Source organism: Peribacillus sp. TE19612, from assembly GCF_056279465.1.
In genome coordinates this window covers 1-57671 of the sequence record NZ_JBWCCL010000016.1, presented here as the reverse complement: position 1 = coordinate 57671, position 57671 = coordinate 1, and the positions used below count along the sequence as shown (strand labels likewise).

At 37.7% G+C, this 57671-nt stretch carries 48 protein-coding genes and 1 pseudogene (1 of these 49 running past the window's edge); 7 read left to right on the top strand and 42 right to left on the bottom strand.

Annotation, left to right across the window (positions count from 1 at the left end; genetic code table 11):
• Nucleotides 1–202 carry the end of a spore germination protein gene (locus ACZ9AO_RS22860; protein ID WP_476110638.1) on the top strand. The gene continues 902 nt to the left of window position 1, outside the view, so the window shows 202 of its 1104 coding nt (coding positions 903–1104); its start codon lies beyond the left edge, outside the window; the stop codon is at nucleotides 200–202.
• Nucleotides 186–1400 carry a Ger(x)C family spore germination protein gene (locus tag ACZ9AO_RS22855; RefSeq protein ID WP_476110636.1) on the top strand — a complete coding sequence of 405 codons (1215 nt, stop codon included), beginning with the start codon at nucleotides 186–188 and terminating at the stop codon, nucleotides 1398–1400. Before ACZ9AO_RS22860 ends, ACZ9AO_RS22855 begins: the two co-directional genes overlap by 17 nt.
• Nucleotides 1401–1758: 358 nt before the next feature.
• Here the strand turns inward: ACZ9AO_RS22855 and ACZ9AO_RS22850 are convergent, their stop codons facing one another.
• The 7 genes from ACZ9AO_RS22850 to ACZ9AO_RS22820 form a co-directional block, all read right to left on the bottom strand.
• Nucleotides 1759–4944 carry a biotin/lipoyl-containing protein gene (locus ACZ9AO_RS22850; protein ID WP_476110634.1) on the bottom strand — a complete coding sequence of 1062 codons (3186 nt, stop codon included), beginning with the start codon at nucleotides 4942–4944 and terminating at the stop codon, nucleotides 1759–1761.
• 37 nt (nucleotides 4945–4981) lie between these two features.
• Entirely contained in the window at nucleotides 4982–5674 is a 693-nt protein-coding gene (locus ACZ9AO_RS22845; RefSeq protein WP_476110632.1) for a hypothetical protein, read from the bottom strand.
• A 1218-nt stretch (nucleotides 5675–6892) separates the two neighbouring features.
• Complete coding sequence (locus ACZ9AO_RS22840; protein ID WP_285856618.1) at nucleotides 6893–7015, bottom strand: hypothetical protein; 123 nt, start codon at nucleotides 7013–7015, stop codon at nucleotides 6893–6895.
• 6 nt (nucleotides 7016–7021) lie between these two features.
• On the bottom strand, nucleotides 7022–8425 hold the full coding sequence (gnd, locus tag ACZ9AO_RS22835) for a decarboxylating NADP(+)-dependent phosphogluconate dehydrogenase (RefSeq protein WP_318292635.1): 1404 nt from the start codon (nucleotides 8423–8425) through the stop codon (nucleotides 7022–7024).
• Nucleotides 8426–8502: 77 nt separating this feature from the next.
• Entirely contained in the window at nucleotides 8503–9849 is a 1347-nt protein-coding gene (locus tag ACZ9AO_RS22830) for a GntP family permease (protein ID WP_251542878.1), read from the bottom strand.
• 18 nt (nucleotides 9850–9867) lie between these two features.
• The gene (gntK, locus tag ACZ9AO_RS22825) at nucleotides 9868–11412 is read right to left on the bottom strand and encodes a gluconokinase (protein ID WP_251542876.1); all 1545 of its coding nucleotides are present in this window, start codon (nucleotides 11410–11412) and stop codon (nucleotides 9868–9870) included.
• Complete coding sequence (locus ACZ9AO_RS22820) at nucleotides 11405–12136, bottom strand: GntR family transcriptional regulator (RefSeq protein ID WP_048687535.1); 732 nt, start codon at nucleotides 12134–12136, stop codon at nucleotides 11405–11407. The genes gntK and ACZ9AO_RS22820 overlap by 8 nt, the downstream gene beginning before the upstream one ends.
• 1382 nt (nucleotides 12137–13518) lie before the next feature.
• On the opposite strand from ACZ9AO_RS22820, the gene ACZ9AO_RS22815 reads away from it, so the two are divergent.
• Nucleotides 13519–14445 carry a cation diffusion facilitator family transporter gene (locus ACZ9AO_RS22815; RefSeq protein WP_476110628.1) on the top strand — a complete coding sequence of 309 codons (927 nt, stop codon included), beginning with the start codon at nucleotides 13519–13521 and terminating at the stop codon, nucleotides 14443–14445.
• A 237-nt stretch (nucleotides 14446–14682) separates the two neighbouring features.
• On the opposite strand, the gene ACZ9AO_RS22810 is transcribed toward ACZ9AO_RS22815, so the two are convergent.
• The 9 genes from ACZ9AO_RS22810 to ACZ9AO_RS22770 all read right to left on the bottom strand — a co-directional run bounded on the left by ACZ9AO_RS22810 (nucleotide 14683) and on the right by ACZ9AO_RS22770 (nucleotide 22065).
• Nucleotides 14683–14967 carry a DUF3784 domain-containing protein gene (locus ACZ9AO_RS22810; RefSeq protein WP_251542872.1) on the bottom strand — a complete coding sequence of 95 codons (285 nt, stop codon included), beginning with the start codon at nucleotides 14965–14967 and terminating at the stop codon, nucleotides 14683–14685.
• 161 nt (nucleotides 14968–15128) lie between these two features.
• Complete coding sequence (locus tag ACZ9AO_RS22805; RefSeq protein ID WP_476110626.1) at nucleotides 15129–15410, bottom strand: hypothetical protein; 282 nt, start codon at nucleotides 15408–15410, stop codon at nucleotides 15129–15131.
• Nucleotides 15411–15656: 246 nt separating this feature from the next.
• Nucleotides 15657–17210: a YndJ family protein gene (locus tag ACZ9AO_RS22800; RefSeq protein WP_476110624.1), complete on the bottom strand. Its 1554-nt coding sequence runs from the start codon at nucleotides 17208–17210 to the stop codon at nucleotides 15657–15659.
• Nucleotides 17179–17790, bottom strand: a complete 612-nt coding sequence (locus ACZ9AO_RS22795) for a DUF4166 domain-containing protein (RefSeq protein WP_476110622.1) — start codon at nucleotides 17788–17790, stop codon at nucleotides 17179–17181. Before ACZ9AO_RS22795 ends, ACZ9AO_RS22800 begins: the two co-directional genes overlap by 32 nt.
• On the bottom strand, nucleotides 17790–18704 hold the full coding sequence (locus tag ACZ9AO_RS22790; RefSeq protein ID WP_476110620.1) for a DoxX-like family protein: 915 nt from the start codon (nucleotides 18702–18704) through the stop codon (nucleotides 17790–17792). Before ACZ9AO_RS22790 ends, ACZ9AO_RS22795 begins: the two co-directional genes overlap by 1 nt.
• Nucleotides 18705–19269: 565 nt before the next feature.
• Nucleotides 19270–19710, bottom strand: coding sequence for a CoxG family protein (locus ACZ9AO_RS22785; RefSeq protein ID WP_048687801.1), 441 nt, complete (start codon nucleotides 19708–19710; stop codon nucleotides 19270–19272).
• Between the two features lie 360 nt (nucleotides 19711–20070).
• Nucleotides 20071–20568, bottom strand: coding sequence for an LURP-one-related/scramblase family protein (locus tag ACZ9AO_RS22780; RefSeq protein WP_476110618.1), 498 nt, complete (start codon nucleotides 20566–20568; stop codon nucleotides 20071–20073).
• 703 nt (nucleotides 20569–21271) lie between these two features.
• Nucleotides 21272–21538: a CPCC family cysteine-rich protein gene (locus tag ACZ9AO_RS22775; RefSeq protein WP_476110616.1), complete on the bottom strand. Its 267-nt coding sequence runs from the start codon at nucleotides 21536–21538 to the stop codon at nucleotides 21272–21274.
• An 80-nt stretch (nucleotides 21539–21618) separates the two neighbouring features.
• Nucleotides 21619–22065 (bottom strand): GyrI-like domain-containing protein, encoded by a 447-nt coding sequence (locus ACZ9AO_RS22770; RefSeq protein WP_476110614.1) that lies wholly within the window; start codon nucleotides 22063–22065, stop codon nucleotides 21619–21621.
• Between the two features lie 750 nt (nucleotides 22066–22815).
• Here ACZ9AO_RS22770 and ACZ9AO_RS22765 point away from each other — a divergent pair.
• On the top strand, nucleotides 22816–23355 hold the full coding sequence (locus ACZ9AO_RS22765; protein ID WP_476110612.1) for a VanZ family protein: 540 nt from the start codon (nucleotides 22816–22818) through the stop codon (nucleotides 23353–23355).
• Nucleotides 23356–23614: 259 nt separating this feature from the next.
• Here the strand turns inward: ACZ9AO_RS22765 and ACZ9AO_RS22760 are convergent, their stop codons facing one another.
• The 14 genes from ACZ9AO_RS22760 to ACZ9AO_RS22695 form a co-directional block, all read right to left on the bottom strand.
• A complete protein-coding gene (locus tag ACZ9AO_RS22760; RefSeq protein WP_048687804.1) occupies nucleotides 23615–23839 on the bottom strand; it encodes a helix-turn-helix domain-containing protein in 225 nt (74 codons plus the stop codon).
• 10 nt (nucleotides 23840–23849) lie between these two features.
• Nucleotides 23850–24341 (bottom strand): DUF2975 domain-containing protein, encoded by a 492-nt coding sequence (locus tag ACZ9AO_RS22755; RefSeq protein WP_048687805.1) that lies wholly within the window; start codon nucleotides 24339–24341, stop codon nucleotides 23850–23852.
• Between the two features lie 354 nt (nucleotides 24342–24695).
• Complete coding sequence (gene nikE / locus ACZ9AO_RS22750) at nucleotides 24696–25517, bottom strand: nickel import ATP-binding protein NikE (RefSeq protein ID WP_476110610.1); 822 nt, start codon at nucleotides 25515–25517, stop codon at nucleotides 24696–24698.
• 33 nt (nucleotides 25518–25550) lie between these two features.
• Nucleotides 25551–26387, bottom strand: a complete 837-nt coding sequence (nikD, locus tag ACZ9AO_RS22745) for a nickel import ATP-binding protein NikD (protein WP_476110608.1) — start codon at nucleotides 26385–26387, stop codon at nucleotides 25551–25553.
• 9 nt (nucleotides 26388–26396) lie between these two features.
• Entirely contained in the window at nucleotides 26397–27227 is an 831-nt protein-coding gene (gene nikC, locus ACZ9AO_RS22740) for a nickel ABC transporter permease subunit NikC (protein ID WP_476110606.1), read from the bottom strand.
• Nucleotides 27224–28168, bottom strand: a complete 945-nt coding sequence (nikB, locus tag ACZ9AO_RS22735) for a nickel ABC transporter permease subunit NikB (RefSeq protein WP_476110604.1) — start codon at nucleotides 28166–28168, stop codon at nucleotides 27224–27226. The genes nikC and nikB overlap by 4 nt, the downstream gene beginning before the upstream one ends.
• A gap of 17 nt (nucleotides 28169–28185) precedes the next feature.
• The gene (gene nikA, locus ACZ9AO_RS22730) at nucleotides 28186–29811 is read right to left on the bottom strand and encodes a nickel ABC transporter substrate-binding protein (RefSeq protein ID WP_476110602.1); all 1626 of its coding nucleotides are present in this window, start codon (nucleotides 29809–29811) and stop codon (nucleotides 28186–28188) included.
• Between the two features lie 1667 nt (nucleotides 29812–31478).
• Nucleotides 31479–32183 (bottom strand): hypothetical protein, encoded by a 705-nt coding sequence (locus ACZ9AO_RS22725; RefSeq protein ID WP_476110600.1) that lies wholly within the window; start codon nucleotides 32181–32183, stop codon nucleotides 31479–31481.
• A gap of 89 nt (nucleotides 32184–32272) precedes the next feature.
• Nucleotides 32273–32566 carry a hypothetical protein gene (locus ACZ9AO_RS22720; protein WP_476110598.1) on the bottom strand — a complete coding sequence of 98 codons (294 nt, stop codon included), beginning with the start codon at nucleotides 32564–32566 and terminating at the stop codon, nucleotides 32273–32275.
• A 3434-nt stretch (nucleotides 32567–36000) separates the two neighbouring features.
• On the bottom strand, nucleotides 36001–36708 hold the full coding sequence (locus tag ACZ9AO_RS22715) for an SH3 domain-containing protein (RefSeq protein WP_476110596.1): 708 nt from the start codon (nucleotides 36706–36708) through the stop codon (nucleotides 36001–36003).
• A 743-nt stretch (nucleotides 36709–37451) separates the two neighbouring features.
• Entirely contained in the window at nucleotides 37452–38783 is a 1332-nt protein-coding gene (locus ACZ9AO_RS22710; RefSeq protein WP_476110595.1) for a peptide MFS transporter, read from the bottom strand.
• A gap of 389 nt (nucleotides 38784–39172) precedes the next feature.
• On the bottom strand, nucleotides 39173–39808 hold the full coding sequence (locus ACZ9AO_RS22705; RefSeq protein ID WP_251542837.1) for a response regulator: 636 nt from the start codon (nucleotides 39806–39808) through the stop codon (nucleotides 39173–39175).
• Entirely contained in the window at nucleotides 39805–41109 is a 1305-nt protein-coding gene (locus ACZ9AO_RS22700) for a sensor histidine kinase (RefSeq protein ID WP_476110593.1), read from the bottom strand. The genes ACZ9AO_RS22705 and ACZ9AO_RS22700 overlap by 4 nt, the downstream gene beginning before the upstream one ends.
• A gap of 444 nt (nucleotides 41110–41553) precedes the next feature.
• Complete coding sequence (locus ACZ9AO_RS22695; RefSeq protein ID WP_476110591.1) at nucleotides 41554–41928, bottom strand: DUF1878 family protein; 375 nt, start codon at nucleotides 41926–41928, stop codon at nucleotides 41554–41556.
• Between the two features lie 1964 nt (nucleotides 41929–43892).
• Here ACZ9AO_RS22695 and ACZ9AO_RS22690 point away from each other — a divergent pair.
• Nucleotides 43893–44039: a BH0509 family protein gene (locus ACZ9AO_RS22690; protein ID WP_251542831.1), complete on the top strand. Its 147-nt coding sequence runs from the start codon at nucleotides 43893–43895 to the stop codon at nucleotides 44037–44039.
• Nucleotides 44040–44103: 64 nt separating this feature from the next.
• Here ACZ9AO_RS22690 and ACZ9AO_RS22685 read toward each other — a convergent pair whose 3' ends face one another.
• From ACZ9AO_RS22685 to ACZ9AO_RS22640, 10 genes and pseudogenes are all read right to left on the bottom strand, one after another.
• A complete protein-coding gene (locus tag ACZ9AO_RS22685; RefSeq protein WP_375541207.1) occupies nucleotides 44104–44232 on the bottom strand; it encodes a DUF927 domain-containing protein in 129 nt (42 codons plus the stop codon).
• 1271 nt (nucleotides 44233–45503) lie between these two features.
• Nucleotides 45504–46403 (bottom strand): aldo/keto reductase, encoded by a 900-nt coding sequence (locus tag ACZ9AO_RS22680; protein WP_476110588.1) that lies wholly within the window; start codon nucleotides 46401–46403, stop codon nucleotides 45504–45506.
• Nucleotides 46404–46578: 175 nt separating this feature from the next.
• Nucleotides 46579–47295, bottom strand: a complete 717-nt coding sequence (locus tag ACZ9AO_RS22675) for an SDR family oxidoreductase (protein ID WP_251542830.1) — start codon at nucleotides 47293–47295, stop codon at nucleotides 46579–46581.
• Nucleotides 47296–47386: 91 nt separating this feature from the next.
• Nucleotides 47387–47898, bottom strand: a pseudogene (locus tag ACZ9AO_RS22670) (type 1 glutamine amidotransferase domain-containing protein).
• Between the two features lie 141 nt (nucleotides 47899–48039).
• Nucleotides 48040–48345 (bottom strand): iron-sulfur cluster assembly accessory protein, encoded by a 306-nt coding sequence (locus ACZ9AO_RS22665; protein ID WP_144553897.1) that lies wholly within the window; start codon nucleotides 48343–48345, stop codon nucleotides 48040–48042.
• A gap of 141 nt (nucleotides 48346–48486) precedes the next feature.
• A complete protein-coding gene (locus tag ACZ9AO_RS22660) occupies nucleotides 48487–49509 on the bottom strand; it encodes an LLM class flavin-dependent oxidoreductase (protein WP_476110585.1) in 1023 nt (340 codons plus the stop codon).
• A 37-nt stretch (nucleotides 49510–49546) separates the two neighbouring features.
• Entirely contained in the window at nucleotides 49547–50512 is a 966-nt protein-coding gene (locus ACZ9AO_RS22655) for a TIGR03571 family LLM class oxidoreductase (protein ID WP_251542828.1), read from the bottom strand.
• Between the two features lie 11 nt (nucleotides 50513–50523).
• Nucleotides 50524–50871 (bottom strand): ArsR/SmtB family transcription factor, encoded by a 348-nt coding sequence (locus ACZ9AO_RS22650; RefSeq protein ID WP_476110660.1) that lies wholly within the window; start codon nucleotides 50869–50871, stop codon nucleotides 50524–50526.
• A 234-nt stretch (nucleotides 50872–51105) separates the two neighbouring features.
• Entirely contained in the window at nucleotides 51106–51390 is a 285-nt protein-coding gene (locus tag ACZ9AO_RS22645; protein ID WP_098575183.1) for a putative quinol monooxygenase, read from the bottom strand.
• 1027 nt (nucleotides 51391–52417) lie between these two features.
• The gene (locus ACZ9AO_RS22640) at nucleotides 52418–53398 is read right to left on the bottom strand and encodes an SDR family oxidoreductase (protein WP_476110582.1); all 981 of its coding nucleotides are present in this window, start codon (nucleotides 53396–53398) and stop codon (nucleotides 52418–52420) included.
• 358 nt (nucleotides 53399–53756) lie between these two features.
• Between ACZ9AO_RS22640 and ACZ9AO_RS22635 the strand changes: the two genes are divergently transcribed.
• Nucleotides 53757–53954, top strand: coding sequence for an SDR family NAD(P)-dependent oxidoreductase (locus ACZ9AO_RS22635; protein WP_476110580.1), 198 nt, complete (start codon nucleotides 53757–53759; stop codon nucleotides 53952–53954).
• 714 nt (nucleotides 53955–54668) lie between these two features.
• On the opposite strand, the gene ACZ9AO_RS22630 is transcribed toward ACZ9AO_RS22635, so the two are convergent.
• Both ACZ9AO_RS22630 and ACZ9AO_RS22625 read right to left on the bottom strand, forming a co-directional pair.
• Complete coding sequence (locus tag ACZ9AO_RS22630) at nucleotides 54669–54821, bottom strand: hypothetical protein (RefSeq protein WP_476110579.1); 153 nt, start codon at nucleotides 54819–54821, stop codon at nucleotides 54669–54671.
• Between the two features lie 524 nt (nucleotides 54822–55345).
• Nucleotides 55346–55894 (bottom strand): hypothetical protein, encoded by a 549-nt coding sequence (locus ACZ9AO_RS22625; protein WP_476110578.1) that lies wholly within the window; start codon nucleotides 55892–55894, stop codon nucleotides 55346–55348.
• Between the two features lie 197 nt (nucleotides 55895–56091).
• Here ACZ9AO_RS22625 and ACZ9AO_RS22620 point away from each other — a divergent pair, with 197 nt between their 5' ends.
• A complete protein-coding gene (locus ACZ9AO_RS22620) occupies nucleotides 56092–56901 on the top strand; it encodes a hypothetical protein (protein WP_476110577.1) in 810 nt (269 codons plus the stop codon).
• Nucleotides 56902–57671 lie beyond the last annotated feature (770 nt).

Genomic DNA, 57671 nt, shown 5'->3' with positions numbered 1-57671 from the left:
TTCGAAAAAGAGCATTCACCCATTCATGTTCGGCTCGCTTCCGGTTCTATACATCATTGCCATGGTTCCGAAAAATATGAATGACCTATTTAAACTAGGGGATTTGGTCGGCAATGTCGCATTGTTTTTATTTGGTTTACTTCCGCTTCTCCTGCTTATCATCTCAAGAATAAAGGGAGGAAAATATGAAACAATCACATAACAATATACGCCCCCTCTTCATTTCCCTCTCCGTTCTTTTGTTCTTATCCCTTACAGGATGTTGGAGCAGTCATGAAATCGAAGAGCAAAGTCTAGGTATAGGTTTGGCATTCGATAAAGCCAAGCCGTCCTCCATCGAGAAAAAATTAAACGAACAAGGGGGTGGTTATTCAAAAAAGGACCGGATTACTGCAACCTATCAATTTATCACTCCACAAGTAGCAAGTTCAACAACGAAACAATCAGGACCAGAACAAAAATCTTATCTTAACGTTTCCGAAACTGGTGATTCCTTCCACCAAATGGTTCGTGAATTATCATTGAGAAGTGAACAACCCGTAACCGCTCACCATCTGAAAGTGGTTGTTATCGGTGAAGATCTTGCAAAATCGTATAAGTTGGAACAATTACTTAATCAAAATTTTCGAGAAAGTGAGGTTAGACCAAGCTGTCTTGTGCTCATCAGTAAAGGAAGAGCAAGCAAGACACTGGAAACAAAGAAAGATGGAGAAATTCCAGCTTTTCGTCTGACTGGCATTGTAGAAAATGCCTATCGAACAACGAGGATTTTACCTCCCATGTCGCATATTAAAGTAGAAAGCAAGATCAAATCAGGATCTAGTTTTCTAATCCAAAAAGTTCTATCAGTGGATGGGCAAGTCAAATTTGCGGGTGCTGCCGTGATCGATGGAAGGACACACAAAATGACTGGTTTTTTGAATGAGGAAGAACTGGAGGGCGTCACATGGATAACAGGTAAGGGGAAAGGCGGTGTAGTGAAAAGCTTTGATAAAGAAACCGGTCAGCTGATTGTGTATGAGATAGAATCCATGAAAAGCAGTATCGTACCTCGAGTTAAAGGAGACAGCATCTCTTTTGATGTAAACATTGAATCAGTGGGTAGACTGTCGGAAAATTGGGTGACTTCAGGAAATACTTTTAAAAATGAATTTTTAAAAAAAGCAGAAAAATCATCTGAAAAAGAAGTGAAACGCTTGGTGGGGAATGTATTAGAAAAAATGCAAAAAGAATACCAAGTGGACGTTGCTGGCTTCGGAAATCAATTGAGAATTGAGCACCCAAAAGTATGGAAGAAGGTCAAAAAGGATTGGGACCAAACATTTAGTGAAACTCCGATCAACTACGATGTAAAACTAACTATTAATGATTATGGAGCATCAGATGGATCAAAGAAGTGAGCCCTCAGGATAAACACATAGAGCTTCTAGCATTAAATGTTGAAAATGAAAACTTTTTCTTAAACATTATAAAGTACCACGGGAATACAAATACGCTGAGCATGAAAAGGCCTCCCACAGTAAACTGTGGGAGGCCTTTAAAGTGAGCTGTCTTCCACTCACGGCCCTTTTTACATAAAACCTTAACCGATGCACAAAGTGGGTACATCTTCCATTTATACCAATCAAATAAAACATAACTTCTTTATCTATTCATATCCTAAATTTATTTATCAAAACCGGCTCTTGATATATTCATTTGAATCAATCAAACCCAAAAATGCCCCTACAATTGAATTATCCCTTTCCAATCGGAAAATCAGCTTAATTCCACTTTAGTAATTTCACTTAAATAATCCCCGCTTATAATCAAGCCTTCATCTGCAACAACATATTCGATGACAGTCGGGCTTATGGTCCGAATATAAACAAAAGCTGAATCATCCACATGCTCAATCCGAAGCTTTTTCCTCTGTGCCTGCTTAATATCAAGCTGATTGGTACTAGCTTCCGGCAGGCTTGTGTAATAAATTTCAAAATCTTCTTCTGACGCATCAATGAAAAGATGCCAAATGTTATACTCTTCTTCTTGATCAATCATTGTTTTTAATTTCCCTTTTCTCCCGATGCCAAGAAAATACTTGAACTTTGATTCCCCATTCACCATATCGCGGTCAATAACTTTTATACTTCCGCCTTTTCTGCTTTGTACAAGCCCAAAGGCAACGCCTGTTTTTCCTGTAGGGGCGGTTATTATATCCCGGTTAACCACTCTGTTTCTCTCTTCTTGCTTTAAATAAGCGCCTTCTGTCCCCAGTGGCGGGAGAATCTCAAAAAGATCACCAGACACTTCTCCCCAGTTTTGAGTGTTCTGCACTTCCCTTTCAATCCATTTATTAAATAGATTCATGACGATCGGGGATTTACTTGAATTACCCGCAAGCAGTATATTCACTTTATTAATTTTGCTGTGTTCTGACCGGGCAAAAGCGCGCCGTAATGACTCAAAGAAATTTTTAATGCCTTTGTCGATTCTTTCCTCAATCTGTTGTTCCATTTCATCTTGATCGATCAAAAGTTCCACATTGAGTTTAGCGTGGCCGGCTTTGTCAAACAAATCCGCCCGGATCATGCCTTTTCCAAACTGTTCTTCATACCGTTCATGTCTTTCCCAAAGCGGCCTTAATTTTTCCACCAATTGTTTCGTATTCAAATAGGCTTCTTGTGACTCATTAATCAGTGCTTCACTTCCGGGAAACTTCACACATTCCGCTGGGAGGGTAAAAGGAATGTTTAGCTCACGCATTGTTCTTTGGTTGTTTTTAAACACTTGGAACGCCAAAAGCTCCAGCATGTTCTCACCGCCTAAATACCGGTCTCCGCCCGCTGCAAAATGCTCAATGACATAATCATATCTGCTTTCTTTCAAGCCCGCTTCACGCCAAATCCCAAAATCAAAATCTGTCGTTCCTCCACCAAAATCAAATACACCATAGTACGTTTTTTCATCTTCTTCCGGTTCAAACCCGTATTCCTGTAACGCACAAACGGCATAGGCTGCAGGTTCACTCGCCCCAGCGGTGACACGAAACTTTTTCATTAATTCTCCATCCTGCTGAATCGGCATAGGAAGCGTCTTTTTTAACCCGCGTTCAAAACATTTTAGAATTTTTCCCCTTACCTCTTTTTCATACGTCACCGGGAAAGAAAGGGTGTAATCGAGGTAAATCCCATTGTTCTGGTTATTGATATACAAACCGAGGTAGTAGGCATATAACTCAATTGGGTTGATTTCCTGATCGGTTAAGTCCAAAAAGGAACGCAGTACAACGGCATATCCCCTCTTGTCTTTTAATCGAAGTTCGTTATTCTTTTCCCCAGCCCACTGCTTTAGATTATTCAATATGGAATAATAATGGTCACTCTTTCCATTCATCAAGTTGTTAAGAGCATTGTGGGAAACCGTCACATCCTGCCACCTTGTATCTGGTCTTCCTTCTTTTTCTTGATAAAGCTCCAGGAAATGTTCTAAATCAATAAATTCAATCACGGTTGGATTTTCATAATGCCAGTCTTGTACTTCCGTGTTATGGTAGCCAACCCCAATACGCATGGGAAGAGTAAAATCACTTTCTTCTTGATGGACGACCACTGTACTTTTCGTTCCAAAATCAATGCCAACTATGCCGTCCTCCCTAATATCCATTTTAGGGTTTCTGGCCATTATTTCTTCGTTCAGTTTTATCGTTAAAGGTTTTTCATCAGAAGTGACAGGCCATAAATCCCAATGTCCCCGGTTTGGATCTGTTAGCATCTTTTCATCATATGTATCAATATCAGCTCTTACTTTTTCAGAGTTTAAAAGCTTCTCATAAAACGTGTTGGAATCGATAGCGATCGATGGCAATTCTTTAAGAAAACTTTCATGATCTAATTCCTTTAATTGATACAATTCCAGCAAATAACCATACTCCTTCTGGCGTTCTGCGCTTAATCCGCTTGGAACTAACCGGTTTTCCAGCCAGAGATGGAGAGCCTTTCGGTCATTGATTTCAAAAGCATTTTCCCCATTTAAACGGAAAACGGGAACGAAAAATCCTTTTCCCAGCAAATTGTTTTTTTGATTTACTACATCGTAGCTTTGAATGTCGTACCCGTTGGATTTAAACGCTATCGATTTAGAAGAGTTAGCCGTTTGATTGGCAAATATCCTTGAAATGGAAGGATTTTTATTCGCGGAATAATCGTCTAAAGTTAATATTCTCTTATATACAGGGTGATCGGTTGTATTGAAACTTTTCGCAGCCTCTTCCCGTGTCATGACATCACCTTTAAAACCGGAAACGTCCAGATGCTTTTTGTAGTCAAAATCCTCGTCCATTAATTCATAGTATTCTCTATAAGGAAATACCGCTGCGATGTTGTGATCATATATAATATTCCCATTATTCATGTAAACCCATCTGGAACGGAGCATTTTTTTAATGTCTTGAAAGAAGCCCGCTTCATCCTTGAAGAAGGTTTCATCTGCACTTTGATATAAATGGCTGATTAAAGATCTCACTTCTTTATAAGTCATTGAAATGGCAGAGACCGGAACGGTTTGGGAATCAGGTGAGAATAGAACCTGCTCTTCGTTCTTATTCATTAAGTATATGGAACTGTCTATGTTATTTTTTTCAGCTAAGCTTGTTACGCTCTCAATCGGCTCTTTATCTTCCATCGTTTCTTGTTTTTCAACTTCTTTTAATAATTCTTCAGAAATTGCATCACCAGAATCCAAATAACATATCAGGTCACCAATCTTGACTATAGTGTCCTCCGCTACGTTCAATTCTTTAAGGGTACCTTCTTTTTCTGAAAAGAGGTCAAATTCGATGCCCTCACAGCTGAATTTGGCTAAGCTTTCGCCCACCGTAATATAATCGCCTGGCTGTTTATACCATTGCACAAGAAGGATTTTTTCAATGCCTTCTTCAATCTCTGGGATAATAATCGATGTCATTGTATTTCTCCTTTACTATCATTCTCTTTTTCGCCTGCTAGATTCTCACAACGGATTTTTTAATGGTTTTACCATTAATGCTTATATATCCTGGCAGCAGGACGTCCATGATGTTCCCGGATATTTTGCTATTGAGGGCCCTTATGTACAAGTCCTCTCTGAAGACCTCATTCATTTTCACTTCCTGTATTTTATATAAAGGGGTATCGTATGTTTTACTGTACTCTTGAAAGAAAAACAGAAAAAGGGCGTGCAAAGTCTCTCTTTCCTGCTCCCGTCCTTCCATAATCTCGTTTTTGATAAAATCCCACAAAGATGAAATGTTTTCATATTGCACGCCACAGACTATAAATTCCTGCACGGAACCGCCCTTGAAGATTCCTTTCAAGGAACTTTTAGTGGTTTCCGATAATTGTTGAACAGCTTCGTAAAGTTCTTCTGCTTCCCGATAGTCCGCTCTTCTCTTTTGCAATTCATTATAATAGGATTCCATTTTCTCATTTAGATGGTGGATCGTTATTTGGTACTCACTAATTTCTGCTTTTTTCGAGGCTAGCTCTTGTTGAAGTTTTGCTATTTCATTTTCTTTTTCTTTCAGCAGCTCCTTATGCTCCCCCAATTGACTATACGAGCCCGCTTCTGCTATTGCTTGTATCTTTTCAATGACTCTTTCGTCTTGAAGGGAAACCATTAATGCCTCAATAAAACCATCATCCCATTCTTTATTCATCTTTACACTCCTTTCAAAAGTGTTAACCAACCATACTCGCCCTGTATATGTATGAAAAGGTTTGCCCTTTTTTGCCATAGAAAAATCCCCTCCCAGATAGACTGTTAGGAGAATACAACCATAACTTATATTTCAAGATATCAGTAGTGAGATTACTTATTTCTTATCAAAAATACGTATATAACGTATTAAAGATGTAGGAATAATATGATGCTTACTTTCACTTTTCACTATAAAATACTCACAGTGTTCCATCCTTTTTAAGACTTCTTGTAAAACATCCTCTTTTTTACTACTCAATCCTTTTTTTATTTTCTCCCACTTAACATCAGCGTCAAGAGTATAACAAACATAGAATTCCTTTAACAGGTTAATCTTCCCCTTAAATGCTTAGTTTCTTTAACTGTTTTATTGTTTAAAGCTAATCCGAATTCATATTTTTCCTCAATCAGATATACTACCTTATGAGTACCACTTAATAATATTCGGTATGATCATGTTGTTTAAGTGGGTTGAAATGACTAGGGTTAAACCTCCGGATTACTTGATAAGAAAAGGCCTCCCCTCAGTAAACTGTGGGAGGCCTTTAACTTTTAAGATATTCACTTGCTAGGTAAGCACCGATGATTACATATGCTTCCCATTCCAACTTTAAACCGAACAAAAAAAGCCCTTCTCGTTTGAGATGGCCTTTCGTTATGCTGTTCCAGCACAATCGCTTAACTATTAAATCGCATATCTTGATGCTAGTGGATTCTTGATGGTTCGCATGCATGTTTGTATGGGAGCTTAAACAAATTATCCATAGCAGCATTAACACAATCTTCACAATAATAATTAACGAACTCTCTACCTTGTTCAAAAATTGGTGTCATCGTATCTATGTCAGCCCATTTAAAACAGTAAATACACATTTGCCTCATGATATATCACTCCTTTTCCACGCGGAAATAATTTGGTAATATCCAAAAGAAGAATATGTGCCACTTGCCGACATTATTCAAGAAACGATACTCTTTCATTGTGAACCCCGACTACAAAATTAAGGTAACGGGGGAACAATATGCTATAAACCGATATCATTTATATACCACTTAACCTGAGTATTAAACCTCCCCCAAAAATATTATTTGTTGCCCGTCAATCTTTTCCTATTTTTGATGTTCACCCATGGTTCGAAATAACGCAATCAATCTTTTTTCCCTAACTAAAATTCCTTTATCCACTACCTGCACCTTTTGTTACATAAGGAAAAAGAGCTGCCAAAGCAACTCTTTTTTGAAGTAAAATACCTGTTTCAACTTCATGAACGGTATTACAAATGACTATTTCTTTTGTCACTTTCCATCACTGCCAGTTCGTGTGGAAAACCCCTGCTAAATCACGTCGTTCATAGGTATGCGCACCAAAATAATCACGTTGTGCTTGCAAAAGGTTAGCATTTGAGATGCCTGTTCGATAACTATCGTAATAAGTAAGTGAAGAGCCTAAACATGGAAACGAGATGCCGGAATTTATTCCCTCACAGACTACCTTTCGCAATCCCACCTGGTACTTTGCAACCTTTTCAGCGAAATATGGTGAAATCAATAAATTCGCCAGATTTGGCTGCTCTTGATAGGCTTCGCTAATGACGTTTAAAAATTCTGCCCGAATGATGCAGCCGCCGCGGAAAATAAGCGCAATATCCTTCAAAGGCAAATCCCAGCCGTTAAGTTCAGAACTCATTTTATATTGAGTGAAACCTTGCGCGTATGCACAAACCTTTCCCATATATAATGCTTGCCTAATATAGTCAATCCACTCATTTTTATCTAATTTTTGCTGAACGTTCTCAGGCCCTGTTAGAATGTTTTCCGCATGAACCCGTTCTTCTTTTAGAGCGGAAATGTAGCGCGCAAACAAAGACTCTGTAATGATCGATGCTGGTATTCCGTTATCAATCGCTTGCATGCTGGTCCATTTTCCTGTGCCTTTTTGTCCTGCTTTATCAAGAATCACATCGATCAATGGCAAGCCCGTTACTTCATCTTTTTTCCTTAAGATTTCGGCCGTGATTTCGATTAAATAACTTTTCAGTTCGCCTTGATTCCATGTTTCAAAGATGTCAGCAATTTCATTAACCTCTAAATGCAATTTTTCTCTTAAAAATGTATATGCTTCGGCGATTAATTGCATATCTGCATACTCTATCCCGTTGTGTACCATTTTCACAAAATGACCTGCCCCTTTTGGACCGATATAGGTACAGCAAGGAGCATCATTTACTTTGGCTGCGATTTTTGTCAGGATTGGAGCTACTTTTTCATAGGCGTCCTTATCTCCTCCTGGCATGATTGAAGGTCCTTTCAACGCACCGACTTCCCCACCTGAAATACCAATTCCTACATAACTGAATCCTTTAGATTTCAATTCATCATATCTGCGTTCAGTATCTTCGTAATGGGAGTTACCGCCGTCCATGATAATATCGCCCGATTCAAGATGAGGAAGTAATGAAGTGATCACCGAGTCGATCGGTTTACCCGCAGTCACCATCAGAAAAATCTTTCTTGGCGTTTCCAGTGACTGAACGAAATCTTGGATTTCGTAATACGGAAGGATTGACTGACCGTCCAATTCAGCAACAAGCTGATCCGTTAAATCTCTTGTGTAATTATAGACAGCTACTTTTTCTCCTTTATTAGCCATATTTAACGCGATATTACTGCCCATTACCCCTAAACCAATGACACCAATTGTATTGAACATTATTTCTGCTCCTTCTTATGTAAGAATAATAGGCAGTAAATCCCTGCCATAAGTCGGGGATTTACTGCCGGGAAAGCCTATACAAATAAGCTTAGTAATAGAATGAATCCTAATCCAGCTACTGATATGATCGTCTCAAGCAAAGTCCATGTTGCGAATGTTTCTTTCATGCTTAAGCCAAAATACTCTTTAAACATCCAGAAACCAGCATCGTTAACGTGTGAAGCGATTAAACTTCCCGCCCCTGTTGCAAGTACGACCAGAGCAAGGTTAACGTCCGTCTGACCTAACATCGGAATAACCAAACCAGCTGTCGTCAAGGCAGCAACTGTAGCAGATCCCAATGAAATACGCAGGATTGCCGCGATGATCCAGGCAAGCAGGATTGGTGATAATGATGTTCCTTTGAATAATTCAGCTACATAGTCACCTACACCGCCATCGATCAATACTTGTTTGAAGGCTCCGCCGCCCCCAATGATCAAGAGCATCATTCCGATATGCAGGATCGCTGATGTACAAGATTCCATGATATCTTTCATTGGAATCTTTCTTGCCACTCCCATTGAATAGACCGCAAATAATAAGGAAAGCAACATGGAAGTACCGGCTTCACCAATGAAACGGATAGCTGCCAGTAAACCATTATCTTCAAATCCCATCGTTTTTTGCAACAAAGTGATGATCGTAGCAATTGACATTAATATAACCGGAAGTAATGCAGTAAATACACTGATTCCAAATCCAGGTGTTTCTTCAAGTTTAAAGGATTTTTGTTCCCCCAAAGAGGCAATGCTGCCTGTTTTCGTAAATGATTCAGGTACTAATCTTTTAGCTATCTTCGTAAATATCGGTCCAGCTAAAATAACGGTTGGAACCGCAATGATGAAGCCGTAAAGTAAAACCTGACCAATGTCTGCGCCATATTCACCAGCGATGACAGTCGGTCCTGGGTGAGGCGGTAAGAAACCGTGTGTTACGGATAATGCCGCCACCATTGGAATGCCAAGATACAATATCGAAACTTTTAATTCTCTTGAAATCGCAAATACGATTGGAATCAATAATACTAATCCCACTTCAAAAAATAATGCGATACCGATAATGAATGATGCTGCCACGACTGCCCATTGAATATTCTTTTCACCGAATTTCTTAACGAGGGTCATGGCAATGCGTTGCGCTCCGCCTGAATCTGCGATCAGCTTACCTAACATCGCCCCAAGCCCAAAGATTAACGCTAAGTGGCCAAGTGTTCCGCCTAATCCAGCTTCAATGGTTTTGACAATTCCGTCAAGCGGCATCCCAAGTGCTAAAGCCACTCCAAACGATACAATGATCAAGGAAATAAAGGTGTTTAATTTTAAGCCCATTATTAAAATTAATAAAGCGACAATTCCTATAGCGACAATGACTAATGGCATTGTAATCCCCCCATGTCTTTACTTTGCAGCATTTATTAAGTTTCTTTGATAATTCGCGATCTGTGTATATTCGTTTTCCAATACCCTTGATAGGTTAATGAAAATCGGCAGCAGCTGCCTGTATTCATTTACAGAATCAGCTTTCGGTGTGTGCTTGTGGGTATTGCCTATCATTTCAGAAACCACTTCGAAGGAATCAATTTCCCCTGTTGCATATAACCCTAATATACAAGCACCCAGGCACGAACTTTCGTAGCTTTCTGGAACCACGACTTCCGATTCGAAGATATCGGACATCATTTGCCGCCAAACAGCCGACCTTGCGAAGCCTCCCGTAGCTTGAATTCGGGTCACGGGACCGTCCATGCATTCTGTTAAGGCCAAAAATACGGTGTATAAATTGTAAATGACTCCCTCTAGGGCCGCTCGAATCATATGTTCTTTCTTATGCGACAGCGTTAATCCGAAAAATGACCCCCTTACGTCCGGATTCCATAATGGTGCACGTTCACCTGCAAGATATGGATGGAATAACAATCCATCAGCGCCCGGTCTTACCCGTTCGGCAATCTTGGTCAAGACTTCATAAGCGTCGATTCCGAGTCTTTTAGCTGTTTCCACCTCGGAAGAAGCAAATTCATCGCGAATCCAGCGAAGGACCATCCCGCCATTGTTTACCGGCCCGCCAATCACCCAATGCTTTTCCGTTAAGGCATAGCAAAAGATTCTTCCTTTTTCGTCTGTTTTCGGTTCGTCAATAATTGTCCGAATCGCACCGCTTGTCCCAATCGTGACAGCGATTTCACCTTTCCGGATAGCGTTTACACCTAGATTTGAAAGGACACCATCACTTGCCCCAATGACAAATGGTGTTTGTGGGTCAATCCCGATCTGTTTGGCTAAATCCGCGTCACAGTTGTTAAAGATCTTTGTTGTCGGTACGAGTTCAGATAATTGATCACGCGTTACTCCAGCAATTCTTAGGGCTTCCTCATCCCAATCCAAGTTTTTAAGATTCAACATGCCCATGGATGAAGCAAGGGAATAATCGACAACGTATTGGCCAAAGAACTTTTTAAAGATATATTCTTTAATCCCGATATACTTTTTAACATTGGTTGCGATCTCCGGGCGATCATTCACGATCCAGGTGATCTTGGATAATGGTGACATCGGGTGAATCGGTGTTCCGGTTCGCTTGTAAACTTCATGCCCATCTAATTCATCCTTTATTTTATGGGCCCAAGCTTCACTGCGATTATCCGCCCAAGTGATGCAAGCGGTTAGCGGCCGGTCGTTTTCATCCATAGCTATAACACTATGCATCGCACTGCTAAACGAAATAAATGATGGTTTTTTATCTGGATGCTGCTTCGTTATATTTGAAAAGGCTTTCAGAACAGCCTGGAAAATCTCCTCAGGGTCTTGTTCCGCCGTTGTCATATCCGGTGTGTAAAGAGGATAGCCAATATTCTCTTGCTGGATGACATCGCCTTTTTTCGTGAATAATACAGCTTTTGTACTTGTTGTACCGATGTCTACTCCTAACATATAGCTAGTCATTTTCTTGTTCGACTCCTTTTGAAAGCATCTGTTGAGCCATCCATAAGTCTTCAACTTTTCCTTGAACATCATCAAAGTTTTCATGTAACGACTTAATCATGATGTCTCGATCCTTTGTTTTGATCGCATCAATATAAAGCTGATGATTATTTATGATCCGTGTAAAGTCCTCATACTTTTCTTTAAAACGACTGCGCATGGATAGAAGAATCAAACTTTCCATTACAGGTTTTAAATTATCCCAGATCATCAGAATGTAGGAATGATCGATGGAGCGAATGATCGTTTCGTGGAATAGAACATCCTGATAGGAAAACTCATCCGCATCCAGGTATTTTATGGACACTTTCATCATTTCCAATATTTTACTAAGTTCCATTACTAATTCATTCGTGTTCATCCTCACTAGACGTTCAAATACAAACGTTTCGATGAGAATACGTACATCATAAATTTCTGCATACTTTTTTTCTGTTAAACCAATGACAACCGCACCCATTCTTTCTAATCGGATGATATTTTCAGAGGCCAGGATTTTTAACGCTTCACGAACGGGTGAGCGGCTTACACCGAAATCAGCAGCTAATTTATTTTCAGAAAGGATGGCACCGCTTTCAATCATCCCCGAAATAATACGCATTCTAAGCTCGGATGTAACGCGATCACCAGCTGAAGCTTTTGAAAGCCATTTTACAGGATAAAGAAATTCCTTTGATTCAGCCATAAATTCACCTTCTTATAGAGTTCAAGTACACTTGTATACAAGTATTTTATAATAATAATAATAAATAATGCAAGCTTTTTGAATTCAACCGGATTTTCGCCAATCTAATCAAAGTCGAACGTTTTAGAAGTATTTGACTTTAGCGAAACGTTGAAATAAAACCTTTTTCATAAAAAAAACCGTTCATAAACGTGCACTTTTACGAATAATCAATTCAGATTCTCCAACTAAGTAGTCCACTATTGAAATGAACTGAACAAGACAGAGATTACCCCCCTATTATAAAAAAACACCACTTTTCCAAGGGTTTACATTCTATTTTATCCTCTCAAAACTTACACAAAGTAATTCTATTTTTATTTAAGGGTGGCGTCAGGTAAATATCCTACATGGGATACCGTCAGCATTATACAGAACAACGCCATTAATTATCTATATGGTCAATCTACTTTCTGATGGCGCCCCATACCTGCACTTCTTATTCCCATTAAAAGGTACGTTGTACATAGGAAATTAACATATAACCGTAATCTCTTCTTTGTACTACAGCATTAAACCAATATAGCATTCATAACAATGCAGAATACACCGATCGCTACAGCATTATCGTCAGAATTGCACAGGTAAATGTAACCTGATACTCAGAATATACTCTTTCCCATCCACTCCCACATAATTTTCACAAAGATTCAATCTCTTGTTTGAACCTTCCCCGTTATTGCCATATGAAAAGAAAAAGCCTGCATATGCAACCTCAATTATTAATGTAGAGCACCGCTAATTTGAACAGTTAGTAACATGAAGCTTTTTACTAAAGAATCAAGGAAGCACGCGCCTACTTAGTTTTAGTTAAATGTATTTTAATTTCATTGCCAACTTCAAGATTGCAATCTTGACGATCCTTAACTGGAGTTTGAGTTAAATCCAACTCCATTCATGATACCTTAACTCCTTTTATTAATTCGTCTTTTTAATCTCATAGGCTCAGCTAATTCAATGCTCCAAGGCACTTTTTGCATACCATGTACCTTTTAGTCAACCAACTCTTCCACTCTATGTCCATTTATGTAATAATTTGTGTATGATAAATTGACAATCACTGTTAAATCAATGGTTGCACACCGTTTATCATATTTAAAGTAGTTTTAAGTTATCTCTGTTCGAGGCAAATTAGACTAATCGATTTTTATAAACCAAAAACCAGTCAAGAACACGAAAGTTTTAGGGTGTATAAACACTGAACCTTAAGACAAAAATGATACTTGAAAGGTTGGGAGATTATATTAAAGAGCAGATAATGGCGATGTTTTCACTTAAAGTAGGCGTCCAGTAGAGGAAACGCTACTACGGCTATTCTGGCTGCAATCCTAGGGGGAGAAAAATTGAATACCGAACAAAGAATACTTCGCGCCTCCATTGGCGTTACTATCTTCGTTGCTTGCTTTGGAATCATTTTCGGCCTGCTATCAGGTTCGTTCTCTATCACCTTTGATGGGTTCTATTCTCTGACCGATGCAATCATGAGCGTCTTGGCGCTCATTGTCTCAAAGTTGATTACCTCGTCCACTGCACCCAATAGACAGAATGGTAAATTGAGTGAACGCTTCACAATGGGATTTTGGCACTTGGAGCCAATCGTCCTTGGTCTCAACGGTGTCATGCTCATGGCGGCGGCCGTTTATGCGTTGATTAATGCAATTGGTAGTCTTCTGACGGGCGGCCGCAATCTCGAGTTCGGTTTCGCCATCGTCTATGCCGTTGTGACGATGATCGCTTGCTGTTCTATGGCGATTTTCGAAACACGCGTAAACAAGACACTTAGCTCGGATTTTGTTGCCCTTGACGCTAAGGCTTGGATGATGACCGGTGGCATCACTGCTGCGCTCTTGATCGCGTTTTGCATCGGATACGCTTTTGAAGGAACGAATTTGGAATGGCTTACACCCTATATTGATCCTGCAGTACTTGTGCTGATCTGTTTGGTAATTATTCCGCTGCCGATTTCAACGGTAAAGCGGGCCTTGGCGGATGTCCTGCTGATCACCCCTCAATCACTCAAGCAGCATGTGGACGAGGTCGCACGGGACTTTGTGAAGCGCTACGGCTTCGTTTCTTACCGAGCTTACGTCGCAAAGGTTGGTCGGGGAAAGCAAATTGAACTATACTTTATTGTACCTGGCGGGTGGCCGGCAAAATGCCTTGAAGAGTGGGACGCAATCCGTGATGAAATCGGTAATGCCATCGGCGAGGAAAGTACTGATCGATGGTTAACAATTGTGTTCACGACCGATGTTGAATGGGCGGACTAAAAACAGGATAGTGAGCAGGCTTGACCAGGCCAGATTGCAGCGGCGGCATGGTCAAGCCTGGCGATATGCTCGTACGGCGGCAGTATGTTTGTTTAAAGAGCCACGGACTTCATGGGCATTAGGGGTAACCACCAGCAAAAACGCGTCTTTTTTTCAACTAAACTGCCCCTTTAGTTCCATAAGAAAAAGCTGCCTTAAGACAGCTCCGATCTTTAGCTAACGCACCCGTTCATTGCATTAATCGAGTAATCTTCTATTGATAAATACGTACGTAATTGTTAATAGAACCAACATAGCAATTATAAGAACCGTTCCTTCATAAGGATAGTCAATGAAACTATTGATAACTGCTAACAATCCAAAAGGAAGAAAAAAAACTCCACCTGTTACTGTACCTAACAAAGACTTATTTTTAATCATTTTTTCATTAAATCCAGCTAACAACCAGGTTTGTTTTTTCACAGCTACTAAGTAAGACACAAGTAAAAGAGCTATACCAATAACCAATAATCCGTAATCCACCTTTACACCTCCCAAGGACAACTTTGTTTCTTATTATTTTTTATACGAATAGTAATGGAAAAAGTTTCCTTTACTTCAACTATCCTGCCCCTTTAGCTCCATAACGAAAAAGAGCTGCCCAAGCAACTCCCTTATTGAAGTAAAGCACCCATTAGTTCGATTCACTTATTTCTAGTATATTCCGGAGTATCACAGAGTGGACGTTCCTCATATTGCTTTTCCTTTGCTAGAATAAAGTAAATTCCAAGAATAAAAGTAATTATTAAAATGACACAAATTACCCAATACATCAAAGGATATTGATATAGTACTGTTGCTGTTGTAACTCCTGAATTCATATCTGTTGTTGTTATTTTATTCTCAACAGGATCATAAAGTATGTCCACAATGAAGTATGTTAGTAAAGAAGAAAGAGTAAGAAATATTCCTATCGCACGTTTCATCATATTCACCTCCTAAAACCGTTAAACTGTATACAGTTTAACGTAAAAACAAAATCCTTCTTCAACTAACCTGGCCTGTTAGTTCATTAAGAAAAGCGATCCTTTTTAAAGAATCGCGCACTTTAATGGAATAAGTCGTATCAATGATTGTATAAATAATTAGAAAAACCATTATCCTCCAATTCATCCAATTATTGAATTTCACGTCTTTAAATCCCTCCAAATAAGCATTAATACCCTACACCATCATTTTTGATTTATGGTGTAATCAATATGTAAGAAAGGAATGCCAAAAATTCGCATTTTGTGATGTGCTGTGAGTATTCCCGCAATTGTTTCATTAATTAAAAAGTGCTCGGATAATGGAAGCTTGAAAAGCGCTTTGCCAGCTGCTAAATAAATACCAGAGTCACTTTCTCCCTCGCTCGAAAGAAAAAGAGAGCCATCGATAGCGTCAAGCTGTAAAATACCAATCATTGACGAATAAGGAAGAGGAAGTGCTATATTCATATACGTCCTGCCCTCCGTTTTATGCTGAGAATAAATGGCCACAAATACGGTATTCTCCTTCACCTGGCGAATCCATGCGCGTGGATTTTTCCTCCCATCTAGCGTTTGATCAACAGCACGTATTTTATATGTCATTTCAGTACGTTTACTTGAGATGGGCAGGTTCAACTGCTGTAGTTTTGTACTTATCAATTTGTAGCACACCGCAAACGGTTTAAACCATGTTGCCCATTTTACAGAAGCAAATAACCGATACTGATCTGTGTTCTCATAAAAATGGACGATTGTTTTTGGTAAAGTTTTGATATCAACAAAATCACTTAGTTCATCCACTAGTCCTGGGTGCTGCTTGCCTTCTCCTTTTAACGCACCTCGAATTCGGCTCACTGGGAAATTCCAGACATCCTGCTTCGTTTCAGGAGGCACAAGCACCCAACCTAGTACGCCTAACATGCCAAAAATTAAACAGTTAAATAAGCCATGAAATTTTAGCATAAAATCAATACTAACAAACCAAAGTCCAAACGAATTATTTGTCGCATAAAGCAATGAAAATAAGATTGTGATGCCTAGTGCACTGAATGAAAGCCGTATCAATATCGTCTGCAAGTGTGAAAGGAATCGTGTTCGGTATGCAAGTACGATTAAGGTGTAAATGGCAAATATGTAAAGCAACACAGAGAGGAATTCCAGTAACGGCGAAAATGAAATGCCAATGGCGACGAGCATGGGACCTGCTAAAATAATTGGCACAATTAATCGATACCATGTTGAATCGTGTAAGCGTCCAAAAAACCCAAGAGATATGGGCAATAAAAAGGCAGAGTAATGAAAATGAATAGCTGTTAACCAAGTGATTAGTGGACTAAAACCTGTATCAATTCCCGCAATATAAGCAAAGAACCATAGTCCGCCTACAAATAAATACATCATCCCGATATCAATCGATATTTCTGCCCAATTTGTAAAACCACGCTGAAAAAACCGCTTTAGCCCATAACACGCCACAAAAAAGGTTAAAATCATATAAATGAAAGCGAGTACCATCTGTCCTGTACTTGATGGGACAACTTGCAATAATAAGATGGAGAGCATAGCAATCCAATTGAAAATAATATGTTTCTTCTTTGTTTCTAATAGTAGCTGGAGCATAAGTGGCACGAAAATCAACTGTGCAGCTGTCAGCATTAACAAATAGGGTTCAGATGTCAAAATGCTGCTTACTATGAAAAAGAACACACCTGCAATGGTGATTGAACTAAACAGTCTGCTCCTTAAATTCGCCTTCATAAGCCATCAACCTTCCTACGATTCGGTTTCGTATATCGACTTGAATCGTAAATACTTCTCGGGCATCATCGTACCCTTCCTCAACGTTCACAACTCCTTCCAATAACCGAAGAATTGGAAACTCTAGGTTACCTATAACGATACGTTGAAGACCAGAGCAAATGTGAATGTGCCCTTCAGGTGTCACCGCAAATTTTAAATCCGAATAAAATAAGCTCGGCTCCCCTAAATAATCCTTCACAACTCTACGCTTTGTATCAACCGTCATAAACGCATTAAAATGCCGAGTAATCTCTTCAAAATAAAAAGTACGCTCCCAATATATTTCTGCCTCACCAGTCGGCAATGATCTACAGGTATTTTTGATTGAAAACGGTATTTCCTTCCCATTTTCGGGGAAAAGAAATTTCCAGCGTGTTGCTAATTTTAAAAAGGGTTTTAGCCAGAAAGCCCCCGTTTCAATCTTTGACATCGTTCCGACCCCATTAAACGGTTTATCAATTGATAGGGCATAACGCTCTTGTAGCTTAGGATGAAGTCTTTGAAAATCCTCACCTAAGAGGTCTTGGTAGATTGTCATTATGATTCACCCTTTCTCGTACGCTTGCAACTTGTTGCCGATGGCAAATCAGTTGCGAGTAAGAAGCTAATAATGGAAAGAACCCACAGACTAGCATTAAATGTAATAGGGTTAAACGGGTGTAATGAGAATGAAGGACTAGCGACCAAGGCACTAATGGTCAATACTGGAAAAGCAATCATCTGCAGAACAAGTAAATGTCTTTTCTTACGATAAAGAAGCCATACCACTGCAAATAAAATCTCGAGAACGCCTATTATCCCTACACCCTTTACAGCAGCAGTCCCCTCCAAAGAAGTTAAACTAGATAGCATCGATACTTCCTCAGGATGTTTGGCAATCATCTTCGGTATTAGCCCATGATAAAGCCAAACAAAGAAAAAGAGCATTGTTACTATAGCGTTAATAATGAAACGTACATACTGTGATCGTGGCGATTCCCCCTTTTCGATCCAGCGTTTTAGCACATCAAAGCTTAGAGCTGTTGCCCACCCCATGATTGGCCGAAAAAAGATGTCTAAAAGCCGTCCAAATAAACCATAACGTACATCATAGTCATATTGGGTGAGAAATGTGGTTCCGTTATCTGTCGGAATATACTGCCAATATCCTTTACCTTCACAAATTGGCGAAATTTTTTGATCGGTACCAAAGTGAAGAGAAGATGTCTTTGAACCATCCTTCTTATTATGCGTACCGATACTTTTACCCCAGCCAGCGACTTTTACCCAACATCCCAATTTCGTTTCATATAAAAAGGATTGCGGTTCATCTTCTGATTTTTTCGGTAAATAGGTAATAGAAGAAAAACGCAAATCCCATTGTTCATGTAGTTCAGGCTTTTGAGTCATACGCCATACTTCGTCTATAGTTGCCTGAATTGGAATTTCCACATAGATTGGTTTGTTTTTCATAAATGTCACCTCCATTAATAAAGTAACATAAGTTTCATTACACAATGTTAGAATTTATGAAATCGCTGTAAGAGTGATAGAGTTTGAAAGACAATCTAATAACTTATTTTATTGCTCAATTATCTGGCCCAATTGTTGAACAGAGGTCAAACAGCACTCTCTAACTATCCTGCCCCGTTAGCCATCCATGAATCGCAAAAATCGGCGATTCACCACAAAGAATGAAAATGGTTAGGAAGTGTCAATACTGATACTGACCTTAATCCAGTCAACCCTAATCTATAGACTAATTAATTAACGCTCTCCTCTTTTTTTTAAACGATTGAGCAGGGTCTTCTTAAGTATTTTCATTTTTCATTTTTAAAGAAACTTATTTTCATGGTAGTTCATTAAGAAAAGCGATTATGGAATATTGAAAAAAAGAGGCCATCCTTTTGGACAGCCCCCTTTCCGCTATTATAAAATTTCTAGTAGCGCTCGATATCATTATATTGGTTACTTCGGAATGTTACCATCTATACCGAGAAGGCATCTCCAAAATGAATTGGCTTTCAATCTTTGAAAACTATGAGAATACTGCAATTTTTCGTGCGATAGATTCTGTTAAACGAGATGCTACTTTTGGAACAGCCCATTTAATAATTGGTGTTAACACCGCACCAGATAATCCGCCTGCATGGATTTCAACCGTACAAGTCATTATTGTTTTACCATTAACATCTTCTGCAGTAAAGTGACCGCTTCCTGTAAAATTATCTGATAAACCTTTTAGTTCAAACTTAATGTTTGAAGGTTCATTCCATTCGGTAATATCTACCTGCGCTTGTATTGTTTTTTTAATACCTTTCACGCTACCTTCAAATGTCCAAATAGATTGCTTGTCATTTATGATTTCATGTTCTTTATAGGCTGGTACTGTCGTTGCCCATTTTTCGAGATCACTGACATAATCCCAAACTGCTTGTACATCTGCTGGAACTACTACAGTATGCGTTCCCGTTGCCATTATGATCCCCACCTTCACTATGTATGAATTGTAACTTTACATTTCTACAAAATAATTATTACATAAAAAGCATAAACTTACATCACTAATTATACATAGCTTCCCTTCTTCTAATCCCTAAAATTTTCCAATCCTCTAAAATCCGGCCCTTTAATGGAATAACAGGACTGACGTTTTTTACCGACTTTAATGTCACTTAACAGTATCCCTTATATCTTCAGCTAACGCACCTGTTCGTTCAACAAGGTTTTACCTTTTTCCACCACATGGCCTTGTCATTTAATTAGGATACAGTTCACCGTAACTGTTCAAGTCGTGATTTTACAAAAACTGTCAGCCTTTTAATTTTACACTTCTATTTTAAATCGACGATGCTGAGGAAGCAGCTGCTTGATCAGCCTTCACACAATCAATTGCAACAACAAGTGCAATAATAATCGTTTCCATCTCTTCATCTATTATTTGAACCTTGTAGCTATCGCCCCAAGTGAACCACTCCTTGCCCACTTTACCTACGATTTTACCATGCTGTAAAACTTGAAAATCCATATCCCACCAATTACCATGTACTTCAATGCCTGCCGCATCAATTGTATATCGTGCTTTTAAGTAGGAAAATTCCTTCTTTATTGTTAATACCTCTCTACCATTCACCTCAACCAAAAACTTTGGTAAAAAGCTGAACACCTTTTTCGTAATGAGTGCTACTTCATCTCTTGCTGTATTCATAATGGAGAAAGTCTTCGGAACTTGCATAAAACTTCCCTCCACGTAATATATATCCTTCTCCTGCTGATCCTTTACTGTAAATTTTCCGCTTAGACTGAATACCTTCTGTTTAATATAAAGCTGCCTCATACTAATGCCTCCCAACCTTAAGTCTTTACATTACTTACGTTTTAAATGGGCATTGGTTCCAATCTTATGCATTAAATTCCAAATAATAACTCCACTCAAAAGCGTCTTCTTTTCGGTTCACCACTATTTATCCTTAACTAATTTACCTTTTGTAAAGGCAGCAATCTGGCCCAATTGTTGAACAACTCCTTATGTACTCTTGAACTATCCTGCCCCGTTTGTTCCATAAAAAATGTTCCGAACGACATATAAATGCTATATCCAAAATACTACGAACCACATAAACGCAATACCAAAATTTAATAACATCTGCCACTTATTTTTATTTTTTTGAAAATCTTTCAAATCCATCAATTATTGAACCAATTCTAATAAAAGATATAAATATATTTTTTATGAAATTAAAATTAAAATCATTAATTATACATAATATTAAAATTAAGCTCATTACTATTGTCATTAAATATCTAATCAGTATAAATGTTTTAGTACTTTCTCTTTTTTCAAAAAACAATCCCATTACATATTTCAACTTACTTTGACACTAAATTTCCCCCATAAACTACAAACTGAATTTAATAAACTATACCATAAAGCAAACGGGTCTTCTTCAACTAACCTACCCCTTTAGTTCCATAAGAAAAAGCTGCCTTAAAGACAGCTCCGATCTTCAGCTAATGCACCCGATTGTTGAAGAATTCCATTAAATTAAGGGTTTCCAAACAGGGTCTTTTACGTCTTTCTCATTAAGTTTTCTTACAAACTCAATACACCCATCCTCACAAGCTCCAAACACAAGATAATTTTTTTGTGCTTGCCTTAAAGAAGGGTTGTTAGCACCACCGTCATAATCTGGATCACTATGTTGAACTCCATCATCTTCCCAAAAACAAATACTGCAAATATCATATGTTCCAGGCGGTTCTTCCTCTAATGTTTTATAACCGCAACAAGGACAAGTATATTTCATACAAACACCCCACTACTTATATCATACCTGTTCTTCAACTATCCTGCCCCGTTTGTTGAAGAAGATTTTTGATTTGTCTTTTAAGCCTGAATTGGTAAATAAATCTGTACTTCTTCATTGCATTCCCCCATAAGGTGATATGTCTCGATAATATAAGAATCGAGATCTCTTTGATAACCTTGTTCTTCTGCCCAATTCAATAAATTCAAATGAAGTTCTCCCAAATTAGATATATTCCCTCTTGTAGTTATGAAACTTTTATTTATTTCAATATAATCCATACCTGTTGGTACTTCATATAATTTTTCACTCACAATTAACCCTACATAATAATGACCTATCCTATGCTCCTCATCCTTTTTAGGCTCAAATAATGCAATTTCGTTCTCTGTTGGATTTAGTATTTCGTTTGAGCGACTTAATAGTTGCTTTGCACGCAAGGGTACTTCATTACCAAAGTTAACAAACTCCCCACTACCTTTTAATCCAACCAGCTTAAATTCTTTTTTTACCATCATAAACGACATATTAACCTCTCCTATTCACACGAAAATTCCATAATATTCTATTTTTATTCATTCAACAAAAAAATCCTTACATCCTGCATTGAAGTAAGGATTTCATACTGAGTTCTGCAATTGTTATTCAACTAACCTGCCCACGTTCGTTCATTAAGAAAAGCGATTCTTCTCGGAACACCTTTATCGGCGTGATTACAATTTCTCTGGCGGTATGTCAAAATCAATCAATTATTTGAATAAAGTTTGATTAAAAGTTTTCTGTAAACCCCAAGCAATAAAAGGGATCAAAATGGTTTCCTTTCTTTTTGAATGTACTCTCCGTTTTCAAAAAGTTTAATCAAAACTCATCTAGAAATCTTTAATTGAAAAGATAAAGTATCACAACTTTATACAAAACTTCGCATCTATCTTCAAACATCGCAATTTTATTTTAAAGACACAATTGCCAATGGCGGATTCCTAAAAAGATTAATAATAAAATCCAAGTAAAAATTTAAGGAAAATTTAATGTTTACCCCACTTTTTATTTTAAAAGTTTTTCCTATCCTATAAACAAGTTACTTCATCGAGGAGACTAAAAATGAAAAAGTGGGGATTTTTATTGGTTTTTGCATTAGCTTTTATTCTTAAGATATTACCGATATCCCAAGATTAAGAGGATCAAATCTGAAAAATTTTCGGAGATGATAGCATAGTGTAAAGTAGGTTAAAGCATAGGTTATAAATTTGAAAATGAATTAGGAATTGGGGGTTTATATGGAAAAATCAAAAAACAATCAAAATAAGTTAACTGCTGGCTTGTTGGCCGTATATTTATTAGCATTAACATGGATTATAGTCTTTAAAATGCAATTTTCATTTCAAGGCTTGCCGGATTTTAGGGAGATCAACTTAATCCCTTTTGCTGGTTCAGCTAATGTTAATAATCAGATAGATTTTAATGAAATAATCTATAATGTACTTGCATTTATCCCATTTGGAATTTATATCAGTATGCTAAAATCAGATTGGTCTTTCTTGAAAAAGATTGCAGTAATAGCCGGAGTTAGTTTGTTATTTGAAGGATTGCAATTCATCTTTGCAATAGGAGCTAGCGATATAACTGACTTTATGGGAAATACATTAGGTGGAATTATTGGAGTTGGAGTTTATATGGTATTTAGTAAGCTGTTCAGTACAAAAGCAAATAAAATCCTTAATGTTTTAGCTTCAATCGGTACGATTTGCATTGTTGCATTATTGCTGTTTTTAATATATCTCAGGATTAGTGGTGTTATTATTTATAAAGTTTCCTAAGTAATTGGAGAATTGCTGTTCATGAAAATTTACAGAGGGTATGCCAGCAGATTCTTTATTTATAAAACAAGAATGACAAATATCACAAGCCACCTATTTTGAGGATGGCTTTTTTAAATTCTATTTCCCTAAAAACAGAAAATATCCTTCTTCAACAAACTGGCCCAATAGTTGAAGAAAAGTCAAAGAGCACTCTTCAACTATCCTAACCCGTTAGTTCCATAAGATAAAGGCTGCCGCAGCAGCCTACCTAAATGATCTATTCTCCTGGAGTTCCCTCTTCACTTTTGTATTCCAAAAGATCTCCCGGCTGACAGTCCAAAGCCTTACAAATCGCTTCTAACGTGGATAGTCGAATCGCTTTTGCCTTTCCATTTTTCAATATAGAAAGGTTAGCCATCGTTATTCCAACCCTTTCCGAAAGTTCTGTTACGCTCATTTTCCTTTTAGCCAGCATCACATCAATATTGATTATTATTGCCATGTTATTCACCTCAGACTATTAAGTCATTCTCTGATTTTATATCGATGGCTTCTTGTAAAAGTCTTTGAAGGACAGCCGCAAAGACAGCAATCACCATGGGAGCAAAAATCATGACCATTCCGATTAGTCCGAGACCCGGTGCGTCATCCACTTCCGCTAGGATAAAGACGAATGGCAGGGCCACCACATACAAGCCGCTGATTGTGATGGCACATTTTTTGATTTTCTTTAGCGCTCTTACAGATAATTCCGAGAAAGCTTGGTTCTTGTCAATATAGCTTAATAGGTTAAAAGATTGATACAAAGCGAAGTAAAATGGGATTGCCGACACATACATAACCATTAATAGGCCATATACCACATAAGCCAAATCTGAACCTCTTTCTGCTGCTTCATTTGCTTCATTCGCTATCTGAGGCAACAAAAATAGACACAAAGCAAGAACCGGAATGCCGATAAAAATAACAGCTGCCTTTAAAAAGAGTGTTGAACTTCGTTTCATGAAAAGCACCTCATTTATTTATTGTCAATTTGAATTTAACACGTTTTTTATTGTTTTACAATAAAATATTATTGAATACAATTACATTTTTATTGTTTATACATTTATAAGACAAAAATAAAAAGCATTCCCCATTACAGCGAAATGCTCGATAGCTTGTGCAACCAACTTCCCCTTTAGTTACAGAAGCTGTCAGATGGCAGCCGGATATTCAACGTTAGTCATAATAACGAACGCCCACATCGCTAAATCGTAAAAAACGAATAACCGGTATAAAGTATGCTATTGCAACTCCTCCAATATGATAAACAAGGGCCACGATACGGAAATCGAGGCCTTCAAAGATATTCTAAACTAGGACTTGTTAATCCTCATTGGAAGAGAACGAAAACGCGGATGCTCAGCGAGTATAGAACTTCTCATCTGTTTAACGACAGGATGTTCTGACGAAAAAAACTGATCTTTGGAATTGTAATGCTCGATTAATTCTCCTTTTTCCAGTACACCCAAAGTATCAGAGATTGAATAAGCCGCTTTAATATCATGTGTAATAAAAAGATAAGATAAGCCGAAGTCTTTTTTCAACTCACTTAATAATTCTAAAATAAGTGTTTGATTAACCATATCCAGACTGCTTACGGATTCATCCAAGACGATTAGCAATGGCTTAAGAGAGATTGCTCTAGCAATATTAATTCTTTGCAATTGTCCACCGCTAAATTGGTGTGGGTATTTTTTTAAATCCTTTTCACTTAGGCCCACTCTTTCCAATAACTCACTAACCGTTCTTTTTTGTTCGGCTACGGTTAGTTTTTCATAGTTTTCCAATGGCTCGCCTATAATACCTTCGGCGGTCATTCGTGGATTGACAGCTGAATATGAATCCTGAAAGACGACTTGTAGTTCTCGGCGTATCTTTTGTCGTGTAAGCTTATCAGCGGTATAGATATCATGCCCTTGAAACAGAACCTGCCCTTGCTGTGGACGTTCTAAGCCAAGGATCACTTTTCCTAATGTACTTTTTCCAGCTCCACTCGTGCCAAGCAGCCCTAAACATGTTCCTTCATCAATGGAGAGGGAAATGTCAGTGAGTACTTTTTTAGAAGGCTCTTTCCATTTTAAAAACGTATGAGAATTATAGCTATGAGTTACTGCTTTTACTTGTAATAAACTCATTTGTTCACCCCTCAAAAAAATGCAGTCCATATATCACGACATATGGGTGATAGGCTCTTCATGTTTAATGCTAAGGCGGGCATTTAGCAGTTTCTTTGTATATTCATGCTGCGGATTATCAAATAGTTCAAACACATTTGCTGTTTCTACAATTCTGCCATGTTGCATAACGACTACATCATCTGCCATTTCAGAAATGACGCCAAGATCATGAGAAATGAGTAAAATGGATGTTCCATATTCAGAACGAATTTTATCCAAGTGGCGAAGTACCTGTAATTGGTTATGTACGTCGAGTGCAGTCGTCGGCTCATCAGCAATAATAACGGAAGGCTGTAAACATGCGGCCATCGCAATCATCACGCGTTGAAGCATACCTCCACTCAATTGAAAAGGATAGCTTTTTAATAGTTTCGCGGGATTTGGCAGGTTTACATTTTGCATCGCTTCGATGGCAAGCTCTTTTGCTTGTTTTTTATTCAATCCGGTATGAGACCTAATCGTTTCGACAAATTGATTGCCAATTGTAAAAACAGGCGTAAATGAATTCATCGGATTTTGCATAATAAAGGCAATATCCTTGCCGCGAATTCCACGTATTTCTTTATCGTCCAAACCATTTAATTCTCGCCCTTGAAGGGTAATGCTTCCTTTGATTGTCGTTGTTTTCCGATCAAGAAGCTGTAGAATGGACATACTCGTAACCGTTTTACCACTCCCACTTTCCCCAACAAGACCCAATACCTTCCCTTTTTCCAGTTCAAAATTAATATCCTGAACGAGGGTGGAAGCACCATCCTTTGTTTGTACTTGTACATGTAGATCGCTCACTGTTAATACATTCGGCCGTTCTGTTCTCAATCTTCTCATTCCTTTTTATTAACGACGTTTGACTCCAAAACGTTCTGATAGCGCTTCGCCTAATAAATTGAAGGTGACGACAACAAGCATAATCATCAAACCTGGATATAGCATTAATTCTGGATTCGTCCGAATATAGGATTTCCCTTCATGAATCATTGCTCCCCATTCTGGTGTAGGGGGTTGCACGCCCAAACCTAGAAACGACATGGCCGATATATCCATGATGGCCCAACCCATTTCTAATGTACCCATAACAGCGAGCGGAGGAAGAACATTTGGAACAATATGTTTCTTTATTATCTTCCATTGAGAAGAACCGCTTATTTTAGCTGCCGCTATATAGTTTTGTTCTTTTAGACTAAGTACCATTCCTCGGAAAATTCTCGCATAATACACCCATTGCACAAGCATCAATGCTATGATGACCTGTTTAAGGCCAGGTCCCAATATACCAACAAGTCCAAGAATGAGCAAAAGGTTCGGAAATGCCATAACACCATCACACAGTCTCATTAGCACCTGGTCCACCCATCCACCTTTATAACCAGCAATGGTTCCGACAATCAAACCGATGCCTAAAGATGAAATAAAGATTAATGTAGCAAATCCTAACGAAATGCGAGCTCCATATAAGATGCGTGATAACGTACATCTTCCTAAATGATCCGTTCCCAATGGATACTCAAAAGAAGATGGCTGTAGTTTATTAGCTAAATTGACAGAAATAGGGTCATTAGGTGCAATCCAAGGAGCCAAGATGGTGATGATAAATAGAAAGCTTAATATTATTGAACAAAGGACAATCACTTTCTGACTTCTCATTATAATACGAAGACTTGTTATCATTGCCGTTGCCCTCCTTTTCTGGAGATGCGTGGGTCGATACACATTTGGATTAGGTCAACAATCAAGTTGCTAAAAATGAATAGTCCCGCAGCTAAAAGCACATAGCATTGAATGACAGGAACATCCCGATTAAAAATAGCTTCAATGAAATAACGACCGAATCCTGGCCAGGAAAAAACCGCTTCGACGATAATGGTTCCCGTCAGCAGCTTTCCTAAATTCATCCCCAGTCCAGTAATCATGGGGGATATGGCTATTCTCAATACATGTTTTCCCATAATGGCTTTTTCATGAATCCCTCTTGTGCGAGCAAAAAGGACATAAGGTTCCTGTAAATTTTCAAGAACGCTAGCACGTAATAATCGAGTATACAAAGCTATTAATGGCAATGCTAAAGTAACGGAAGGAAGAACCAGATGTTGCCAAGTCCCGATTCCCTCGACAGGAAATAGGTCGAGTTTAACAGAAAAGAAAAAAATCAATAAATAACCAAGCCAAAAAGAAGGGATGGACGCCCCGAAAAAAGAGAGAAGGCGACTAAAATGGTCAATACCACTGTTTTTCTTTATGCCTGCCAAAAATCCAAGAGGGACACTGACCAGGATAGCTAATAGGATGCTACCTAAAGCTAACTGAATGGTCGCTGGCATTCGATAGGTAACCTCTTCCCAAACAGGTTTATTCGAAAGATAAGATATGCCAAAATCAAATTGGCATATCTTAATAATAGAATTTACATATTGAACATGGAGGGGTTGATCTAAGCCAAACTCATGTCTTTTCTGAGCCAATATCTCATCTGTAGATTGGATATGTGCTGCAGATAAATATGCCTCAGCTGGGTCCACAGGTGAAAGGTGAATCATTCCAAACGTTAGAAGAGTGGCCAAAAGAAAGATGGGAATAATGGCCATAATTCGTTTCAAGATATATGTGCCCATGATAACCCTCCTGTAACTTACTTCTCGATGCTAATTCCTGTGAATGGATGTTCATCCCGGTTAGCAGGGAATGTAAAATTAGATACATCTTTTTGGTAAACAGCTATTTTCTTAATATAAGAAATAGGCACAATCGCTCCTTGGTCTTGCAGTGATTCCAAAATGGTTGAGTAAAGTTCTTGACGTTCTTTTTCATCTGTTGTTCCAGGAACATCTGCAATTTGTTTTAACAACTCATCTCTGTTCGGATAAGATGAAATGGCTTCGTTAAAACCAAATCCTTCCGAACCAACGACATTTACGAAAGTATGTGGATCATATGGAGCGCCATAGTTACTAAAGAAATTCAATTCAAAATCATTAGCTTTGAATCTTTCAATTTGTACCGTAAGCTCAACTCCAACGATATTCAATTTAACACCCAGTGCCGCCCACTCAGATTGTAATGTTTCGGCCATTGCTTTTTGAATCGATTCTGCAGAGTCGTACATTAACTCGATTTCAAGCGGCTTTCCGTCTTTCTCACGAACGTTTTTTCCTTTTGGAAGCTTCCATCCTGCTTCATCTAATAAAGCTTTTGCTTTTTCGACATTATAATCAATCGCTGTTACATCAATGTCTGAAGTATACGGAAAGTTTGTCGGTAAAATGAAATCTGCCTTCTCTTCCAACCCAGAAGTAACTCCGTCAACCATTGCTTTTTTATTAAATCCATATTGTAACGCTTGACGAACACGTAAATCTGAAAGTTGTTCTTTCTTCGTATTCATAACTAGTTGTCTTGTCGCAACCGGATCAGAAATACTAGTCTCATAGTTACCTGTTGCTTCTAATTGTTTGAACGCATCCAGACTGATAGCACCTTCACCATAAATTAGGTCCAGGTCACCTTTTTCAAAAGCAAGAACACGGGTTTCCGCATCAGGAATGATCTTGACTTTGATTTTCTTAACTTTAGGGAGTTCACCCCAATAATTTTCATTGCGTTTGAAAATAGCATATTCATCTGCTTTATGTTCTTCCAAAATCCACGGCCCTGTACCGACTGGTTTTGTAACACCTTTAGAAGTGTCACCATCTTTAGGGAATCCAGCATCACCTAAGAATCGGACTGGACGAACAACGGCTAACTCTTGAATAGTAGGATAATATGGCTCCTTTAATGTTAGTTTAAATGTGTTTTGGTCAATTACTTCCGTTTGATCCACTTTCGTAATAAAGCCCAACCAACTATGTAAATCAACATTTTTCAATATAGTATCAAAGTTCTTTTTCACAATTTCAGCATTAAAGCTAGTACCGTCAGAAAATTTCACATCTTGACGGAGGTTGAACGTATATTCCTTCCCATCCTTGGAAATTTCCCAAGATTCAGCTAAATGCGGTTTCAGCTTACCTCCATCTTGGTAGCTGACCAAAGGTTCATATATCATTGATGTAGCGAATAATTGAGAAGGATTATAGACATGCGGATTCATTTCACCTATATCCCTCGGCCAAGCCAAAGTAAGCATGTCTTTACTGTCTTTGTTTGAAGTTGAATTTTCTTTTGATTCATTTGTACATCCAAGTAAAAGCGTTGATAGAATTAAAACGATTGCCGATATAAATAACACTTTTTTGCTGTTTCTTCGTTTTGACATAACCATTGGTGCCCCCTGTACCATATTGAGAATTATTTTCAATTGTAATGAGTAACTATATTATTGTCAATATAATGTCGAAACTCTCAAAAAAAATAATTATGTTTATAAGAAATCATATGTAGATACGTAGACCCCCAATATCCTTTTCAGCCATGAATGATGATGCTACTCCGAATATTCACACGTTCGACCCCTTTTAAAACCGGTATTGTTCGTGAAAGTAAGGAACTTGACCAAAATGAATTACATTCCGTCGTGAAGAAATAATTATCATTCACCTGTTTTTTGATAACACAATCATCAGTTGCAATCCTCTTAACCTTATAAGAGGATAAAGCCAATAATATTATTCTGATATAATTATTTATACGTAGAAGACATCGGAAGGTGGACATTTAATCGTTGTATAGATTTGTGAATGTCCCAAACGCTCTTGCTGAGAATGCCGAAACATATATAGTGTTAAAGGACTGGGAATGTGTCACCTGACATTTTCTCATTTTTTTGTATAGCGCCATTGTTCATTTGGTTTGGCGATCCAGACGAAGTGGAGTGTGGACTGTTTACAGCTGCACTCCGTTTTCCATTACTGAATAGCATGGACAAAGGCAAACATCTGCATGATTTTCCTGAGAGCCTGTAAAGACTTAAAGCTTTCGGACATTCTCAAGAAGCTGCTATTGAAAATGCGCTACTACAAGTATCCAAAAAATTAATAAAGTCGGGTTATAAAATATTATTGTACGTTGTAGGCCTCCAAACGACTTTATGATAAATTGAATGACCCCTTGAATGTGACTTATGATCCATCTTTATTCTCTAGGAAGATCTTATTGAAAAACTCTCTGTCTGCGGTTTGAGCATTAACTTTAAACTTCACGCCAATATCCTTTCCTTAGCAGGAAATGTCCCGGTTACAGATTTAAAGTATTTGAATTGTTTCAGTCCCTTGGGCTGGAGAATTTAGTCGTTTCAACCGATTCCGATACACTAGCTCTCGATATTATGGAAGGGATCCGGGAAATTGAACTAAATAATGAAAAGATAATCGAACAATACAAAAATAGAAAGGAACAATTCAGTCCCTTAATAATTGAACCTATAAAAAATAATTTCACAGTAGACTAAGTTTTAGATTCAAAACCCAAACTCCAAATTAATCCAACTTCTAACAGTCCCTTTACTTGGAATGATTCTAGGAGTTGATTTTCTCCTCCATCCCACTTTTCGTTGAAATTGCCAAATAAGAAATGGCCTCCCACGGTAAACTGGGAGGCCTTCAACTTTAAAGATATTCACATGTGCCGCCCATTCAATAAGGCATATATATATAGATGATATTAAAAGGGTTTTCTCCTTTTCATTATAATTTAAAAAAGAAGAAAAAAGGTTATGATCATGTTATGAGCATAGGACACTTTTTCTTATCCGTCTCCACAATGATCAGCAATTTGGCCGTATTTTTTCGTTCTTCTGTATTTGAGAATGAAGAAATTAGAAATATATTAATACATAGCCTGATTTATATAATTAATGAATAATGGATAAAATTCCTTAATTCTCGGAATCACAATAATAACATTCATTCGGAGAAAGTGCCTACCTGATTCTCATGGCAGGCGAAAATGCGGCTCAAAAGAAAAAAGCCACTAGACCTTAGCTGCCTATTTTTTCATAATAAACGCCAGTATATAGTACGGATTCATTATATTAATTGACTTTCCGCTACCTGCCAAGTTTGTCCTAAAGTCATGGCTATGGGTTCCCGCTTCCGATGTCGTAAAGTCGTGGCTATGGGCTCCCGCTTCTGACGTCGTAAAATCATGGCTATGGGCTCCCGCTTCTGATGTCGTGAAGTCGTGGCTATGGGCTCCAGCCTCAGATGTCGTAAAGTCATGGCTATGGGCCCCCGCTTCTGATGTCGTGAAATCGTGGCTATGATTCCCCGCTTCTGATGTCGTAAAGTCGTGGCTATGGGCTCCTGCTTCTGATGTCGTAAAATCGTGGCTATGAGCTCCAGCCTCAGATGTCGTAAAGTCGTGGCTATGGGCTCCAGCCTCAGATGTCGTAAAGTCGTGGCTATGGGCTCCTGCTTCTGATGTCGTAAAGTTGTGGGTATGTTCCCCTGCTGGAGATGTGGTATAAATGCCGGAAGTGTTATTGGCTGCTGCTTGATTCCCGCCTGCCGGTTTATTAGTGGTTGTATCGCCACGATCAACGTATTGGTGTGAATGTATTCCAGAAGGATTTGTCATACCGGTATGCGTGTGGCTTCCAGCTACATTCGTTGTTCCCGTATGCGTATGGTCTCCAGCTACATTCGTTGTTCCCGTATGCGTATGGTCTCCAGCTACATTCGTTGTTCCCATATGCGTGTGGTCTCCAGCTACATTCGTTGTTCCCGTATGCGTGTGGTCTCCAGCTACATTCGTTATTCCCGTATGCGTATGGTTTCCAGCTACATTCGTTGTTCCCGTATTATATCCGTCATACCCATATGTGTGTGGTCTCCAGCCTCAGCCGTGTTTCCGGTATGACTATGGGGAGCAAGTTGGGATTTTTCCAGTTTTATTCTTTTATGTCCACCCCTATCGCCAATTTGCGAATTTTCAGCTGTTCCCAAAACAAAGCGCTCCCTCAAATCTGGCGTTCCTTTCGTTCCATCACATAACAACCATCCTTTTGGAATATTCTTAATGGATCCGCTCCACATTACGATAACGCCACTCGGAATTCGTTCATGGTTTGTCAATGTTACCCTCTCCTGAAAGCAATGAATTTTACTATATTTTATGAGGTAACACCTTTAGAGCTGGACTTTTTTTAATGAAATAAATAGATTGATATTGTGCAGTATGAACCCAGGGGGACACCCACCCCCACCATAAGTGGGTGTAGGAGTAATGGAAATTCAGCATCATTTCGGCCGTACAGACATCACGTTCCACTGCACCTTTTTACCGTCTCTTGTTTTTTCCCAACCACTTTCTGATATAACAAACTAAGGATGTAAAATAGAAAATATAAAAAACAGCCTGCATCTACTGATTGACGATATATTTCTTAAAAAATTTTTTTCAAAACTTGAATAACCATATTGGATACTATTAAATCGAAACTTTTATTCTAACTAAGTCGATTGGGAAATTAGTGTCTGATATGCTAAAAATGGCACTACAGCACTAAACTGGACGGGTGTAACCAAGACGCTACATATCGTGTTAAATTAGAAAATTGGGCAATTGTTTCTTTTACTTTGACCCAACAAGGTTTAGATAGCTTTAGTATGTAGATTTTAGTAAATTACCAGATAGTTATCACTGTATAACAAGAAGGCACTCCTTTTAAATGGAGTGTTTATTAAGTATGAACATAAAAAAGCACCTGTTTAAGGTGCTAAGCTTGTAACGTATTATATAGTGGATTTTCTAAACCAATTAGAGATTGCATAGTACTTGTCAACTATCATAGGTTGCTACTCGCGGGGATCTAGCTGCCTTCCTTATTTTAGTTTGATGGCACCATTTTACCTATAAAAAACGCTATCATTGTTTACCTGCTTTGTCTTGGCTTCGCTACGAGACATTTGTATCCCTTGCCTTGGGACCTCCTTTTGTCTTCGGCATTAGCCTTGTTCTCTTTGACTTGCTTTTAGGTCTTATTGTGGTGTTTGATAGCACAGGTTGCTACTCGCGGCAATTTAGCTGCCTTCAATACTATCGTAGGTTGTCCCTCATTCACCCCTTTATATTTCTTTAATCCTGAAAGGTGCGTTCTTCCCAAGCACATACGCTTTCATTCAAAAAAGAAATAATTCGTCTACTTCTCCATACTCAATACCACATAAACGTTTTCAATCAGTTTTTAACTCAATCAACCACGCTTCCTATCTGATTTCCTTGTTAAAAAAACTCAATTAGTCATAATTTCCACCAATGTTTCACTACATCTTTTAGAACCTTCTAATTTTGTCGATATTTACTCAGAATTTGTAGTTATTTCTCGGGAAATTGTTGAAATTTGAAAATAGTGATTCTGAATAGTTAGAACAAAAGAATTTCTACTATTGATTTGATTGCCTCGGTTTAAATTGTTATTAACACCTCAATATCGTAAAGGACTCTAAATAAACCATTAAGAAACCTTTTTCTTATTTTGAAGTAATGTTTCTTAATGGTTTTTTTTGTTCAGTTTTAAGTTATGACATATCGTTTGTCAGTTAAATGTTCACCTCACGCATAGCTGCGAGTGTATTGGTTGAAAATTTCTTTAGTCCTGAAAGGTGTGTTCTTCTCAGACACATACGCTTTCATTCAAAAGAGATATAGTTCGTCTACTTCCCCACACTCAATACCCATAAACGTTTTCAATCAAATTTTTAACTTAATCAACCACGCTTCCTATCTGAATTCCTTGTTAAAAAACTCAATTGGTCATAATTTTCACCAATGTTTTACTACATCTTTTAGAACCTTCTAATTTTGTCGATATCTACTCAGAATTTGTAGTTATTTCTCGGGAAATTGTTGAAATTTGAAAAATAGTGATTCTGAATAGTTGGAACAAAGGAATTTCTACTATTGATTTGATTGCCTCGGTTTAAACTGTTATTTAACATCTCAATATAGTCAAAGAGACTAAAAAAAAGTAATGAAACCTTTTTCTTATTGAAGTAATGTTTCTTAATGGTTTTTTTGTTGTTCAGTTTTAAGCTGTGACATATCGTTTGTCAGTTAAATGTTCATTTCACCCGTAGCTGCGAGTTTATTGGTTAAAAATTAAGCTCTCTTTTAATTGAATGAGAACATGGGTTAAATTGTCATATGTATCGGGTATCGCTATCTCTGTTTCATTGGTTCCTTCTAATCTTTCTTTTTCTTGATACAAGGGCCTTTAGCTCTATCGTTTAGTGGGTTCCCCGTATAGCGTATCGCTTAAGCGTTTCGATGTCGGATTGAAAGAAGGTGTGTAAATTCCCACATTTTAATAATGGTTATTCATTTCGCTCTAAGTTTTAGACATACTTTCGAGCATTGATTTTGCATTTCCATTTCCTTTGAACAGGATGCTCATTCATTCCGAAGTAAATCCTCTTGCATATCGGACTTCCCTTTCTATTTAAAGATGAAGAATCTGTGGACTTATTTTGATGTTATATCGCACACCGATACGAAACAAAAAAAAGAACCGATAAGCCCCTTTCTTGAGGAACACTATTGAGGCCATGGATCTTGCTGGAGCTGGGAAACCGTTGTTTTAAGCTGAGCCATATCCTTGTCAGTGGATTGTTCATTTCAAGCGTAGCTGCGAGTTGTTCATTGGTTAGAACATTTAAAATCTCATTTATTTGTTTGGAATTATGGGTTAAGTTGTCTTTATACCGGGTATCGCTATCTCTGTTTCATCGGTTCCTTCTAATCTATCTTTTTGTACATAAGATCTTTAGCTGTACCCTCCAGGGACTTGCCCTTATCGCGTATCGTATAACGCTATGTGCGCTTCGATGTCAGATTGAATAAAGATAGGCAACCACCATCTAAAAAACTCATATCCGTTTCGTTCTAAGTTTTGTCCATACTTTTGAACAGTGGGTGTGCATCCCCACTTTTTCTGCCACTTCCTTAGAAAAGAATACAAAGAATACTCGTTCATTCGGATGTATATCATGTTTGCATTAAACGTCACTTTTCTATTAAACATAAAGATTCGAATTCATCTGCAAGTTATATCGCCCAGCGATACGCAACACACAAAAAAGAGCCGATCAATCCCTGTCTGGAGCACCTCTATTAAGGATGACTTTTGTTTTTGAATGCATGTTTTCAACCCCCTCAGCTCCCTTTTTATCAAACATGCCTTTATTTCTTGCTTCAAATTGTGCATTTTGTTTTAGATGCATATCGCTTAAACAAATCTCCAATGAATTTCAATTGAGCCTTCGCTTGCCTTTGGTAGAATGTCCAATACATTGGAATCGCCAAGCTCTTACATAACAGGTGCCAAACCTGTTATGTTGAAATATTCTTTCTTCATTCTGTTTTTCAGCTACGCGAATCATATATGGCACTATGAATTTTTTTAAAGTTTTTTGAATTTGCATTACAATGCTTTTCTCAATCTATCAAGTGTTTCTTCATCAATAACAAATCAATACAGAGCTAGGCAAAAAAACTTAACAGTCATCCCTTATTTTCTGAATATGGAGAAAAGTCCCCGCCATTTTTCGGAACGTTTTTGTATAGCCTCTTCTAAACGTTTATTAAATTCATTTTGTGAACTCCATTCTTTTTTCTGTTCGTCCCGCATATTTTGTATTTCTTTTTGTAAGAGTTCACTTTTTTGTTTTTCTTGTTCCAGCAATGTTTCGTAATGGGTATTTTGTTGTTCAGTTAATTGTTCAATTTTAGTATTAGTTCTTTGCGCTGAATTTCCAATACTAGAACTTATAACATGATGATCTTGCTGGAGCCGGGAAACCTTTGTTTTAAGCTGTGACATATCGTTAGTCAGTTGGACATTCATTTCACGTGTGGCTGCGAGTTCATTGACTAAAAACATTAAGACCTCGTTTAATTGATTGGGGTCGTGGGGTGAATTTTCATATGTATCGGGTATCGCTATGTGTGTTTCATTGGATCCTTCTAATCTTTCTTTTTGTTGGTACACAAGGTCTTTAGCTGTATCGTCTAGGGGCTTGTCCGTATCGCGTAGCGCTATAAGCGCACCGATGTCAGATTTAACAAAGATACGCCGATCTCCATCTTTCAAAAACTCATATCCATTCCGCTCTAAGATTTGACCATACTTTCGAACAGTGGGAGTTGCAATCCCCACTTCTTCTGCCACTTCCTTGGAAGAGAAAGCTTGTTCATTCAGTTGTATATCGCGTCGCATATCGGACCTCTTTTCTATAACTAGTTGTATCTGTAGTCTACCCGACCTTAAATTTTCTGTCTAGATAAGTATAGCCTATCCAGAAGTCGTTAGGGATTGCGATAAGATTCCCTTTTCCTTTCTTCTGTTTCCATATAGGATTAGATCACCTATTCACTTATCTTCCTTCTCTTGCATAGCCTCCATCTCCCCTTATAATTGAGGATGTTACATCAGGTTGGGCCTGGCGCCTGGTCCCGTGCCTTTGGAAATCTGGCCAGCCTTATCCTCAAGATTCCCCCTTTTTTGTTGCAAGTTACCACTCGTACAAATTTCATATAATCACTTAAGTGGAGTGGAATTACAGCCTAATTCATAGGCTCTTTTACATAACCAGCTCTGAGTGCTTTTCTACTAAAAGTGGCTGGTCGATTATTGAAACCAAGTCCATTAATCCACCTAAGTGTTTATTATTGTTTCTCATCTAATATAGCTTTGACTTGTTCTATAAGAACTTCCCATTGATTTGCTTTGGTTTACTTATGTTCCATACCATTCAAATTGATGAAAGACTCGTGAAAAAGCTGAAACACAATAAGATTAAGCAAACAGAAATAAAACTTGAAAGAATCGTTCCTTTCTTGTTTGGTCGTTGTGGAGCTCCTCTTACACCAGTTTGGACCGATTCTATTATTTTTTCACACTATAAAAAGCTCGACCCAAATGGCACATTATATGCCTTTTGGGTCGAGCTCCATTTCTCATTATTTCATCAGCTTTGCTACTGGCTTCGAAAGAAACAATAATACAATACCTAAACCAATTGTTACAAAACCAATCACACTGAAGATTTCCAGGTAACCTAAAGACTGCGTATATGCAGCTAATTGTCCGGCTACCATATTGGCCACCGCGGAACTTGCCAGCCATACTCCCATTAGAAGAGAGGCTAGCTTGATTGGAGCAATTTTGCTCACCATTGATAAACCGACTGGTGAAATCATTAGTTCGGCTAATGTATGAAGGAAATACGTTACAATCATGAACAGGATGTTCACTTTCAGGGCTGTATCGTTTCCTGTGTACATAACGGCAGGAAGCAGTACTAAGAAACCTAAACCAACAGTGACTAAACCAAGAGCCATCTTCGTTGGGGTTTTTAAGTCACCGCGTTTTGAGCTGCCAAGCTTGTACCATAAAGCAGACATAATTGGCGCTAAAATCACGATGAATAATGGGTTCAATGATTGGAACCAGGCAGTTGGAACCTCAAAGCCAAATACATTCCGATCAATTTGGTCATTAGCATACAATGTCAATGAACTTCCTGCCTGCTCGAAAGCGGCCCAGAAAGCAATGACGAAGACTGCCAAAATCACGATAGCCGTTGTACGTTTTTGTTCTCTTTTCGTTAACGGTGCAGCTGATTTTTTACCAGCTGTAACTTCCGGTTTGCCAGTAGGTTCTTTACCTATATCACCTAAATAGCGATTGCCTAATAAGTTGAAAACTAACTGTCCTACAATCATGCCGATTGCTGCTGTCAAGAACCCATATTTATAGCTCATAAGCCCGACTACTAATGGTGCGAAGAAAGCCCCAACGTTAATACCCATATAGAAGATGGTAAAAGCCCCATCACGACGCGGATCATTGTCTTCATAAAGATCACCAACAATTGTCGAGATGTTTGGCTTGAAGAAACCATTACCGATAATCAATAAACCAAGACCAATGTAAAGCGCTGTCAAACTCTGACTTGCGAATAGCGAAAAGTTACCAAGCGCCATTAAAATACCGCCAATCGTGATCGCCAATCTTCTGCCCATGAAACGGTCAGTCAAGTATCCGCCAATCATTGGCGTAATATAAACGGCACCAGTAAAGAATCCGTATATGCCCATAGCCGCAGATTTGTCGACTCCAAGCCCGCCGTTTACAACCGTTGCTGTTAAGTAAAGAACAAGAATTGCCCTCATTCCGTAATAGCTGAAGCGCTCCCATGCCTCAGTAGCGAACAGCATATACAGTCCTGGAGGATGCTTTTTCCTGGACTGTTTTGGCTGCTGAACTTCTTCTTTTAATAGTGCTTGCATAATAAAGTCCTCCTCAATATGGTTAACCACCAATCGTTACATTCACAAAATAATTGCATGGTCTTTATTTTAATAGACAATTGATTGGTACAATGATGGCCACTCATGCCATCCAACTCATCATCAGTAAGCGTTTACATTTTTAATCTTCACTCTGGTGCAAAAAGAATCTGATAGCAAAATCTACATGAGCATTAACTTATAAAGACATTCAATGAAGGTATTAATATTTTAAAGAATCTTAAGTGTTGTAAAATAATTTTATATTATCAGAAAATATAAAAATACAGAAAAAAAAGAAAAAAAGTCTTGTTGCATTAACGGTCTGTGCAGTAACGGAGCCCCCCCCCCCATCATAATAAAAAACTGCCTTGTATTAAGGCAGTTTCTTAGTCAACAATCCATTGATATAAATTTTTGGGTCTTCCTATTTTTTGATAACTCACAATAGTTTCCACTTTTCCTTCATCAAGTAAATGCATAATATAGCGATAAACGGTCGGATAAGCCAATCCAACTTCTTTAGAAATTGTATCAACAGAAAAAGGTTCGCGATTAGAATGTAGAAAATCACTAACGTGACGAAGTGTTCTCTTACTAATTCCCTTTGTTACAAATACATCCTTTTCTTCACTGGATTTTTGCTGCGGAGCTGATTGGGTTAATTTTGCTAGGCGGGCATGCAGTTGAATTCTTGAAATCAAATCAGGCGCTTTTACAGGCTTTAAGGCAAAATCCGTTGCGCCTGCTTCAAGAAAGCGATCAGCAATTTCCTGTCGTTCATCGACTGTTAATACAAGAATCGGAACATCGGCATTAAGTTTACGAAGCTCACCCACTGTTTTTATTCCGTCCATTTCCGGCATATGATAATCAACTAAAACAACATCTGCTCCTTTTTCTGCAAACACATTTACCCCTTCTTTTCCGTTGTTAGCCGTATCTACATTCCAGCCGGCAAATTCACAAATTTCACTTAGCATATATTGAATTGATGTATCATCATCTATGACTAAAATGTTCATCTTGACACACTCCCCTCAGCTAGTTTAATCCAAAATATTGTCCCGTGCCCAAGCTTGCTATCAATTTCCACCGTTGCACCATGTCCTTCAGCAACTTGTCGTACGAAAGCTAATCCCATGCCTGGATGCGATTTTGTACTGAACCCAGCTTTCCATATTTTCTCCTGCTCTTTAGGTGAAATCCCTTTCCCGTTATCTGATACGCCCAACCAAAGTTCATTTTCATAGGTTTTTACCTTAAGCAAAATCTTTCCATCTTCTATTCCATTCACTGCATCATAAGCATTGTCAATTAAATTCACTAATGCCCTTGTCATTCGGATTTTATTAATGAAAATTTTAATTTCAGGATCTGTTTGAAAGTCTACCTTCAGATTAAGATTTGTCCCGCTCAGTCTGCTTGCTTCGACATATTCAACTAAATCTTTTATACGGCACCAATGTTTTTTATCATCATATAAAATCTCGGAAATCATGTCGCTAACGGAAAGAATCGATGCTGAAATCCTTTGGCAATATTCTTTAATTTTAGAATCGTCCACTTTCATACTAATTAAAGAATTTAGCCCCTCAATTGTTGTAAGAGGCGTTTTTAAATCATGGACCAGATAAAGTGCTTCCCGTCCTGATCTTGACTGCATTGCTTCTAACTGCGCATAATGAAGCTCTTGCTTTATCCGCCACTTTTGTTCAGCCAATGAAAAATACACAGCTAAAATAACAGCATTAATAACGAAAATTAAACACAAAGTTAAACTGTACAATGTTAAAGATTGCTCGAATCCAATTTGAACCGCTATATCTGTTAATTCCTTTGAAATCGACCCTTGGCCAAATCCATATTGGGATAAAGAAGGAATCTCATTCAGCCATTCAATCCCAAAGATTAATTGAGAACAAATAATCGTTTTAATAATTGGCTTTAGCCTATCCTTTTCAAAGGCTTGCAATAATAAGATGGCTAACAACAATAACAAAGCATATGCGCTAAATGAGTATGTTAAAGAATAATAAGCATTTATCACGATATAATCGAGAGGAATAACAATAAGAGGAATGATGATTTTTAACCATGGACGGTTTAAACGAGCAGCGATTTCGTCACCCAACAGCAGTGCACCAATATAATGAAACAAAGCTAAAACTGTATTTAAAGACACTAGCAAAAAAACCGCAAGCATTAACTGATTTCCTGTTTCTTCACCTTCTCTTAATGAAATAAGCAAATCAGTAAGACCAATTTCGTCAGGACCCAACCACGATAGTAAGAATACCCCGAATAAAATCACTCCAATTTTCATCCATATTGTCCAAGACTTCATAAGACTAGCTATCATAATCATTTCACCTTTGATAGATTATTTGCTTATAGAATAGAATGATAACCATTCTTTCAATTCGTATTGATTTAAATGTATATATACCCTTCCATAACCTCATTATACGCAATTCATCATTATTATGAAAATTATAAAAAAATGGGTACGTGGATGAACTACCCTATAGACAAAAAATTAATTATTATCCTTATAGAGTTATTTAACTACACTGCATTTTTTTCCATAGAAAAAAACACCTCCACATTGATTGGCTGATATTCAATACCTACTTTTCAACGAAAAGTGTTTTTACTTTTCTCATTTTTCAGGTCAGTGCAATTGTAAAAAAAGGGGTTATCTCGCTTTTGCATATTTAGTTAGTTTGCCGAAATAATATTATATACTTATGCTTTTTGAGATTATACTTTATTGTTCCAAAAGGTAATTACATAAATCAACTTGAAAATATTGATTTCTCAAGGATTTAATTAGATAAATAGGGTTCACATCAATATTTACATGTAACAATGCCTTTTCAAAGGTATCCATGGACACTGAAGGATTATCTCCTAATAATGATGCAATGGCTGCTTCATATTTACCCTTTTTGTAAGTACCTTCTTTTTTATCTTCTAAAGCATGAAGTATATCAAAAATCACCTTTGAATCCTTTTCACTCAGATCATTATTCAAAATGAAATGAAAAAAAGTATATTGTTCAGGATTTTTATCCAAAGCAATTGTAAGTAATAACTTTTGATGATATTTCATCTTTTTAAATTCAACTATTAACTCATCCATTAAATTCAACTCCTACTATTATAATACCCAAAGTGCAATTTCAACTTCTCTAACTCTAATAATTTTCATTGTGGTCAAACTCCTTTTAACAAAGAGGTTAGGGTAAGTGTTTCCGCACTTCTAACTTTATACTAATATATTTAGTAAATCCTCCCGTCCCAAAAGTGAAACGATATAATTTACATTTCATAATTCCCTTATTTTTCAGCGATGCTTCCCTAGTAGAAATCGTGTATTCCCTATACCGGTTTAAGAATCGTGATCATAAAATGGGCAACTTTTAACACCAAAAACAAAGGGTTCTTTACATACGATTAAGATTGATGAAACCCTGTTAACATGTCATAGAAGCACCGAATAGTTGATACCCAGCTTAAACGGCTTCCGAAAAAAGCAGGAATGAAAAAGAGCATTACTCCAAACTTATTTAGGCATACCTACCACTTCCCTATTGATTGAAGCTGTAGTAGGAATTAAAAAATCAACAACGATTAGGAAATAACGAATTCATATATAAAGAAAAGGCCTCCCACAGTAAACTCTGAGAGGCCTTCAACTTTAAAGATATTCACATATTTGGTGTGAGCATTCATGACTGAATCTCCCGTTAAACCCCTATATTAAGGGATTTAAGCGATGATTACATCATGCCCGCCCATTCAATAATAGGAAGTAACAAGGTAAAAATATCAACACTTTTGGTCAAAGCCACCTAAACTAACTTCACTTAGTGTCATGATATTTCAATGTCAGGTGAGCAAATAGGTGAGCATTTTCAATTAAATTCTTATAAATAACTAGTATGAAGAACCTGAAAAAGCCCCCCTATTACAAGAGGAAGCATAAACCTAATCCTAAATTATATCGGAAGGAAAAAAGATTATCATGAAAATGAAAAAATCCTTAAATCGAATTCAAACTGCATTATTAAAGAAACACATAAATGAGTTTTAAGAAAAAGATGGCATTTTAACTGAGGCTTCCACTTTAGAAGGAACAGAAGATATGATTTTCTATGTCTATAAATTTGAATCTCCCTGTAAAACAGTGAAAGGTGCAATTTTATTATAAAAATTGAGAGGAAATTTTATAAATTAAATTTCAAAAGATTCTTAATGGGTGTCTTGTTTTATTCCTTGTATTGAATGTTTCAGCTTGTGGGAGTGATGGTGTAAAAGGAAATGGTAAAACAACTGAATTGAGTCTAGAGGAAGCTGAAAAGTTTTGAAACAGGCTTTTTATATGTAAGGCCACCATTTGAGAGTAGAAAAGAAGAAGAAGGTTTCATTACTAAGGAAATTGAACGTGAAGCTAAAGCAAAAAACATTGATTTAAATATTTATCATGCTAAAGAAGATACTTGAAAAATTGGCCTAAAACAAAGTTCGTTAACATTTGCTTCAAGATGGTGAAGTAAAAAAGAAACTAGGTTTTATCGATCTCTCAGAAGATGATATTCAGATAGTAAGCCCGAGATGTGTTTTCAGGCAGTATTGGCTGCATTACCTGGAATTGGTTCTTTGACATAAGGTCCTGTGGGAGATTATATAGTAAATGAGAAGACAGCTAATAAAGAAGAATGGCGCCATCACTAGTGAACCAATAACTTACAGACAAAAATAGTTTTTTTGATGTGTAAACTACAAGTGAAATTTAGCTTTTCCTTATTTAAAAGTGAAAACCAAAAATCATCAGAGTTATTTCCCACAAAAGGAAGTAACCCCCTTTTCTGGAAACTCGGGCTTGATATTTTAACAAAACTCAGGCTTGGGAATTCGACCTTGCCTCTTTAACTGCTTCAAAGTAAATAGATAAATAACATTTCTATATTATTTCCTTAAAAATCATCTATATTTGATATTTGTTTAATCTCACATTGAGATATATAATAAAAACAAGAAAAAAGAAAGCGTTTTCAATTTTTGAATACTTCGTTACTTCTCATACTATAAGGAGGATTTAAGATGAGCCAAGTAGAAAGAAATTCCAAAGTGCAGAAATTAATTGAGCAACAAAAATTCAATGAGAAAGACATTTCCAAGATGACAGATTCACAGATTGAATATTATCACTGGCTCTATTTTGATGACTCTATTTATGATTATATGTAACTCAAATATAAAATGATAAAAAGCGGGAAAAACATTGATAATTCATAGTTTCCCGCTTTTACTTTTATTCTTTAGGACTCCCCCATACCGATGCACAGAGTAGAAGTAAACCACTTTTACCACTGCTGGACTCTCCTGATATATCTACAACTATGGACTTCATATCAAACTCATGCAAAAATAACCGAAGCAAAAGAAGCTTGTAAAGGGAAAACTGCCTTTGGGTGATCCTTCACTAAGTTAAAAACATTTTCAATCAACTTTTAACAGACCCTTTTACTCCACTTGGAGTATTCCAGGAGTTGATGTTCTCTGCCATCTCCAGAACAATTCATTGAAATTGACATAGAAAAAAAAGGCCTCCCACAGTAAACTGTGGGAGGCCTTCAACTTTAAAGATATTCACATGTTAGGTGAGCACTCATGACTGAATCCTCGTTAAACCCCTCTAGGGATTTAGCGAATGATTACATCATGCCCCCCATTCATTTTCATATAAAGAAATAGAGTATTAAAAAAGGCTTTAAATCAACATTTTTAAAAAGTTCAACTTAAATACTTTAAATATGATATAAAATATCGGAGGACAAAAGGGAGGACACCAGAGGACAAATTAGATGTAATAATGTATAAAGCCCTTCTCGACTGAGTGGGGCTTTTTCCTCTTTAGCAGACAATCATCCTTTAAATAAAGCTACCCGTTAGCCATCCATGCCACAGTGTGGCACCACAGAGGATGGACGATCTACCGTTCTCCCATTATTGTGTACCAAATCATTGACGAATCTAAGGAAGGTTTGAATGGCTTGGTGGAAATGGGTTGATAAGTACGACTTAAGCAGTTTTACAATATGGAAATAGATGATTAAAGAAAATGAGAGGCAAAAAAGAGACTTAATAATCAGCTTAACTTACATAGTTTCATAACAGGGGTTAAAAAACAGTTGTGCTACTTTAATTACTCGCCTGCTTTTCTTTGGCTAGAATTATGTATATTCAAAGAATAACAACAATAATTGAAAGGTATAAGTTACTAAAAAATCCACTCTAATTCCTTCAAATTCATATCCTTTTTTAAATAGATCAATTATCTCCATTACATTCCTTTCTCCCTCTTTTTGATCATATACTTATGTAAGTAGGGTGTAATGAAGCTGTTAAAAAAATTTCTTCCCCACTCATTTTAACTGTTTCAGGCTCATCGAATTCCAAGTGAACTCCAGCAGTAAAATCACCACTATTAAAGAGAGCTACATCCCAACCAGAGTAATAGAAGTAAGATAATCCCACTATTCCGCTACTTGGTGAAGGGAGGGCTCATAGTTAAAAAGCAATTGGCTCCATGTGCTCGCTTTCCGCGGGCGAGCCGGGAGCTCCCTCGGCGCTGCATCTGGAGTAAATCTTCCCAATACCTCTGTTGACATACACATTCAATCCCTTCTCTCTTGTCTATCCTCAAAATTTCTATAAAATGTCTAAAGGCATTTTTCTAGTCGGTTGCGGAAATACTTCATCAAGTCTATTTAAATCCTCTTTTGTTAATTCAATAATAGCAGCTTCCGCATTTGCTAGTACATGTTCTTCTTGTACAGCTTTTGGAATAGCTAGACAATTGTTAGACCGGGTTGTCCAAGCGAGAGCGATTTGTAAGGGTTGTATAGCGTATTTTTCTGCAATCTCTAAAATGCTTGGATCCGTTAACAGTTGTCTTCTTAAAGAACCTCCTTGAGCTAGCGGGCTATATGCCATAATAGGCATGTGATGTTCTCGCTGCCATGGTAAGAGATCATACTCTATACCCCTTGAACCAAGATGATATAATACTTGATTAATCATACAATTTTTTCCGTTAGTGGTGTTCCATAACTCTTTCATATCATCGGAATCAAAATTGGAGACTCCCCACCTTACTATTTTTCCTTCCTTGCGTAACTTTTCCATTCCTTCAATGGTTTCTGCTAATGGCACACGTCCTCGCCAGTGTAAAAGGTACAAATCAAGATGATCGGTTCCCAGCCTTTTTAGACTGTTTTCACACGCTTTGGCAATCATATCTAATCCTGCATGATGAGGATACACCTTTGATACTAAAAAGACGTCATCTCTTCGTCCTTTAATTGCTTCACCTACTAAGCGTTCAGAATCGCCATCACCATACATTTCCGCCGTATCTATTAGTTTCATGCCTAATTCAATTCCGAGTTGTAAAGCTTTGATTTCCCTTTCTCTCATTTGAGGATTTTCTCCCATGTACCAAGTTCCTTGTCCTATTCTTGGCAGAGAAGTTCCATCAGGCAATGTAACTACACGACTTTCAAGGGAATTTTTTATTTTTGTTAATTTATTTTCGTCCTGTACACTCATTAAAAATCGACACTTCCTTTTGTTTCTTTTTATGTACCTAATAACAAAAAAGGCGGCAATACTCTTTTGCAGTATTGCCACCAGTAAATTACTTAATTCTTAACTTATTTCTATTTTAGTTAGAACCCGCTGCTTGGTAGGGTGATAAGCTTCCGTTCAACATCCATTTAGGCCATTATACTAAGTGGGCTCCACCATCAATAAGAACAGCCGTACCAGTAGTAAAACCATTTTTAGCAAGGTATACATAGGTTTCAGCTATGTCTTCCGGATTTGCAATCCGTCCAACAGGGAGCTGTTGTGCAATGCCGTCGAACAGTGCTTGCCTCTGATCATCTGGCATTCCAGCATAGATTGGAGTGTCTACAATTCCAGGTGAAACCACGTTTACCCTAATAGGGGCTAAGTCTACGGAAAGTCCTCGAACCAATCCTTCAATGGCTGAATTGATTGCTGCTAACGTAGTAGCGCCTTGAGGAGGACGAACGCCATATACACCAGAGGTTAAGGTGATTGAGCTCTCATTGTTTAAATATGGAAGTGCTGAACGGACTGTAATATATTGCCCCCAGAACTTACTATCAAACGCCTCTTTAGCACTTGCCACAGGCAATTCACTAAAGTGCCCCATTGCTCCTTCTCCTGCTGTTACCACAAGGTGGTCAAATTTTCCAACCTTGCTGAAAAATTCTGCTACTTTTTCTTCGCTTCGAAAATCGATTTCATTTCCTTCTACATAGCCACCAAGAACTTGTTTTGCTTCATTTAATTTGGAAACAGAACGGCTGGCAATGATCACTTGAGCTGATTGATCGAGAAACGCTTTGGCAGTTGCTAAACCAATACCAGAAGTACCCCCTAAAACAACTACTCGTTTACCATTTAATGACATAGTAAAAACCCTTCCTTCTTAAAACCTTTTTTTATTGAAATTCATTGTGAAATATTAATTCCTAAAACGATACTATTGAGTACTTACGCTATTATTCAGCTAATAATTTTAAGGATTCACGATTAAAGGCAGGAATGTCATTCGGAAAACGGCTTGTTACAATATTTTTGCTTACCACAACTTCTTCATCTTTGTAGTTAGCACCTGCATTTTTGAGATCGTTCCTTATTGATTTAAAACCTGTTATGTCCACGCCTTTTAATAGGTCTGTATCAATTAATACTTGAGGGCCATGGCAAATGGCAAAAACAGGTTTACCTTCTTGTATAAATGCTTTTGCGAATTCACCAAAACCTGTCGTCTTCACGTAATAAATCAGGAGAGAACTCGCTAGGGATGAGTAAAGCATCAAAGTCTTGAGGATTAACTTCCCCAATTCCTTTATCTATTTTTACTGCTTCACCTTTTTTACCAGTAATATCTTTTCCAGCCTGTATGTCAATTATGATCCTTGATGACCGCATCTTTAAATGCTTGTGCTGGTTCTGTGAATTCTACATCTTCAAATAAGTCTGTTATTAATGAAGCGATTTTTTTGCTCATTATGATAAGCCCCCTTAAAATTGTATAAGCATCGTTGGTATTATTCTCATTTTACACAATAAATACAAGTAATCTACCGTGCTTAGTATACTGCTAGATATATGAGGGTATAAAAACATTTAGTATCGCTCTGTCACGTGTTTAATGATGGTGATGCCCTTTAGAAGAATTCGTGATGTCAAATCCTGCTTGTGCTTGAGGCACATAGAAATACCTGATCCAAACCCCATCTAAAAACGGTTCCCTTTTATCAAGCAAAACATCAATGCCTTTGTCTGTTTTCACAATTTCATCATGGTCCGTGGGCGTATCAAGTTTTACTTCATAATGGGCATGGTCCCCATGGTCCAATGTAACGTAGACACGAACCATTTTCCCTTCAGCCTCTTCACTTTCCAACATTTGTTTCAGCACTTTAGCAGCATTTCGGTTAATTTTGCAGTTCATATCATTGTCTCCTATTCTAACAACTTTTAACTTTTTAATTAAGGAATCCTGTAAACAAGCTCATAACATGATCTCACGGTTTCATCCATATTCAATGCCTTAGGAAAAATCAAAAAGGATTCCTTGCTGATGTCCTCCTTTTTACCTTTCACTTTTTGTAATTTCTGCCAGAAGCTCGTATGAATGCAGGCGAGCTTTGTGGTCGTAAACTTGGGCAATGGCCATGATTTCATCAGCCTGGCTCTCCTCCAAAAATATATGCAGCTTGTCCTTTACCGTCTGCTGGCTGCCAATGATTGATGAGCCTAATTGCTGCTCGAGAGCCTTTAATTGGTAGCTGCTGGCCACTTCGGATATGTCATCTACCGGTGGTTGAAGCGGTTTAAGGTTGCCACTCATCAGATTCAAAAATTGCTGCTGTATTGTTGTAAAAAGGCGCTTTGCCTCTTTATCCGTTTCTGCTGTAATGATATTCAATGCCAACATCGCATACGGCTTATCGAGAACATTCGAAGGCTTAAACGCCTTGCGATAGATCTGTAGAGCACCCAGAGTGTTAAGTGGCGAGAAATGGGCGGCAAACGCGAATGGCAAACCCAGTTCTCCGGCCAGCTTTGCACTGAAGCCGCTTGAACCCAGCAGCCAGATTGGAATATTCAAACCTTCACCTGGAATGGCTTTTATAGGGTTCCCTTGTGCCAGGGATGGATCAAAGTAACCGCGGAGTTCCGCTAATTGCTCAGGAAAGTCATCTCCGGTACTTCCCAAGTCGCGTCTCAATGCACGAGCGGTCCCCTGATCTGTACCGGGTGCCCGCCCCAGACCAAGGTCAATTCGCCCAGGATATAATGATTCAAGAGTGCCAAACTGCTCAGCGATGACGAGCGGTGCATGATTCGGCAGCATGATTCCTCCTGAACCAATCTTGATTTTTGATGTACCGGCTGCCACATGGGACATCACCACAGAAGTGGCGGAACTGGCGATAAACGGCATATTATGATGTTCAGCGAGCCAAAAACGGTTGTAACCAAGTTTTTCAGCAAGCTGTGCGAGTTCCAATGTATTGCGGAAAGAGTCAGCAGGAGTACTTCCGGCTGTTATCGGTGAAAGATCAAGCACCGAGAATGGAATTTCGTTTAGTTTATTAGCATGTTTAGACATAAGTTCATCTTCTTCCCTTATCTAATTTTTTTAAAAACTAATCTAATACTGGAATTTCATGAGTCGGAAAGTAAGGCAACACAAACTCTCCAAGCTCCTGGATGACTTCCTCGGGAGGGCGCTTTGAAAAATACAATACAAATGCCAGGTGATTGACACCAATGGATTGAAATTGATATAGAATTTCTAATAACTGTTTGCGCCCTACACGAAATCCTAACGGAATCGGAACAGGAAGCGAATCGGGATTTTCCGATAAATCGATAAATAAAGTCTGAGTGAAAGGTTTAAACACTCCTGGGGCGTGAATTTCCGACAACTCGCGATACTCGTTAATCAATTGAGTTTGTTGTGGGATAATCCTCGGGTACTGGATCCAGCCGTCCCCATTCTGGGCGATCCATTCAATCGATTGATTGCTGAATCCTGTCACCATGGTTGGAATCGAAGAAAAAGGTTTGGGGATCATTCTCATATCCGTTCCATCGATGATGCCTAAATCGCTGTTGATTGTCGGATTGTCCTCCTTTAACAGCATTTCAAGGAATGCATAATTCTTTTTAAACAGCCCTCCACTTTCGAGCTTGGATATTCCCAAAGCTGTGAAATCTTTATCCCGGTCTCCTGAAGCCACTCCCATGATCAGGCGTTCGGGAAACAACCGGTCAATAGATGATGCTTCCTTTGCCACTCGGACAGGATGGCGCAGCGGGAGGACCACACTCGCCGTCCCAAGTGCAATATCCTTGGTATGGGCCGCAAGATAGGTCAAATAAATCCATACATCATACATTTGACCATTATCATCAATATTCAAATTCTGAATCATAACGTCCCGAAGCCACAATGCCGCGAAACCATGGTCTTCAATTTTGCGGGCAAGCGACAGCTGATTTTCCATAATCGGATATTTGGACATCCTTGCCGTCGGAATCGTGAAACCAAGCGTCATTTTATCCTTTTGGTACAACCTGTTAAATGCTCGATGCTGTAATAAACTCACTTCAATTCTCCTTAAATTTTTGTACCAATGTATTTTTCGAACTTTTTAATCGTCTCCTCATTACGGCGATAATACGTCCATTGGCCGATTCGCTTCATTTCAACCAGTCTGCTTTGCAGCAGAATCGATAAATACTGTGAAGTAGTGGATTGCGAAATCCCGGCCATGCTTCGGATATCCCCTACGCAAACCCCGCCTTTAAATCCTTCATCAGCAATAATATGGGCTTGCGGTGAAAAATGACTGTCGGGATCTTTTAACATTTGAAGAATGCTCACCCTCGTCTGGTTCGACAATGCCTTAAAAATTTCAACGGCTTGTTCATCATTTAAGCGTTCCAATTCCTGCTTCAATGTCATTTGCCTCTTTCTATATCGATTATCACTATCCCAATGGAAGCTGGATAGATGATCTGAAAGCATCACGCCAAATCGGTAATTAGCGATATTAATATAATAGCCATCTTGTCCGTCCAAATCAAAAGATTTGTTTCGAAGGAGATACGGCGAAAAGCTCCCATCTTAAAAAAGACGACTAAAAAACCTGCATATAACAGGTTTTTCCGACGGTTCCGCCACTCCATCTTTGTGAACTTATTCCATTATTTTCAGCTTATACACTTCTCTAGTTGATACAAGGTCTGCAATATTGTTCCTGTATTCCTGATAATGAGCCGACTGAATATGGTGTTCCAGCGCTTCCTCATCCTTCCACACTTCATATAAAACAAAAGTTTGGTCTTCAGATTGGTGTAAGTCATACTTTATACAACCCGCCTCTTCCCTTGATGCCGCTTGTACCTTTTTGAGTTCTGATAATAGTTGCCCCTGCAGGCCTTCTTTTGGTTTTAATACAGCAGTAATTACAATATGCTCCATTTTCATCCCCCTTAATAATGAGTAGTTTGTCTTTCTTTTAAAAGTTGGTGGCAGTGGAGTTTATGTCCCTCCCAGCATCGTGTAAAAAATATACCCTTTTTAATCTCTTATCCGCTTCAGTTATGTAAGCTTTTAATTTTTTCTCTTAACTTTTTTAGTTAGGCTTAAATTAGTAAAGGACTTGATACACATTGATAAAACCTCATAAGCAGCAAACCAATCTGTGCCTTAATAAATTATAAAAATAAGGACATACCAGGGGCTTCAGATTCTGGGGCTTCAAAACCTAATTTCTTATAAAAATCTTGTTTTCCTTTTGCGCTAAATAATTTAACCCACTTAATATCTTCTTCCTCATATTTTTTGTAATGATTTCATTACTTTTTTTCCAATGCCTTGTTTTTTGGTATTCGGCATCGACCATCACATCACAAATTAAAGTTTGATAAATCCCATCTGATATAATCATGCCAAATCCTATTAAATTTTTATTATGATAAATAGAAATGGATTACCAGCTGTTACAAAATGCGGTATATAGCTGGTCATATGAATACAAGCCTTTAGCATTCCATCCTGTTGTTTAATGTAATCTTATAAAGTCTTCCTTGGGGATTCAATTCACTAAATTCAACTTCCATATAGTTCTCCCCTCTTGGACTATATCTCTGGTGCTCCTCATTACAATGTATCCAATTATCTTTCCAACCCATAAACTTAATACCAATTCGTTTCCTAAAAACTATACTCTACTTATCAATATACAAAAAAAATATTTATATACACTTGAAACTTGCATTTTTTACTATCACCTCGAAAAAATGCAAGTTTCAAGTGTTATTATTTAGATTATTGGATAATTCAGCTCGTAACTTGGGTAGCAATAGTATGGTGGTCTAAGTGCAATTTTAGACATTGGCCAGGAATCCTCCATATAGACCATCTTTACTTTTTCATTTGATTGGTTTACTAGCAATAGCTTTACTTCTGGATTAAATTCATATCTCAAAATGGTAACCCCCTTCCATTAGGAATGTGTGGATTCTCCCCCATCAACATGAAGAACTTGACCAGTAACAAAACGAGAATCATCAGAAGCAAGATAGACAAAGGTTGGTGCGAGTTCAAATGGATGGGCAACTCGTTCCATTGGATTAAATGCTCCATATACAGCGACTTGGTCTGACGAGAAACTTGCTGAAATAAGCGGGGTCCAAATTCGGCCGGGGGCGACGGCATTGACACGGATCCCTTGTTTCACGACATTTTTAGCCAAGGCACGTGTCCAACCAACTATTGCGCCTTTTGTGGCCGTATAATCAATCATTTGCTGCTCACCTACATACGTCACCACTGAAGATGTGCCAATGATTGAGCTGCCCGGTTTTAAATGAGGAAGCGCTGCTCTTGTTGTGTAAAAATGAGAGTATATATTAACTTTGAAGGTGTCATCGAATTGCTCATCTGTAATGTCAAGCAGACTTAGTTGTTGGAATTGGATACCAACGTGGTTACAAAGAATATCGAGACGTCCAAACGTATTTACTGTTTGTTCTACAATGGAGACACACTGTTGTTTGTCCCGCAAGTCACCAGGCATTAGAAAACAACGTTGTCCGAGTTGTTCAATCCTCGTTTTTGTTCTATTTGCATCCTCATGTTCATCTAAGTATGAAATAGCAACATCTGCGCCTTCTTTAGCAAACGCAATTGCTACTGCTGCACCAATACCACTGTCACCACCTGTAATAAGTGCTACTTTTCCTGATAACTTTCCACTCCCTTTATAGTTCGGATTTTCGATAATTGGAAGGGGTACCATTAATTTTTCCACTCCGGGATGTCGCAGCTGGCGCTGTTCAGGTAAACTTATCGGAATTTCTTCGTAACGTGTGATTTTCCCATAGTTAGGGTACATGGGATAAGGTTGAGTTTTCATGTTCGCTTTAAACATTTGTTGCATTTGCTTTATTTGGTCTAATTGACGACTTTGATCCTTTTGATCCATGGAAACCTCCTATAGAAATAATTTTCTTCTATAGAATGTATATGTAGTTCACTACAAATAAAGTAAAAAAGTGTGAAAAAATTTGTTTACTTTCAACACAGAAGCGTATTCTTCTTCAAAAGAGACACCTTTTTTTCTTTATTGAACTGACCTTTAGGGGCCACCAGATAGTTAATTGTTCAGTGGTTGCTCGAAATCGTGATCCGCCTCGCTTAAAAATGGATTTTTCCCTACTCTGCCCCTTTTTTTCTGCGTCCGAAAACCCCCTAGCTTACTTTTTTGGCAAAGTATAAAAGTGATGATTAGACAGAATACTGTATTAGTCAGTGGTCTAATAACATTTCGGAGGAAAAATGCAATGAATACAAAAGAGTTAAGAAATATCCATGCCCTCGTAACAGGTGCTTCAAGCGGCCTAGGATTTTCCATGGCGGAGGCGTTGCTTCACGCTGGAGCCACGGTGGCGTTAGCTTCTAGAGTTGGAATTAAATTGGATCAAGCAGTAGAGAAGTTAAAGAGCGAGGGTTATCCTGCTGTTGGACAATCGTTTTTTTAGCCTCGGCTGCTGCAGAGGGAATCACAGGTGAAAGAATAGTTGCCACCGATTTTCAAGACTGGCTTCTCAAAAGAAAATAAGTTTTTAATCACAAGGACGGATTCTTTCCTCTTTGAAGAAGTAGAGCTGTCCCTGTGATTATTTAGGTGGATTTGGCAACCGAAAATTACTTTTATGAATGTAAAAAAGACCAAAAATATGCAATAATACATTATACATATTCATAGGTATGTTGCTAAGTCTAGAATCTTCGTTGGTAAATGCCATAGTCTCCTCTTTATAAAAATCTGCTGCCACTAAATTCAAGACGCAGGAACAATTCCCATATTCCCTGCTTTTTCCGCATTTTTCACAAACTCATAACCATCTTTAGATTGCCTTCGAACCCTGCTTTCCCAAAGTTGATTCCTCCCCTCGAGATGTTTTTTACTACTGAGTGGTGCAAAAACAATAACTTCATAAACGCCACCCCTTTTATTGTAAGTTGATATGTATAACATAAGATGATTATATATAGCGGAATTTATTTACTATATTTTGTCCTAAAGTAAATACGTTTCCCCTTTAAAGGATTTGCTCCCCCCTTACCCCCTGAACCCGGTGATGTCAATCGTTTAAAGGCCTCAGTACTTCCTGCTTCATAATATGTTTCAACTGTTTACTCAACAATCTGGACCTTTAATGGAATAACACGACTGACATTTTTAACCAACTTTATTTTAATTTAAACAACTTTAATGTGACTTGTTTCTCAGATAGCTTTGCGCTCTCACTTGCACTCTTTGATGAAAATGCAGAAAAAAGAGCTGATAAAGCAGCAATAACTAAAGACAAAATTTGAATTGTAGTTTCCACAGTTTCACTCAAACCTTTCTGTCCTCCTAAAAACATGAATATATTAATATATAGCCAATCCCACTCACCTTAAGGAAAAACACCCCCTTTTCAGTGAGAACATTTTTAAAATTAATCTAAAACGTATAAAAATTGATGGCGCTCATGACACTTCACGTATATTCGAGAACATCCAATTTTTTCTCCCAATCACAAACTTTAATGGAATATTCACTTTTATAATTATCATTTCTAAATGGCGATCCAATAAAAAGGTTTCAAGAACTTCAAGATGATTCCATTGATTAAAACATTAAGTAATGGCTTTTCCTAAACGCTTTTTGGGTAGAACATAATCGTTTTGTTCATAAAACCTTGCAGAAAAAGGGTCCAGTATGGCCTGCTTAGTCAAGTTTTGTTACTTCAATTAAACTTTATTATAATGCTATAGTTAACTCTGCAAAAAAATGGACGATTGTCTTTCATCTGGATCCCACTTCATTTGGCAACTGTTCTCCCAGTTGTAGTAAAAACGTTTTTCCATTAATGAGTTTTTGTTATTTAAAGAACCATAAAGTTTGCTTTGTCTTATCCTCATCTGGGCAAACGACCCAATCTACAATGCAGTTGGTGTACAGACTTTCATTTATAAAACTTTGTGTTTCATACTCATGGAATTGATAAGACCAATTAGATACCAAGAACTCTCCACGGGCAACATTTTTTACATGCCTACTTAATTCTTCTATATCAAGCTCTTTATTGATGAATAAAGTTTTCAAGCCAGACTCATGTACTATCCAGTTTCTAGACTTCCTTGCTTTACTTAAAATTTTCATTTCACTTTTAGATGCTATAATCTCTTTCTTCTGGTTGGATAATTTGTTAATTGTTTTTCCCAAAAGCATACTATGTAAATCGTCTACATAAGATATATACTCAGTACTCATAAATTCATATTTTCTTTTCTCTAAAGCTAAGGTCGCTTCGAACCACGAAATAATGTCATTACATGTTGCTTCAAATTTCTGGCATATCAAAATTGCTCTCCCAATAATTCCTGAATTCCTATCAATCTGATTTAAAGTATTTGGTGTTAACCACATTCTTGACACCCCTTTTATTAAAATTTTACTTATTAATGCATGACTTTACACTCAAACAAATTTTTCCTTATTTTGAGGTGTTTCTTCTATCAATCGCATGTAGGCTCTTTAATAGTCGCCCAAAATCGGATAATTTTTCCCCTACATAAAAATTTTTATGGTAAATTATACATAGTTAATGAACCGGAGGAGAAAGTATGATTTCAAGAAGCGAAACGCACAATAGCCATAGTCAAAATAATAATGAAGCAAATGAAAATAAAGGCCTTTTGATTAAGAACCTTGGATTTGATATCGCAGTAATAGTAGCTCCTTTAACAGCAATAGCTTACTTAATTTGTTATGTTTACATGTTGGGTAAATTTTCGTATTATCAAATACCTTTAGAGCTAATAAATATTGAATTAAAAAGTTTTATTAATATTTTAATGTATTTAATGATATCTTTATTTTTGCTAAGCATAATAGGTATAAAAATAATAAATTTCATATATCTCATATTTCAAAATATTTTTTTGCGGATTGTAACTTTTATTTCTATATTAATTACACTTTATCATATGTTTAAAAAATTATTTATTGATAAATCAATGGTTTATTATGAGTATTCAATTTTATTTATGATTCTCAGTGCTATTTTTGCTTTCGGCTTTTACATAATACTTAGAAATATGTATGAAAACTCAGAACTAACCTTCAAAGAAAACTGGACCGGTTTTTCTTCATGCTGTTTCGCTCTTTTGTTAATGATTTTGAGTGGAGTTTTTTCATATGGAAATATGAATCCTCTTTACAAAGATGAATATTTAGTTATTGAGCACAAAAATAAACCTCTTTATGTTGTCATTGACACTTATAAAGATCAATTTATTATTGCACCTTTTTCCAAAAAGAAAAATGAAATCTTACCCCAATTCAAACTTATCGAAATGAAATCGGATATTAATGATAAATTAATTTTTAAAAAGGCTAAAACAGGTAAATTGAAAGTTAATGAAAAACAATAGTAAATTATTCACATTTACCAAAATAATAATATCGAAGGTCAAGAGCATTATTGTTTAATAAATGAATAGGCACCAGACGTTCTTTTAGCCTATAATTCCCATTTAAAAGAACGATTAGTACAGCAATATAAATAATTATTGCTATTAAATCAGTGTAAGTATATGGCTTGCTTATGTAACTATCTGAGTAAAACCTTGTTAGGATTATTACAGTAAATAGAACAAACTGGATTCCAAAATATTTAATAAGATACAATTAGCATAAGCTCCTTCTCAATTTCTCATTGTGTTTCACCATTATTGTAGCTGTAAGAAACAACTTTGGGGAACAATAAATTTTGAGAGAGCTTCTTTAACTAACCTGCCCCTGACTATCGAAGTAAAGTACCTGTTAGAGTAAGAAATGTTCAATACTCAACTATATTTAACCATTGACCATCAGGACAAATGGTTATGTGAGGGATTTTATTTAATTTACTTAATTCGACGTCCTTCTAAATATTCCCTCTTATTGCACTAACCTGCCCCGTTAGCCATCCATGAAGCGCAAAAATCAGCGCTTCACCACAGAGAATGAAAATGGTTCAGAACGGTCAATACTGATTCTACGGCTGGGAGAGGAAGGTCGATGAACTATGGTGCGTTAGAGCCCATCCGTTAGTCTGACTCCAACGGCCAAGGTGCACCACTGACTGTCGCTCCCTTACGGGAAGCACACATGGTAGATTAATCCTATTCTGGTTTTTGCACCAGCCTCCAATTGTATTGAG

Coding starts and splice junctions, on each gene's coding strand:
- ACZ9AO_RS22855 (WP_476110636.1), top strand. CDS start 186: ATGAAACAATCACATAACAATATACGCCCCCTCTTCATTTCCCTCTCC.
- ACZ9AO_RS22850 (WP_476110634.1), bottom strand. CDS start 4,944: ATGACATCGATTATTATCCCAGAGATTGAAGAAGGCATTGAAAAAATC.
- ACZ9AO_RS22845 (WP_476110632.1), bottom strand. CDS start 5,674: ATGAATAAAGAATGGGATGATGGTTTTATTGAGGCATTAATGGTTTCC.
- gnd (WP_318292635.1), bottom strand. CDS start 8,425: ATGTTCAATACAATTGGTGTCATTGGTTTAGGGGTAATGGGCAGTAAT.
- ACZ9AO_RS22830 (WP_251542878.1), bottom strand. CDS start 9,849: ATGCCATTAGTCATTGTCGCTATAGGAATTGTCGCTTTATTAATTTTA.
- gntK (WP_251542876.1), bottom strand. CDS start 11,412: ATGACTAGCTATATGTTAGGAGTAGACATCGGTACAACAAGTACAAAA.
- ACZ9AO_RS22820 (WP_048687535.1), bottom strand. CDS start 12,136: ATGGCTGAATCAAAGGAATTTCTTTATCCTGTAAAATGGCTTTCAAAA.
- ACZ9AO_RS22805 (WP_476110626.1), bottom strand. CDS start 15,410: ATGAAACGTGCGATAGGAATATTTCTTACTCTTTCTTCTTTACTAACA.
- ACZ9AO_RS22800 (WP_476110624.1), bottom strand. CDS start 17,210: ATGAAGGCGAATTTAAGGAGCAGACTGTTTAGTTCAATCACCATTGCA.
- ACZ9AO_RS22795 (WP_476110622.1), bottom strand. CDS start 17,790: ATGACAATCTACCAAGACCTCTTAGGTGAGGATTTTCAAAGACTTCAT.
- ACZ9AO_RS22790 (WP_476110620.1), bottom strand. CDS start 18,704: ATGAAAAACAAACCAATCTATGTGGAAATTCCAATTCAGGCAACTATA.
- ACZ9AO_RS22785 (WP_048687801.1), bottom strand. CDS start 19,710: ATGGCAACGGGAACGCATACTGTAGTAGTTCCAGCAGATGTACAAGCA.
- ACZ9AO_RS22780 (WP_476110618.1), bottom strand. CDS start 20,568: ATGAGGCAGCTTTATATTAAACAGAAGGTATTCAGTCTAAGCGGAAAA.
- ACZ9AO_RS22775 (WP_476110616.1), bottom strand. CDS start 21,538: ATGAAATATACTTGTCCTTGTTGCGGTTATAAAACATTAGAGGAAGAA.
- ACZ9AO_RS22770 (WP_476110614.1), bottom strand. CDS start 22,065: ATGTCGTTTATGATGGTAAAAAAAGAATTTAAGCTGGTTGGATTAAAA.
- ACZ9AO_RS22765 (WP_476110612.1), top strand. CDS start 22,816: ATGGAAAAATCAAAAAACAATCAAAATAAGTTAACTGCTGGCTTGTTG.
- ACZ9AO_RS22760 (WP_048687804.1), bottom strand. CDS start 23,839: ATGGCAATAATAATCAATATTGATGTGATGCTGGCTAAAAGGAAAATG.
- ACZ9AO_RS22755 (WP_048687805.1), bottom strand. CDS start 24,341: ATGAAACGAAGTTCAACACTCTTTTTAAAGGCAGCTGTTATTTTTATC.
- nikE (WP_476110610.1), bottom strand. CDS start 25,517: ATGAGTTTATTACAAGTAAAAGCAGTAACTCATAGCTATAATTCTCAT.
- nikD (WP_476110608.1), bottom strand. CDS start 26,387: ATGAGAAGATTGAGAACAGAACGGCCGAATGTATTAACAGTGAGCGAT.
- nikC (WP_476110606.1), bottom strand. CDS start 27,227: ATGATAACAAGTCTTCGTATTATAATGAGAAGTCAGAAAGTGATTGTC.
- nikB (WP_476110604.1), bottom strand. CDS start 28,168: ATGGGCACATATATCTTGAAACGAATTATGGCCATTATTCCCATCTTT.
- nikA (WP_476110602.1), bottom strand. CDS start 29,811: ATGTCAAAACGAAGAAACAGCAAAAAAGTGTTATTTATATCGGCAATC.
- ACZ9AO_RS22725 (WP_476110600.1), bottom strand. CDS start 32,183: ATGGGAACAACGAATGTAGCTGGAGACCATACGCATACGGGAACAACG.
- ACZ9AO_RS22715 (WP_476110596.1), bottom strand. CDS start 36,708: ATGCGACGCGATATACAACTGAATGAACAAGCTTTCTCTTCCAAGGAA.
- ACZ9AO_RS22710 (WP_476110595.1), bottom strand. CDS start 38,783: ATGCAAGCACTATTAAAAGAAGAAGTTCAGCAGCCAAAACAGTCCAGG.
- ACZ9AO_RS22705 (WP_251542837.1), bottom strand. CDS start 39,808: ATGAACATTTTAGTCATAGATGATGATACATCAATTCAATATATGCTA.
- ACZ9AO_RS22700 (WP_476110593.1), bottom strand. CDS start 41,109: ATGAAAATTGGAGTGATTTTATTCGGGGTATTCTTACTATCGTGGTTG.
- ACZ9AO_RS22695 (WP_476110591.1), bottom strand. CDS start 41,928: ATGGATGAGTTAATAGTTGAATTTAAAAAGATGAAATATCATCAAAAG.
- ACZ9AO_RS22690 (WP_251542831.1), top strand. CDS start 43,893: ATGAGCCAAGTAGAAAGAAATTCCAAAGTGCAGAAATTAATTGAGCAA.
- ACZ9AO_RS22680 (WP_476110588.1), bottom strand. CDS start 46,403: ATGAGTGTACAGGACGAAAATAAATTAACAAAAATAAAAAATTCCCTT.
- ACZ9AO_RS22675 (WP_251542830.1), bottom strand. CDS start 47,295: ATGTCATTAAATGGTAAACGAGTAGTTGTTTTAGGGGGTACTTCTGGT.
- ACZ9AO_RS22665 (WP_144553897.1), bottom strand. CDS start 48,345: ATGAACTGCAAAATTAACCGAAATGCTGCTAAAGTGCTGAAACAAATG.
- ACZ9AO_RS22660 (WP_476110585.1), bottom strand. CDS start 49,509: ATGTCTAAACATGCTAATAAACTAAACGAAATTCCATTCTCGGTGCTT.
- ACZ9AO_RS22650 (WP_476110660.1), bottom strand. CDS start 50,871: ATGACATTGAAGCAGGAATTGGAACGCTTAAATGATGAACAAGCCGTT.
- ACZ9AO_RS22645 (WP_098575183.1), bottom strand. CDS start 51,390: ATGGAGCATATTGTAATTACTGCTGTATTAAAACCAAAAGAAGGCCTG.
- ACZ9AO_RS22640 (WP_476110582.1), bottom strand. CDS start 53,398: ATGGATCAAAAGGATCAAAGTCGTCAATTAGACCAAATAAAGCAAATG.
- ACZ9AO_RS22635 (WP_476110580.1), top strand. CDS start 53,757: ATGAATACAAAAGAGTTAAGAAATATCCATGCCCTCGTAACAGGTGCT.
- ACZ9AO_RS22625 (WP_476110578.1), bottom strand. CDS start 55,894: ATGTGGTTAACACCAAATACTTTAAATCAGATTGATAGGAATTCAGGA.
- ACZ9AO_RS22620 (WP_476110577.1), top strand. CDS start 56,092: ATGATTTCAAGAAGCGAAACGCACAATAGCCATAGTCAAAATAATAAT.